At 50.6% G+C, this 57,671-nt stretch carries 48 protein-coding genes, 3 tRNA genes, 2 pseudogenes and 1 riboswitch (1 of these 54 running past the window's edge); of the genes and pseudogenes, 43 read left to right on the forward strand and 10 right to left on the reverse strand.

Annotated elements, in window-relative coordinates:
• Positions 1-113 precede the first annotated feature (113 nt).
• From CF651_RS14190 to CF651_RS14200, 3 genes are all read left to right on the forward strand, one after another.
• Positions 114-198 (forward strand) — tRNA-Leu (locus tag CF651_RS14190).
• A 10-nt stretch (positions 199-208) separates the two neighbouring features.
• Positions 209-293: transfer RNA gene (locus CF651_RS14195), tRNA-Leu, on the forward strand.
• A gap of 9 nt (positions 294-302) precedes the next feature.
• Positions 303-379, forward strand: a tRNA-Arg gene (locus tag CF651_RS14200).
• Positions 380-676: 297 nt separating this feature from the next.
• On the opposite strand, the gene CF651_RS32270 is transcribed toward CF651_RS14200, so the two are convergent.
• On the reverse strand, positions 677-829 hold the full coding sequence (locus CF651_RS32270; protein ID WP_179232813.1) for a hypothetical protein: 153 nt from the start codon (positions 827-829) through the stop codon (positions 677-679).
• 478 nt (positions 830-1,307) lie between these two features.
• Positions 1,308-1,595 (reverse strand): hypothetical protein, encoded by a 288-nt coding sequence (locus tag CF651_RS14210; protein ID WP_094015532.1) that lies wholly within the window; start codon positions 1,593-1,595, stop codon positions 1,308-1,310.
• Positions 1,596-1,852: 257 nt separating this feature from the next.
• On the opposite strand from CF651_RS14210, the gene CF651_RS14215 reads away from it, so the two are divergent.
• From CF651_RS14215 to CF651_RS14245, 7 genes and pseudogenes are all read left to right on the forward strand, one after another.
• On the forward strand, positions 1,853-3,985 hold the full coding sequence (locus CF651_RS14215) for a PAS domain S-box protein (RefSeq protein WP_281254474.1): 2,133 nt from the start codon (positions 1,853-1,855) through the stop codon (positions 3,983-3,985).
• Positions 3,986-4,886: 901 nt separating this feature from the next.
• Positions 4,887-5,183 carry a PRD domain-containing protein gene (locus tag CF651_RS14220; RefSeq protein ID WP_281254475.1) on the forward strand — a complete coding sequence of 99 codons (297 nt, stop codon included), beginning with the start codon at positions 4,887-4,889 and terminating at the stop codon, positions 5,181-5,183.
• Positions 5,182-5,385 (forward strand): annotated as a pseudogene (locus CF651_RS14225) (PTS sugar transporter subunit IIB); the annotation flags it as partial. The gene CF651_RS14220 and the pseudogene CF651_RS14225, both read left to right, overlap by 2 nt.
• A gap of 127 nt (positions 5,386-5,512) precedes the next feature.
• Positions 5,513-6,898, forward strand: a complete 1,386-nt coding sequence (gene fumC / locus CF651_RS14230; protein ID WP_094015534.1) for a class II fumarate hydratase — start codon at positions 5,513-5,515, stop codon at positions 6,896-6,898.
• A 71-nt stretch (positions 6,899-6,969) separates the two neighbouring features.
• The gene (locus tag CF651_RS14235; protein ID WP_094015535.1) at positions 6,970-7,635 is read left to right on the forward strand and encodes an NUDIX hydrolase; all 666 of its coding nucleotides are present in this window, start codon (positions 6,970-6,972) and stop codon (positions 7,633-7,635) included.
• A 309-nt stretch (positions 7,636-7,944) separates the two neighbouring features.
• Positions 7,945-9,234, forward strand: coding sequence for a serine--tRNA ligase (gene serS / locus CF651_RS14240; RefSeq protein ID WP_094015536.1), 1,290 nt, complete (start codon positions 7,945-7,947; stop codon positions 9,232-9,234).
• A 24-nt stretch (positions 9,235-9,258) separates the two neighbouring features.
• Positions 9,259-9,681: a GNAT family N-acetyltransferase gene (locus tag CF651_RS14245; protein ID WP_094015537.1), complete on the forward strand. Its 423-nt coding sequence runs from the start codon at positions 9,259-9,261 to the stop codon at positions 9,679-9,681.
• 99 nt (positions 9,682-9,780) lie between these two features.
• Here CF651_RS14245 and CF651_RS14250 read toward each other — a convergent pair whose 3' ends face one another.
• Positions 9,781-10,041: a DUF2533 family protein gene (locus tag CF651_RS14250; protein ID WP_094015538.1), complete on the reverse strand. Its 261-nt coding sequence runs from the start codon at positions 10,039-10,041 to the stop codon at positions 9,781-9,783.
• A 318-nt stretch (positions 10,042-10,359) separates the two neighbouring features.
• Between CF651_RS14250 and CF651_RS14255 the strand changes: the two genes are divergently transcribed.
• From CF651_RS14255 to rocF, 4 genes are all read left to right on the forward strand, one after another.
• Entirely contained in the window at positions 10,360-11,553 is a 1,194-nt protein-coding gene (locus CF651_RS14255; protein WP_094015539.1) for an ornithine--oxo-acid transaminase, read from the forward strand.
• A 21-nt stretch (positions 11,554-11,574) separates the two neighbouring features.
• A complete protein-coding gene (gene pruA, locus CF651_RS14260) occupies positions 11,575-13,125 on the forward strand; it encodes an L-glutamate gamma-semialdehyde dehydrogenase (RefSeq protein ID WP_094015540.1) in 1,551 nt (516 codons plus the stop codon).
• A 15-nt stretch (positions 13,126-13,140) separates the two neighbouring features.
• Positions 13,141-14,070, forward strand: coding sequence for a proline dehydrogenase family protein (locus CF651_RS14265; RefSeq protein ID WP_094015541.1), 930 nt, complete (start codon positions 13,141-13,143; stop codon positions 14,068-14,070).
• 69 nt (positions 14,071-14,139) lie between these two features.
• Positions 14,140-15,072: an arginase gene (rocF, locus tag CF651_RS14270; RefSeq protein ID WP_094015542.1), complete on the forward strand. Its 933-nt coding sequence runs from the start codon at positions 14,140-14,142 to the stop codon at positions 15,070-15,072.
• 26 nt (positions 15,073-15,098) lie between these two features.
• Here the strand turns inward: rocF and CF651_RS14275 are convergent, their stop codons facing one another.
• Positions 15,099-15,416, reverse strand: coding sequence for a hypothetical protein (locus CF651_RS14275; protein ID WP_094015543.1), 318 nt, complete (start codon positions 15,414-15,416; stop codon positions 15,099-15,101).
• A 409-nt stretch (positions 15,417-15,825) separates the two neighbouring features.
• On the opposite strand from CF651_RS14275, the gene CF651_RS14280 reads away from it, so the two are divergent.
• The gene (locus CF651_RS14280) at positions 15,826-16,578 is read left to right on the forward strand and encodes a metallophosphoesterase family protein (RefSeq protein ID WP_342746578.1); all 753 of its coding nucleotides are present in this window, start codon (positions 15,826-15,828) and stop codon (positions 16,576-16,578) included.
• 208 nt (positions 16,579-16,786) lie between these two features.
• On the opposite strand, the gene CF651_RS14285 is transcribed toward CF651_RS14280, so the two are convergent.
• Positions 16,787-17,641 (reverse strand): glycerophosphodiester phosphodiesterase, encoded by an 855-nt coding sequence (locus CF651_RS14285; protein ID WP_094015544.1) that lies wholly within the window; start codon positions 17,639-17,641, stop codon positions 16,787-16,789.
• A 188-nt stretch (positions 17,642-17,829) separates the two neighbouring features.
• Positions 17,830-17,909: riboswitch (ZMP/ZTP riboswitch) on the forward strand.
• Positions 17,910-17,969: 60 nt separating this feature from the next.
• Between CF651_RS14285 and CF651_RS14290 the strand changes: the two genes are divergently transcribed.
• Both CF651_RS14290 and CF651_RS14295 read left to right on the forward strand, forming a co-directional pair.
• Positions 17,970-18,839 (forward strand): bifunctional 5,10-methylenetetrahydrofolate dehydrogenase/5,10-methenyltetrahydrofolate cyclohydrolase, encoded by an 870-nt coding sequence (locus CF651_RS14290; RefSeq protein WP_094015545.1) that lies wholly within the window; start codon positions 17,970-17,972, stop codon positions 18,837-18,839.
• On the forward strand, positions 18,826-19,452 hold the full coding sequence (locus CF651_RS14295; RefSeq protein ID WP_094015546.1) for a cyclodeaminase/cyclohydrolase family protein: 627 nt from the start codon (positions 18,826-18,828) through the stop codon (positions 19,450-19,452). The genes CF651_RS14290 and CF651_RS14295 overlap by 14 nt, the downstream gene beginning before the upstream one ends.
• A gap of 312 nt (positions 19,453-19,764) precedes the next feature.
• Here the strand turns inward: CF651_RS14295 and CF651_RS14300 are convergent, their stop codons facing one another.
• A complete protein-coding gene (locus tag CF651_RS14300) occupies positions 19,765-20,190 on the reverse strand; it encodes a universal stress protein (RefSeq protein WP_094015547.1) in 426 nt (141 codons plus the stop codon).
• A gap of 247 nt (positions 20,191-20,437) precedes the next feature.
• Here CF651_RS14300 and CF651_RS14305 point away from each other — a divergent pair, with 247 nt between their 5' ends.
• The 5 genes from CF651_RS14305 (at position 20,438) to CF651_RS14325 (ending at position 26,363) form a co-directional block, all read left to right on the forward strand.
• On the forward strand, positions 20,438-22,927 hold the full coding sequence (locus CF651_RS14305) for a WG repeat-containing protein (protein ID WP_094015548.1): 2,490 nt from the start codon (positions 20,438-20,440) through the stop codon (positions 22,925-22,927).
• 124 nt (positions 22,928-23,051) lie between these two features.
• Positions 23,052-23,339: a hypothetical protein gene (locus tag CF651_RS14310; RefSeq protein ID WP_094015549.1), complete on the forward strand. Its 288-nt coding sequence runs from the start codon at positions 23,052-23,054 to the stop codon at positions 23,337-23,339.
• A 190-nt stretch (positions 23,340-23,529) separates the two neighbouring features.
• Positions 23,530-24,582 (forward strand): ABC transporter substrate-binding protein, encoded by a 1,053-nt coding sequence (locus tag CF651_RS14315; protein WP_094015550.1) that lies wholly within the window; start codon positions 23,530-23,532, stop codon positions 24,580-24,582.
• A 69-nt stretch (positions 24,583-24,651) separates the two neighbouring features.
• Entirely contained in the window at positions 24,652-25,569 is a 918-nt protein-coding gene (locus CF651_RS14320) for an ABC transporter permease (protein ID WP_094015551.1), read from the forward strand.
• On the forward strand, positions 25,569-26,363 hold the full coding sequence (locus CF651_RS14325; protein WP_094015552.1) for an ABC transporter ATP-binding protein: 795 nt from the start codon (positions 25,569-25,571) through the stop codon (positions 26,361-26,363). Before CF651_RS14320 ends, CF651_RS14325 begins: the two co-directional genes overlap by 1 nt.
• Before the next feature lie 292 nt (positions 26,364-26,655).
• On the opposite strand, the gene CF651_RS14335 is transcribed toward CF651_RS14325, so the two are convergent.
• Entirely contained in the window at positions 26,656-27,525 is an 870-nt protein-coding gene (locus CF651_RS14335; RefSeq protein ID WP_094015554.1) for a helix-turn-helix transcriptional regulator, read from the reverse strand.
• A 253-nt stretch (positions 27,526-27,778) separates the two neighbouring features.
• Between CF651_RS14335 and CF651_RS14340 the strand changes: the two genes are divergently transcribed.
• The 3 genes from CF651_RS14340 (at position 27,779) to CF651_RS14350 (ending at position 30,534) form a co-directional block, all read left to right on the forward strand.
• Positions 27,779-28,813, forward strand: a complete 1,035-nt coding sequence (locus tag CF651_RS14340) for a glycoside hydrolase family protein (RefSeq protein WP_094015555.1) — start codon at positions 27,779-27,781, stop codon at positions 28,811-28,813.
• 253 nt (positions 28,814-29,066) lie between these two features.
• On the forward strand, positions 29,067-29,375 hold the full coding sequence (locus CF651_RS14345) for a UxaA family hydrolase (protein WP_094015556.1): 309 nt from the start codon (positions 29,067-29,069) through the stop codon (positions 29,373-29,375).
• On the forward strand, positions 29,314-30,534 hold the full coding sequence (locus CF651_RS14350) for a UxaA family hydrolase (RefSeq protein ID WP_094015557.1): 1,221 nt from the start codon (positions 29,314-29,316) through the stop codon (positions 30,532-30,534). Before CF651_RS14345 ends, CF651_RS14350 begins: the two co-directional genes overlap by 62 nt.
• Before the next feature lie 95 nt (positions 30,535-30,629).
• Here the strand turns inward: CF651_RS14350 and CF651_RS14355 are convergent, their stop codons facing one another.
• Positions 30,630-31,829 (reverse strand): cytochrome P450, encoded by a 1,200-nt coding sequence (locus CF651_RS14355; RefSeq protein WP_094015558.1) that lies wholly within the window; start codon positions 31,827-31,829, stop codon positions 30,630-30,632.
• Between the two features lie 200 nt (positions 31,830-32,029).
• Between CF651_RS14355 and CF651_RS14360 the strand changes: the two genes are divergently transcribed.
• Positions 32,030-34,123, forward strand: a complete 2,094-nt coding sequence (locus tag CF651_RS14360) for a class I SAM-dependent methyltransferase (protein WP_094015559.1) — start codon at positions 32,030-32,032, stop codon at positions 34,121-34,123.
• A 252-nt stretch (positions 34,124-34,375) separates the two neighbouring features.
• Positions 34,376-34,555 (forward strand): annotated as a pseudogene (locus CF651_RS32840) (PepSY-associated TM helix domain-containing protein); the annotation flags it as partial.
• A 128-nt stretch (positions 34,556-34,683) separates the two neighbouring features.
• Here the strand turns inward: CF651_RS32840 and pdxR are convergent.
• Entirely contained in the window at positions 34,684-36,120 is a 1,437-nt protein-coding gene (gene pdxR / locus CF651_RS14370) for a MocR-like pyridoxine biosynthesis transcription factor PdxR (RefSeq protein ID WP_094015560.1), read from the reverse strand.
• 419 nt (positions 36,121-36,539) lie between these two features.
• Here pdxR and CF651_RS14375 point away from each other — a divergent pair, with 419 nt between their 5' ends.
• From CF651_RS14375 to CF651_RS14410, 8 genes are all read left to right on the forward strand, one after another.
• On the forward strand, positions 36,540-37,490 hold the full coding sequence (locus tag CF651_RS14375) for a carbon-nitrogen hydrolase family protein (protein ID WP_094015653.1): 951 nt from the start codon (positions 36,540-36,542) through the stop codon (positions 37,488-37,490).
• 341 nt (positions 37,491-37,831) lie between these two features.
• A complete protein-coding gene (locus CF651_RS14380; protein ID WP_094015561.1) occupies positions 37,832-38,749 on the forward strand; it encodes an AraC family transcriptional regulator in 918 nt (305 codons plus the stop codon).
• A 41-nt stretch (positions 38,750-38,790) separates the two neighbouring features.
• Positions 38,791-40,413, forward strand: coding sequence for an extracellular solute-binding protein (locus CF651_RS14385; RefSeq protein ID WP_094015562.1), 1,623 nt, complete (start codon positions 38,791-38,793; stop codon positions 40,411-40,413).
• A 7-nt stretch (positions 40,414-40,420) separates the two neighbouring features.
• On the forward strand, positions 40,421-41,953 hold the full coding sequence (locus CF651_RS14390) for a sulfatase family protein (protein ID WP_094015563.1): 1,533 nt from the start codon (positions 40,421-40,423) through the stop codon (positions 41,951-41,953).
• Between the two features lie 154 nt (positions 41,954-42,107).
• A complete protein-coding gene (locus CF651_RS14395; protein ID WP_094015564.1) occupies positions 42,108-42,878 on the forward strand; it encodes an NUDIX domain-containing protein in 771 nt (256 codons plus the stop codon).
• A 163-nt stretch (positions 42,879-43,041) separates the two neighbouring features.
• The gene (locus CF651_RS14400; RefSeq protein WP_179232815.1) at positions 43,042-43,596 is read left to right on the forward strand and encodes a cysteine hydrolase family protein; all 555 of its coding nucleotides are present in this window, start codon (positions 43,042-43,044) and stop codon (positions 43,594-43,596) included.
• Between the two features lie 83 nt (positions 43,597-43,679).
• A complete protein-coding gene (gene nadE / locus CF651_RS14405) occupies positions 43,680-44,534 on the forward strand; it encodes an ammonia-dependent NAD(+) synthetase (protein ID WP_094015566.1) in 855 nt (284 codons plus the stop codon).
• Between the two features lie 12 nt (positions 44,535-44,546).
• The gene (locus tag CF651_RS14410) at positions 44,547-45,992 is read left to right on the forward strand and encodes a nicotinate phosphoribosyltransferase (RefSeq protein ID WP_094015654.1); all 1,446 of its coding nucleotides are present in this window, start codon (positions 44,547-44,549) and stop codon (positions 45,990-45,992) included.
• A gap of 74 nt (positions 45,993-46,066) precedes the next feature.
• Here CF651_RS14410 and CF651_RS14415 read toward each other — a convergent pair whose 3' ends face one another.
• Entirely contained in the window at positions 46,067-47,158 is a 1,092-nt protein-coding gene (locus CF651_RS14415) for a branched-chain amino acid aminotransferase (protein WP_094015567.1), read from the reverse strand.
• 120 nt (positions 47,159-47,278) lie between these two features.
• Here CF651_RS14415 and CF651_RS14420 point away from each other — a divergent pair, with 120 nt between their 5' ends.
• The 8 genes from CF651_RS14420 to CF651_RS14455 all read left to right on the forward strand — a co-directional run.
• Positions 47,279-48,169, forward strand: a complete 891-nt coding sequence (locus CF651_RS14420; protein ID WP_094015568.1) for a LysR family transcriptional regulator — start codon at positions 47,279-47,281, stop codon at positions 48,167-48,169.
• 78 nt (positions 48,170-48,247) lie between these two features.
• Positions 48,248-49,579 (forward strand): extracellular solute-binding protein, encoded by a 1,332-nt coding sequence (locus CF651_RS14425; protein WP_094015569.1) that lies wholly within the window; start codon positions 48,248-48,250, stop codon positions 49,577-49,579.
• Positions 49,580-49,599: 20 nt separating this feature from the next.
• Complete coding sequence (locus tag CF651_RS14430) at positions 49,600-51,528, forward strand: cache domain-containing sensor histidine kinase (protein WP_094015570.1); 1,929 nt, start codon at positions 49,600-49,602, stop codon at positions 51,526-51,528.
• Positions 51,503-52,675, forward strand: coding sequence for a response regulator (locus CF651_RS14435; RefSeq protein WP_094015571.1), 1,173 nt, complete (start codon positions 51,503-51,505; stop codon positions 52,673-52,675). The genes CF651_RS14430 and CF651_RS14435 overlap by 26 nt, the downstream gene beginning before the upstream one ends.
• Before the next feature lie 207 nt (positions 52,676-52,882).
• On the forward strand, positions 52,883-54,703 hold the full coding sequence (locus CF651_RS14440) for an ABC transporter substrate-binding protein (RefSeq protein ID WP_094015572.1): 1,821 nt from the start codon (positions 52,883-52,885) through the stop codon (positions 54,701-54,703).
• Between the two features lie 188 nt (positions 54,704-54,891).
• On the forward strand, positions 54,892-55,878 hold the full coding sequence (locus CF651_RS14445) for an ABC transporter permease (protein ID WP_425436271.1): 987 nt from the start codon (positions 54,892-54,894) through the stop codon (positions 55,876-55,878).
• A gap of 1 nt (position 55,879) precedes the next feature.
• Positions 55,880-56,716 carry an ABC transporter permease gene (locus tag CF651_RS14450; protein WP_094015574.1) on the forward strand — a complete coding sequence of 279 codons (837 nt, stop codon included), beginning with the start codon at positions 55,880-55,882 and terminating at the stop codon, positions 56,714-56,716.
• Positions 56,717-56,721: 5 nt separating this feature from the next.
• Positions 56,722-57,671, forward strand: the 5' portion of a protein-coding gene (locus CF651_RS14455) for an ABC transporter ATP-binding protein (RefSeq protein WP_094015575.1). Its footprint extends 82 nt past the window's final position; the window shows 950 of its 1,032 coding nt (coding positions 1-950); the start codon lies at positions 56,722-56,724; the stop codon falls past the right edge of the window.

Here is a 57,671-nt window from a genome sequence, read left to right on the forward strand (position 1 = left end):
CGAGATATGACCCTGTCATTTCGGCGGCAGCGGCAGATGTGTATAAGAGACAGGTATACAACTCTTGCTTGTTTCGTATCTAGTTTTCAAGGTACAAGTGACCTTGAATATATGCGGTTGTGGTGGAACGGCAGACACGCCATCTTGAGGGGGTGGTGTCCTATGGACGTGCAGGTTCAAATCCTGTCAACCGCACCATTCCTTATTTGCAGTCGTGGCGGAATTGGCAGACGCGCACGGTTCAGGTCCGTGTGGGCTAACCCCCCGTGGAGGTTCGAGTCCTCTCGACTGCATACCCATCTGTTCCCTTAGCTCAGCTGGATAGAGCGTTTGACTACGAATCAAAAGGCCGGGAGTTCGAATCTCTCAGGGAACGCCACTTTCTTTCTCACTTTCTTGAATTACATAAGCAAAGCCTGCGATAACGGATCGCAGGCTTTTTCTGATTCGTCAAATGAAGCATGGGCAACCTTGCACGACTAACTGATGCCTGAGATGGCTACCATGTGTTGTACATTCTTCTATGCAGCTTCATGTATAACTTTCAAAGGAGTCACGGTATGCTCGGTTACCGAAGATCGTAACCGTTCTGCAACGTATTGAATTAGTTGCATCCTAGATAAACGGCAGCGTCCTAAGGAGCTTGCTGACGCAAGCTCTTAGGACGGAGTAGGTGTTATTCGCTAAGCTCGTTCGTTGCAGCCTGGTCCTCATTGCCTTCCAGCAAAGAAGACAGCTGTTCAACCTGCTGTTTTTCATCAGCCGTTTCTGCATTGGCTTGCGCGGCATTCAGCGCGTGTTCTACAACATTTTGTTCATTGTTTGCCATGGAAATCACCTCCTCTTATCCCTCTATACATAAGTATTCCTCTCAATGAGCAGGTACATGCATTTTTGCAGAAAATGGCACTAAATTGGAAGGGATTTGTTTATTCATTTTCACTTGTTTTTTCTACATAACCTGTATTCGGAATCTGCACCGTTCCGTTCTCTAGTAGAACCACCCCGTCCGAAGTGCCAGCGGCGTATTACGTCACTTAGTTGTTCGCGCGTAATGTCTTGTCCTTGTTTTGTCGTGCTGTTCCTTACGCTGGTTTCTATAGGGTTACGGGCTTTTTTGTCGTTAGTTGGTGATGTCATTCAACGCCCTCCTCTGTGACCAATGAAATATAGAGCGGCATAGCGCTTCTTTGCTCTTCTAATATCTCACAAACTTCCTGCTTTATTCACCTCGGAAATACGTAACGGAACAAACAAAAAACCCAGCCATGCAGGATGGCCGGGCTCAAGATAAGTACAATGATCAGTTAATCAAATGAATATTGGGAGATGCCGCTAAGCCCAAATACAGCAAAAATAAGAATGAGAAATACAATATACAAGACAATAAATATCGCGGCGAGAAGTAACGAAGCCTGAGCGTAATTTTTTTTGTTTGGGTTGGTTCCGTCCCCGAAGGCCCAGACAAACAGCATAATCAAATTCACAAGTGGAATGGCAAGGACAATCAGAGTTACAATCCACTGCTTTACAGTGAGGACAGGGGCTTGATTCGTACCTTCCGGTCCTCGTATGGAGGAATAGGTCTGCTCCATGGTTATGCCTTTCACCTCTTTTCTAATTTCAATTTAAATGTTTATGTTTATTAAACTCCTTGTGGGTTTGTAAGCTTTATAGGACAATATATGGGATTCATTGCTAAGAGAAGGAGGAAAACCCATCCTCGTGAAGAAGATAATTATTTATATAGAAAATATGGATGCGAGGGACAATCATGGTTGAGCCAAGAACCGACTTTCACAATAGTTCCCCTGGTAATGAAGCATTTATGTCAAGCGCATCTACGGGGCAAATGGAGAAGTTATATCAGAATGCGTTTGAATATGCTGCTGTAGGTATGGCCCTCATCGATTTGGAGGGTGCTTGGATCAAGGTGAATTCCGCTTTATGCCGTATAGTCGGTTATACAGAGTGTGAGTTAGTCAATACACCATTAAACAAATTAATTCATCGACAGGATTTACTATACTTAAGAAGAACTCAAAGCAAGCTGATAAGCAGCCGTTGTGATATGTATAATAAAGAAATACGATGCTACCATAAGCAGGGGCATATCGTATGGACCTTGATCTCCGTATCTATTGTAAGGGATGATCAGGGAGCACCTCCCATCATCGTCGCTCAAATTCAAGATATTAGTGAGCGGAAGCAGTTAGAACAAAAATTCAGTTCTTTGATCGAATATAACCCTGCAGGTATCATTTCACTTGACATGAATGGCAAGATAAATGGGCTGAATGAGGCGATGGAGCAAATCATCGGATACAAGTCTACTGAACTGATGCAGCGGCCCTTGAAAACGATTATTGCAGGTGAACCGGAGCACCTTCATATATTTCAGCATGCAACGGATGACAAAGAGCAGTACAACCATGATATCACCGTGGTTCACAAGGAAGGACATCTGATTCAGCTGGGAGCCAAGGATGTTCCTATTATTGTAGACGGTATTATTGTTGGGTTCTATATTATAGCTAGAGATATTACGGAGCAGAAGAAGACGCAGGAAAAGCTCGGAATCATTCAACAAGACCTACGGGACGTCGTGTCGAAGCAGCAAGGAATGACGTATAAGTTCAAAAAAGTGGGTGACCAGTTCATTCATACGTTATGTGACGGGGAATTGGTCTATCGTTTGGGCTATAATCCTGAGCAAATTGTAGGTAAGCACTTAAAAGAAATCACAAAGGATTTGGAGATTATGGAAGCGATTGAGGCTTGTTATGAAAAAGCATGGCAAGGAGACGAAACTGTAACCTATGAAGGGCAAAAAGGGGATATTACCTATCTTATTTATATGAAGCCTGTCAAAAGGAATGGGGAAGTCGTTGAGGTCATTTCATCATGCGTAGATATCTCCGAAAGAAAGAGAACTGAAGAAGCCCTTAGAGCGACCAAGGAAATGCTGGAGTCCTTTATCAATAACATTCCGGATGCAATAGATGTTGTGGATATGGATGGGCATTTGCTGCGGGTCAACCGTGCTTTTGAGAAAATATACGGATACTCTGAACAGGAGGTTATGGTAAATCCGCTGTTGACCACACCGGAAGACAAGATGGATGAAAGAGAATTTTTGCTGCGAAGACTACGGGCGGGCATAATCATTGAAAACTATGAAACGACTCGAATTAAAAAAGATGGCAGTATCCTGTACATTTCAATGACATTATCCCCCATCAAAGATGCAGTGGGTGACATCATTGCATTTGCCGCAATCACGAAGGATATTACTGAGCGGAAAAAGACGGAAGAATTGCTGCGTAAATCGGACAGACTTTCGGTTGTTGGCCAGTTAGCCGCAGGTTTGGCGCATGAAATCAGAAATCCTTTAACGTCTCTTAAGGGCTTTTTACAATTAATGCAAGCGGGAGTGCCTTCACAGGAACGATATTATGAAATCATGATCTCAGAGCTGGATCGCATTAACTTTATTGTGAGTGAATTTCTGATCATTGCCAAGCCTCAAGTTACCCATTATGAAGAAAAATCTTTGCATAAGATTCTGGATACGGTCATTCAATTGATTGAACCTGAGGCCAATATGAAAAACGTTCAAATGAAGGTCTGTATGAGCTTGGAACCCATCGTTGTAAGCTGTTCAGAAATCCAGATGAAGCAAGTGTTCATCAATCTGTTGAAAAATGCAATTGAAGCTATGCCTCACGGCGGGTTTGTCCAAATCGAGGTGTTAAAAGGTCCAACAGACGTTACGATTCGTATAGTTGATACCGGGACAGGCATACCGGAGGAACGTCTTACGCATTTAGGGGAGCCTTTTTACACAACGAAAGAGAAGGGGACGGGGCTCGGTCTGATGATGTGTTATAAAATCATTGAATCGCATCAAGGCAAGATCGAAATCAGAAGCAGGCTGCATGAAGGAACTACTGTGGATATTATCCTGCCTTTTATTGTGAAGTAAAATAACTGCTATGTAGAAGTGTGAATCCATATGATGAAGCATAAATCACGAGGAAAATCTGGGTTGAATGTCTACAGGATGACTTTATTGGTTGTGGGGAAATAGGGGGATTACGACTTTTAAAAAATAGAGGAAGAGCTCAATGCCCAGCTAAAAGCAATCATGGATGCCAAGGGCAACACGTTATCCCAGGTCCTATAGGTTGGCTGCTGCACAAGCCGGCGTTAACCACAGCACAGCTATCGTAGGGTCTTGGGATCCAACATATGAGAGAAAATGTGGAGTTGGTGAATATCGAGCTGACTTCAGAGCTCTTCTCATCTATTTATAGAGTATCATTTCTACTTGCAACCTTGCTGCCTTAATCAAACTAAATGTGTTCTAAAACAATGAAAGCCCTACCTCTCTTTCATCCTTGCGGCTCCGATGACCGCGCCAGTGTGAATCAGTAAACACGACAACAAATTCTTTTGGGTTCATGGGAATTTGAGTAGTTCTCAATGGATGGAGGAGTTTATAAAGTAAACCGGGGCAACACATGAATGAGGTTGCTTGCAAAAGTTCCTTTGATACATTAAATCATCATACCATAAATAAGTGAAGGATGCAATAGTATTCGTCGTGGTTATGGGAACAATGTTGTTTGATCAAACCGTTTCGTATAAGCTATGATAAATTTAATTGAACTGAGGTTGCGTGTTATCTTTCAATAGAGCATGAGCCAAGAGAAGGGACTCTATTTATAACAAATAGAGCTCTTTTCTTGGCTCTTTTTTGTATATACTATACTTAGTACATGATTGAGGTGAATCCGATGCAGGAAGCTGGCCTTCGTATCGAAAGAGTAATCAGTAACAACGTTGTGTTAGTGAAGGAGCAGGGCTAGGAAAAAGAGTATGTTCTGTTGGGCAAAGGGATTGGCTTTACCTCCAAAGCGACCGGTCTCATCGATGCTAAAGATCCGAGAATCGAAAAGCGGTTCCGATTGGACGACCGGGACCAGATGAGTCATTATCAATCGATACTGGAGGATATTGATCCGCAAGTCATTCATATTCCCGAACAGATTATTGAGCAAATCCGCAGTGGCTTTACGGCGCCGATAAATAACAAGGCGTATTTTGTTCTGCCGAGCCATACTCAGTTTGCGATTCATCGCTTGAAAAACAGGATGGAGATTAGTAACCCGTTTCTGTAGAAGCAAAGCGGAAAAGGTGTTGGAGTCGATCGGAGGCTCCGGTAATGTGCATGGTATAGATGCCTGCATTACAAGATTGCGTCTTGTAGTGAAGGATGACCAGGCCATTGACGATAAAGCGCTCAAGGAGCTGGGTGCTGCCGGCGTCATGCGTATGGGGCAGGGAGCGGTTTTCAGGTTATCTTCCCAGTCAGAGCAATGAAAGGATACGCTCCTCAAGCTGATGCACCGAACAGATATATAATTTGTATGGTTGAGACTTCTATCGTGTTTTGATAATTGCATCAAATGGGTAAAATACGTTGGACTTGAAAAGGGAGGTGCTTGGCGTGAGTTATAGAATTGAAAGGGACACTATGGGGGAGATTCAGGTTCCAGCCGATAAGCTGTGGGGGGCGCAAACCCAACGCAGCAGCGAAAATTTCAAAATCGGCGGTGAACGGATGCCGCTGGAGGTCATTCGTACGTTTGCGACATTGAAAAAATCGGCCGCTCTTGTGAACAGCAAGCTGGGCAAGCTGGACAGAGAGAAGGCGGAGGCGATCGTTCTGGCAGCAGACGAGATTCTGGAAGGGCGCTGGGATGACCATTTTCCGTTGGTCGTATGGCAGACGGGTTCCGGGACGCAATCGAATATGAACGTAAACGAAGTGATTGCCCATCGGGGAAACCAGCTGCTGGAGCAGCGGGGAAGTACTGCCCGTATTCATCCCAATGATGATGTGAATCACTCGCAAAGCTCGAATGATACGTTCCCAACTGCTTTACATATTGCCGGCGTGCTGGCTGTGGAGAATCAACTGCTTCCGGCGATAACCAAGCTGAAAGAGACATTGAAGCGGAAAATGGAAGATTTTGCGGACATTGTCAAAATCGGCCGAACGCACCTTCAGGATGCGACGCCGCTTACGCTGGGGCAAGAAATTAGCGGCTGGTGGGCAATGCTTGAGCATACACAGAAAATGATTGAGAACAGCGTACATACGATGAAAGAGCTGGCTATCGGCGGCACCGCTGTAGGAACCGGGCTGAATGCCGATCCGCGCTTCGGAGACTTGGTCGCTGAAGAAATCAGCCGGGAAACTGGTAAAACCTTCATCTCTGCTGCGAACAAATTCCATGCACTGACGAGCCACGACCAATTGGTATTCGTGCACGGGGCGCTGAAGGCTTTGGCAGCGGATTTAATGAAGATAGCCAACGATGTCCGGTGGCTGGCCAGCGGGCCCCGTTGCGGAATTGGCGAGCTCACGATTCCGGAGAATGAGCCGGGCAGCTCGATCATGCCGGGGAAAGTGAATCCGACGCAAAGCGAGGCCATGACCATGGTCGTCTGTCAGGTGATGGGGAATGACGCCGTCATCGGTTTTGCGGCAAGCCAAGGCAATTTTGAGCTGAACGTCTTCAAGCCGGTGCTTATTCATAATTTCCTTCAATCGTGCAGGCTGTTGTCGGATGCGATTCATTCGTTCCATGATCACTGCGCCATAGGCATTGAACCGAACCGGGAAGTTATTGCCCGTTACTTACAGCAATCCCTGATGCTGGTCACAGCCTTAAACCCGCATATTGGCTACGAGAAAGCTGCTAAAATTGCCAAGCAAGCCCATAAAGAAGGGCTTTCGCTTAAGGAAGCGGCGGTGCGCAGCGGATTTTTGACCGAAGAGCAGTTTGATGCTTACGTCCGTCCCGAACAAATGATCGGGCCTAAATAAGTTAACCGTCGACCCGAATGATTTGGTAAAATAAGCTTATCATTCGGATAGACAAGGAGCATAGTAGGAAAATGAATAAACAGCAGGAACTGTTCGATATTTTCGATGCGCAGATGAACCCGATCGGAATTGCGCCGCGTCATGAGGTTCATCGGAAAGGCTATTGGCACCAAACGTTTCAATGCTGGATTGTAAGCTCATTTGCAGATGAGACTGCTATCGGTCCGGACTCAAGTAAACCGGCACTGTTGTTTCAGATGCGGCATCCGGATAAGGATACGTTTCCCGGCTTGCTTGATATTTCCTGTGCAGGGCATTTGCTCGCAGGAGAACAGGTGGAGGATGGGCTTCGGGAGCTGGTTGAGGAGCTTGGGGTTGAGGTGGTCTTCGAGCAGCTGCTGCCTTGCGGGAGCTACCGGGAGGAACAGTACATTTCGCCGAATCTGATAGACCGGGAGCTCTGCCATGTCTTTATACTTCCCAGGGAGCAGGCGTTGAAGGATTACAGGCTTCAAGAGGATGAAGTAACTGGACTTTATCGAATCGGTTTGGCTGATGTACGCCTGCTGGCGCAAGGAAAAGCGGAACACATTGTGGCGGAAGGTGTCGAGACTGATGCCGAAGGGAAGCTGGTTCCTGTCAGGCGAACATTTGGCCAAGCGGATTTTGTACCTCATGCGCCAAGCTACTATGAGCTGGTTCTAAAAGGCGCTGAACGGCTTTTTTTTAAAGAATAGGTCATAGCTTAGCAAAAGGCATATTGATTTCAGCCTGAATATCGGCTATAATCATTCAAAATTGTATCATTTCAGCATCAGGCCAATGATGAGAATCCAACTCGGAGGCGTTTTCGTCAAGAGTCCTTCATGCAGCTGATCCGGCTGCCGTGTACTCCTAAGTTAACCGGGCCCGCCCGTTATTGCGGAACCAAGAGGATCGATCATCTAATGATGTTCGGTCAAGTAGGGTGGCACCGCGAGAAAACGCTCCTCGTCCCATACGGACCAGGGCGTTTTTTGTATTTTTTAACAAAGGAGCGCGGTAGGATGTTGGATATTCATTGGATCAGAGAACATGCGGAAGAGGTACAGCTGGTTGCCGATCAGAAGAAGATCAACGTTTCGGTTCGAGAACTGCTGGACTGGGATGAGCGAAAGCGGCAGCTGCTTCGGGAGACGGAAGCGTTGAGAGCAGCAAATCATGAGGCGTCGCGCAGTGTCCGTTTGTTGCTGGAGCAGGGGAAGGACGAAGAAGCAAGAGGCATCACCCATCAGGTGAAGCAGCTGAAGCTGACACTAGCCGACAAAGAAGCAGAGCTGCAGCATGCAGAGCAGCAATTTCAAGGGCTGATGCTGCTGATGCCCAATCGGGTGTCGGAGGATACACCTGTGGGCAGAAGCGATGCGGACAATGTTGAGATTAAACGTGCGGGGACGGTCCCGGCGTTCGAATACGGCGGCCGTGACCATGTAAGCCTCGGAGAGATGCATGACATTCTGGATATGGCGCGCGGGGTTAAAGTGGCGGGAACTCGCAGCTACGTGTTAAAAGGGGCCGGCGTGACGCTCCATCGGGCTGTCCAGCAGCTTGCGCTGGATGAGCTTATGAAGCGGGGGTATACTCCGTTGGAGGTTCCCCTTATGGTACGGCGGGATGCCTTGCAGCATACGGGCTTTTTCCCTCTGGGGCAGGATCAAATCTATGAGCTGGAAAAGGAGAAGCGCTGGCTTGTAGGCACCTCGGAGGTTCCTTTGATTTCGTGCTTTAGCGGTGAAATCCTTGATTTGAAGGAGCCGATGCGTCTGGCTGCAGCCACAACCTGCTTTCGCAGTGAAGTCGGGTCGGCAGGCAAAGACGTGCGGGGACTGTACAGGGTTCATCAGTTTGCCAAGGTGGAGCAGGTTATTCTTTGTCAGAATGATGCCGAGCTGTCGGAGCAGCTGCTGCAGGAGCTGACGCAGAACGCGGAGCATATTCTGGAGCTGCTGGAGCTGCCGTATCGTGTGATGGCGGTTTGTACGGGGGACATGTCGCAGAAAACCTATAAGCAGTACGATATCGAAACCTGGATGCCCAGCAGACAGGCATACGGGGAGACACATTCGTCGTCGCTGCTGTTGGATTTTCAAGCGCGCCGCGCCCATATTCGTTACTGGAATGCCGACGGAAAGCCGGTATACTGCCACACGTTGAATAACACGGCTGTGGCGACGCCGAGAATACTGATTCCTCTACTGGAAAATCACCAGCAGGAAGATGGCTCGATACGTATTCCAGAGGCACTGCGGCCTTATATGGGCGGCGCTAAGATGCTGGCACAGGGTGCCCTTATTTAAAAAGTGGAGAAGAGGAATGGATATATGTCAACGATCACTTATAGAAAGATGTCGATTGAAGATTATGAGCAAGTATCGGAATTGTGGGCAGGGATTGATGGCCTGGTGCTAAGCGAAGCCGATTCGCAAGAGCAGATTGCTTCGTATTTAACCAGAAACGAAGGGCTGAGCTTTGTCGGGATGGACGGGGATACTGTGATTGCAACGATCCTGTGCGGGCATGACGGCCGAAGAGGGTTTATTTATCACGTAGCCGTAAGCCCTGCGTACCGTGGACGCAAAATCGGCAACCAGCTGGTTGAACGCAGCTTGCAGAGGCTCAAAGCAGAGGGAATCGATAAATGCCATCTGTTTGTATTGGAAGACAATGAGCTTGGAGGTCAGTTCTGGACGGCGGTTGGCTGGAAAAAACGGAGCGGGTTCTTCGTCTATTCGAAGGATCTGTAAGCAGAGAGGTCATTTCAAAAAGCTTTGAACTGCGGGCAATCGCCTGTCAAGTTCAAAGCTTTTTTAGTTGATATGGACGCGGGGCGTGCATGCCAAAGACTATCGGTTTAATTGGTTAACGTAATCCAATACCATTTGCTCCGTAACGTAGGGACGGGTCGGGGAAATGCCGTGCTTGGCATGCTCGTTGATACGTGCTGCAGCCTGATTGATTGCTGTAATGGAGAACGGTTGTCCTGCTTTGCAGGCTTGAACTGCTTCTTCAATTGCATGCTCGCGCTCGGCATCCAATGCCTGGAACACTTCCAGATGGGAGTGCATTTTGCGGGTATGCGCGGTAATAGCTTCGTGAACGCTCATCGATAAAAGCTCCTTTGGGGACATAAAAGTAGTCGTTGGTAGTATGATACTACGTCTGTAGGGTTCGGGCAAGCTTGTACCTGTGAAAAAGCATACGGTGACGATTTTGCAGGAACTAGGCATGTGCCCGACCCAACTGCATATGGTAATCATAAGATGGATATGTGACCACTGCCTAGTTATTATTATCTGAAAATTCAATCATTTCCAGACCGTTCGGAAACGCTGCTGGTTTCGAGCCCGATCAACTCAAGCAACATCCTGCCTAACGCTCGTACCGTGGCGTGACTGCGGATCCCACAAGCGGGGTGAGACCTGATGAAAAGAAGCCAAGAAATGATTCGAAAAATGGAGAAATATGGGGCAAACAACTACTATCCTCTTCCCATCGTTGTCGCGCAAGCCGAAGGCATATGGGTTCGTGATGTTTCAGGTAAACGGTATATGGATATGCTGAGCGGCTATTCGTCCTTGAATCAGGGACACCGCCATCCTAAAATTATTCAGGCCTTGAAGGACCAGGCGGATAAAGTCACGCTAACCTCAAGAGCTTTTCATAATGAACGATTGGGTGATTTGCTGGAGCTTCTGGCCGGACTTACTGGGAAAGAAGCCTTTCTTCCGATGAATACGGGGGCCGAGGCGGTCGAAACAGCCATCAAGATGGCGCGCCGCTGGGCTTACAAGGTCAAAAAGGTGCCGGAGGAGCAGGCCGAGATCATCGTGTGTGACGGTAATTTTCACGGCAGAACGGTAACGATCACCTCCTTCTCCAGCTCACAGGAATACAAGCATCAATTCGGGCCTTTTACTCCGGGCTTCAAATCGATTCCCTACGGAGATTCCGACGCTCTGTTGCAGGCGATTGGGCCACATACCGCTGCTTTTCTCGTGGAGCCAATCCAGGGGGAAGCAGGAATTGTCATCCCGAGGGAAGGTTATTTGCGCGATGCCGCCGATATTTGCAGACAGCATAACGTGCTGCTGCTGATGGACGAAATTCAGACGGGTCTTGGCCGGACCGGCCAATGGTTTGCCGCTGACTGGGAGCAGGTGAACCCGGACGCTTATATATTAGGTAAGGCGCTTGGCGGGGGCGTTCTGCCTATCTCGATGGTTGCGGCGGACCGTAAAATTCTCGATGTGTTCGAGCCGGGGACACATGGCTCCACATTCGGGGGAAATCCGCTTGCTTGTGCGGTAGCCATCGCGTCCTTGAAGGTGCTGCAGGAGGAGGGGCTCGTGAAACGTTCTCAGGAGCAAGGTGAATATTTCCTGAGGCGCTTGAAGGAGGAGCTCCATTCCCCTGTTGTCAAGGAGATCCGTGGAAAGGGACTTTTTATCGGCATCGAGCTGAACCAAGAGGCGCGTCCTTATTGCGAGCGGCTGATGCAGCTGGGATTGCTTACGAAGGAGACCCATCATACTTTGATCCGGCTTGCTCCTCCGCTGATCATTACTCAAGACGAGATGGAATGTGCCGTAAGTAAAATCAAAGCGGTGCTGCATTAACAACAAAGGGGACTGATGTATATGATGCCTTATCGTCCGGAGCCTTTCACAGATTTCAGCAGCCCGGCGAACAGCCGAGAGCTGGCCGAAGCATTAATCGCGGCTCGGGCCCAGCTTGGGCTAACCTACCCGATACGCATCGGAGGCAATGCTATCGATACCGAGGAAGGGATCGTTTCTTTAAATCCGTCTAATAAAAGCGAGACGGTCGGTATCGTAAGCAAGGCCAATCGCGACATGGCAGCGGCAGCGGTAAAGTCGGCGGCTGAAGCGTTCAAGCCGTGGTCAAGGACAACAGCCGAGCATCGGTGCGAGCTGGTGTGGAAGGCCGCTGCGTCCCTGCGGCGCCGCAAGCATGAGTTCAATGCATGGCTGATGCTTGAAGCGGGTAAAAACCGTGTGGAGGCCGATGTAGAGACTGCGGAAGCGATCGACTTCCTGGAGTATTACGCAAGACAAATGCTGGAGCTTCGAGAACGTGGACGCAAGGAGCTGATCCCGCTTCCCGGGGAACGCAACGAGCTCCACTATGTGCCTTTGGGCGTAGGGGTGATCATTCCGCCATGGAATTTCCCGCTGGCTATTCTCGCTGGAATGACGGTGGCTGCTCTCGTCACGGGCAATACGGTCGTATTGAAGCCTTCGAGCCAGACGCCGGTCATTGCTGCGAAGTTTGTATCGTTACTATACGACTGCGGATTCCCGCAGGAAGTCGTTAGCTTCGTGCCGGGAAGCGGCAGCGAGATCGGGGATACCTTGGTGGCGCACCCGCTCACCAGGTTTGTGTCGTTCACGGGCTCCCGCGAAGTTGGCGTGCATATTCAACAGCTGGCCTCCCAGGTGGGAGAGGGACAGCTTTGGCTGAAGCGCTTTGTCGGCGAGCTGGGGGGCAAGGATGCGATTGTCGTTGATAAGGATGCTGACCTGGAGGCGGCGGCCAAAGGGATTGTTGCGTCAGCCTTCGGCTTCTCCGGCCAAAAGTGTTCGGCCTGCTCCCGTGTCATCGCACATCAAGATGTGTATGACGAAGTACTTTCCCGTTGTATTGAACTGACGGACCGATTGAAGGTGGGCGATGCCTCAGAATTTAGCAGTGATATGGGGCCGGTTATCGATGCATCGTCTTACCAGAAAATATTGAATTACATCCAAATTGCCCATCAAGAAGGGCGGGTCGTTACAGGCAGGAAGCCGATCGACTTGCCGGGTTTTTTCATCGAGCCGACGATTGTAGCGGACGTAGCTCCGGGGGCAAGGGTCATGCAGGAGGAAATTTTCGGACCCGTGCTGGCGTTTACCCGCTGCGCTACATTTGAGGAGGGTTTGGAGATTGCCAATAACACCGAATACGGACTGACAGGATCGGTATATACCCGTAACCGGAGTCTTATCGAAAAAGCCAAGGCCGAGTTTCACGTAGGCAACTTATATTTTAACCGCAAATGTACGGGGGCTATGGTCGGAGTACATCCGTTCGGCGGATTCAACATGTCCGGTACGGATTCCAAGGCGGGAGGACCGGATTACTTATTGCTGTTCACGCAGCCGAAGTTGTGCTCGGAGCTTCTCTGAGAAGGAGGCTGATTCATGAAAACAGGTTCCTTATTCCGGCGAGTGTTCCTCAAGATTGCAGCCATGGAGGCTGTCAAATCCCGGTTTGAGCGATACGGGCCGCGTATAGGCGTAAGGCGTTTCATTGCAGCGGATACGTTGGAAGAGGTTGTTCCGCAGGTGAGAACCTTAAACCGCCAAGGATTGGCAGTAACTCTTGATTATTTGGGTGAAAGCATTGTGGATCCTGCATTGGCCGATGCGGCTTCAGATCAAATCATTCGAATGCTGGGGACGATCGCCGAGCATGACCTCAACGCCCATATCTCCATCAAGCTAACGCAGCTTGGGTTTCAAGGTGATCCTTTGAACTGCCTAAAACGAATGGAACGAATCGTGGCAGCGGCCCAGTACTATAACAATTTCGTACGAATCGATATGGAAGACTCCACCTTAACGGACGCGACTTTGGAGCTGTTCCACTCCTTGCTGGAGCGTTGTGGTAAGCAGCATGTAGGTACGGTCATCCAAGCTTATTTGTACCGCTCGCCTCAGGATATGAAGCTTCTCGGAGGCTTGGATGCGAATGTGAGAATCGTGAAGGGAGCGTACCGCGAGCCCGCACACATTGCTTTTCCCCGCAAGCGCGATGTGGATCGTCAGTTTATGGAGCTGGTAAAGCTTCATCTGGCCGGTGGCCATTATACTGCCGTGGCGACACATGACGATGAGCTGATTGCGGAGGTGAAGGCCTACACATCATTGTACGGTATTTCCCGCAGTCAATTTGAATTTCAAATGTTATATGGCATCGGTACTGCGATGCAGCTGCAACTGGTGCAGGAAGGGTACCGTGTGAGGGTATACACGCCTTTCGGCAGACAGTGGTACCCTTATTTCACCCGCAGAATAGCGGAAAGACCGGCAAATTTAGGGTTCGTTCTTCGAGGCTTGCTTAGGAAATAGCTCGACCTTGGTGCAGGGGCAGGTGTGCCGCCAACATCGACGTGCATCATGGGGGGAGGTCATAGGTCTATGAGCATAAGGGAACAGATGATTGATATCATTGGAGTACCCTATGATTTGGGAGCCTCCTGCAAAGGGGGGAGGATGGGACCGGATGCATTTCGTTGTGCAGGTCTCGTAACGAGGTTACGGGAGCTTGGTTGTGATGTCTTGGACCGGGGGGACGTCAAGCTTCCTGCAGCCGGTGAGCCGTATGGGTGGAGCCGTACCGGAGAAGAATCAGTTTCGGGCAGCCCTAAAGCCAGGCATTTGCCCGAAATTGTAAGTTTGAACAAACGGCTGTTCCGTGCGGTTTCCGGTTCTCATCACAATCAGCGGATTCCTCTCGTTCTCGGTGGAGACCACAGCCTTGCAATAGGCTCCGTTGCCGGAACGGCGAGCCAATTAGAGGGGCCGTTGGGTGTCATATGGTTTGATGCGCATGGGGACCTGAACACATTCAAGACCACGCCTTCGGGAAATATTCACGGCATGTCTTTGGCTGCGTCTCTCGGTTATGGCCATCCCATACTAACGAAGCTGAGCGGGCTTCGGCCGAAAGTACGTCCCGAGCATGTAGTGTTAATCGGTGCAAGATCGCTGGATCCTGGTGAGCTGAAGTTGATTCAGCAAACCGGAATCCGGGTGTTTACCATCCGGGAGATTGACCGGATCGGAATGCAGGAGGTGATGCAGCAAGCGCTGGCGATCTCGACGAGGGATACAGCCGGATTGCATCTCAGCTTCGATCTTGATGCACTTGATCCGGCGGATGCGCCTGGCGTAGGGACACCGGTAGCCCATGGAGTCCGGCTGGACGAAGCGATGCTGGCGATGAAATTTATTTACGAAAACGGGAGTTTGCGGAGTGCAGATTTCGTGGAGCTGAATCCGGTGCTTGATTTGCGCAATCGGACAGGAAAGGCCGGCGTAGAGCTCATCTGCACCTTATTCGGCAAATAGTCTCATCTCCTTCAGGGGCAAGCAATCTAGCGTTGAGACAGAGCAACGGCCGGCGATGAAGCGGTCGGATCTGCTGAGGGAGAGGTCTTGGCTGCTGGAGACGGTTGTAATGCTTCTGTAACGGATGGCGTCCATCCGGTTCCTTGCTCTTTATGATACAGTAAGCTGAAGCTGGAGCCATCGTTCGGAATGTTCCGATCGGTGGCTTGAGGCTGGACCGGCACAAACTCGCGGTGATTGTAAAAAAAGGAGCCCGGATAGCAGAATAAGCCTCCAATAAAACAAGCGGTAATGACGAAGAGGACAATGGCCTTCAAAGGTGTCCATTGGATCCGATGCTTCATATAGGTCACCCGTTTCTTGGTTTATATGGTACATAATGTATCACATTAAAAGGCAAATATCCATCCCTCAAACAAAATAAATTCCGCTCGATATGGAGTGAAATCTCCATGATAAAAGGATTTTTAGTATAATTCATGTGATTTATAATTAATGAGATTAACTACAAAAAGACTGACAAATTTTGCGGAAAGTAGCAATTTGTCATTGCGTGTCATTGTTTCTGTATGCAAATTGCGAAACCAATCGGAAGCTCATTTCCTCTATGATATACCAAATAATGGAATTTTGGTTGCGATTATATATTCACCGGAATCAAGGCGTACAATGATTTTTAGGTTATTTTAATCCAAAGGAGTCTGATATGCGGTATCATTTCTATAAAATAAGCCGGATGAAAGGCGGGGTCATATGGTGCAAAGAACCATTGCTATTAGTGATATTCATGGATGTTATGCGGAGTTTAACCGGCTTTTGCAGTCGCTGAGCTATACCCCTGATGAAGATCGGCTTATCCTGCTTGGAGATTATGTTGACCGCGGCCCGAATAGCAGGGAAGTGCTTGATCAGCTGACAGCCATGGCTTGTCATGGGAACGTTGTCATGCTTCGCGGCAATCACGACCAACGGTTTATCGACTGGATGTCGAATGATGATCCTTTAACTCAAGCAAAATTTGTTGAACATGGGGGTTTGGCTACGATTCAAAGCTATTGCGGTGAGGAGTGGTCGTCAATCCGCTGGGATGATGAAAAGGTCTCATTGCTGAAGGAGTGGATTCAAAGCCGTTATGCAGCGCATCTGGACCTGCTGAGTCGGCTGCCCCTTTATTACGAGGATGAGCATCATATTTATGTTCATGCGGGCTTGAATCCGGCTTACCCTCAATGGCAAGAGCAGCCGGAGCGGGATTTCATGTGGATTCGGGCGCCTTTCTATAACCAACCGACCGTTGTATCCAAGGTTGTCGTCTTCGGGCATACGCAAACGATGGAGCTTCATGATCAAAGCAATATTTGGTTCGGTGGCGATAAAATCGGGCTGGACGGAGGCTGTGCGTACGGGTATCAGCTAAATGCTTTGCAAATCCGCGAGCCTTTGGCGTATCAGTCTTTCTGCGTACCTGCCGAGGGGAAAGCGCGAAACGAAAGGGCCGTCGGTTAGCCGTCTTCTGAACGCGCTATACTCCCAAAGATTAAAGTAAGGTGAATAAGTAGCGTAATGGATGCAAAGCGGTCAACGTATCGTGATTCTGCATGCACCCGAAGGGTATTTGGAGCACATTACTCCGTTAATGGAGCCGAATTCAACAAAAAAATCCCGCTCCCGATGCTGCAAGCTGCCGTACCGGGAGGGGATTGTAATGAATGTTTTATAGGGATTGCTTAGGTTTCTGACTCAGCAGCTGAATCAATTGCTCGGGCTGGTTCGTGATGATGCTGTCGACATTCAGGTCTCTCATGGTCTCCATCAGCTTGGGATCATTCACGGTCCATACATAGACCTGCTTATGATGAGCAGAGGCGGAGGAGACAAATTGTTGATCTACCATAGGATAGGCTGCACTAATCACATCATAATCAGGACTCGACATAAACTCTTCCAGTGATGCAGCCGAAGACGGCTTTTTATCTGCAATGAGTCCGGTTTTTATATTCGGGTTTTGTTGCTTCACTTTCCGGAGCAGGGCTTTGTCGAACGAAGTGACGGTACAGTTCTTTTCAAAATGATGCTTCTCCAGTAATTCGACGGTAGCCTCAGCCAGACGCTGCTGGTGGCCGTTATTTTTCAGCTCAATGTTCAGCTTGATCCGGTCGGATGCTGTCTCAATGACTTGCTCCAACGTAGGTACACGCTCATTTTCGAATTGCTGATGGAACCACGCTCCTGCACTTGCCTGCTGCAGCTCGTTGTAGGAGATTTGCCAGACAGGCTTGTCAATGCCGGTCGTTCGCTTGGCTGAGATGTCATGCATCAGTATTGGAATCCCGTCGGAGGTTTCCTGCACATCCAGCTCGGCATACCCTGCACCATCTTCAATGGCTCTGCGAATGGAGCTTAAGGTATTCTCGGGCGCGGATGACGAGCTGCCGCGGTGGGCGGTAACCAGATTGCTATTGTACTTGGAATGATCTATGGCAGGTGTGGCGATGGAGGTAGCCGTTTCGTTCACGGCAGCGGCGTTAGCGGCAAGGAGAAGCGTGAGGGCAAGCAGGAATTTGTGCATCTGGGGTGTCTCCTAAACGTGATGTGATATTCATAGTATTATACGTGGAACCGTTTTCTCCTTCTTTTCTTTTTAAAAATTTTGCGGCTGGATCTGCCCTAATGACGCGTGGATGAATAATGAAGGGATGCGTCGTTTTCTTGCCATGAAATCGTCCTTCCTTTGTGCTATACTCTACATAACAAATGCACTTCATGTGTGACTGGCGTAACGTGGGACACCACGAGGGAGCACATGCATATTACCGCCGTACGCCTGGGCAAAGTATTTGGTCTTCTCATGACCGGATACTTTTTTTGTTTTTATCATCTATCAGGAGGCGAAAAGTATGGGAACATGGCTCAAGAGCCGCGAATTGGCGGATCACATCTCGGAAACGATTATTCGGCGTGTGAATGAATGGAAGCATCAGGGCGTTCAGCCGGCGATCGCCACCATCCTCGTACAAGGGGACCCGGCATCGGAGTATTATGCGAAGGCCAAAGAAAAGCTGGCGCGTAAGCTTGGCGTCCAATACCATCTTATGGTGTTTCCCGCGGAAATTAGCGAGGAGCAGCTGATGGAGATCGTTGAGGTGTTGAATAATGATAAGAACATTCACGGGATCATGCTGGAGCTGCCTATGCCTAAGCATATCAGCGTCAACAAGCTGTCGAACACGATCTCTCCGGTAAAAGATGTGGACGGCATCTCGGCAGTGAACAAATTAGCTTGCCTGACTGGTGAGACAGGGCTGTATCCGGCTACGCCGCAATCCTGCGTCCGTATCCTGCAGCATTACGGTTATCCGCTCCAAGGGAAGCATGTCGTGCTCGTGGGCCGCGGAGAGACGGTGGGACGGCCTCTCATGCAGCTGCTGCTGCGGGAGAATGCGACAGTGACCGTATGTCATTCCCATACGACCGATTTGGCAGGGCATATCGCTAAAGCCGATATTCTGATTACGGCAGCAGGGCGTAAAGGGCTGATCTCTCCAGCGATGGTGCATCCGAGCCTGGTTGTCATTGATGCCGGCATCAATGAAACGGAGGATGGAATTACCGGTGACGTGGATCGGGATGTATTCGAGGCCGTCGAGGCTGTCACGCCGGTACCGGGAGGCGTAGGTACGCTGACGACCGTCTTATTATTCGAAAATGTCTTGAAAGCGATGGAGCTGCAGCATATCACCGGAGGTGAGCCGCATGAGCATATTTGACAAGACGATTCGTTCCTTTCTGGATGAAGCGAGCTCGAAGGCTCCTACACCGGGGGGCGGCAGCGTAGCAGGCTTGTCCGCGGCCCTTGGCGCGTCGATGGGCTCAATGGTAGCGAATTTGTCGATTGGGGCCAAATATGAAGCCGTTCAGGAGCGGATGTCGGAGGCTGTGGCACAGATGCAGAAGGCCATCCGCGGCTTTGAGTCCATTGTGGAGCAGGATATGCTTGCGTTCGGGCAGTATATGGCAGCGTTAGGACTGCCTAAATCTTCGGGCGAAGAGAAAGCGGTGCGCTCCAATGCGATGCAAGCTGCGGCCAAGCGATCGGCGGAAGTTCCGATGAGCTTGATGCGCCAGTGTGTCGAGTGTATGCGAATGCTCGCCGGCATTACAGAGCGAGTGAATAAGAACGTCATCTCGGATCTGGCTATTGCCTTGATTATGCTGGAGGCTGCGGTCCAATCGGCATGGATTACCGTCGAAATGAATTTGCCCGGGCTGAAGGATGAAGCTTTGGCTGATTCTTTTAAAGAAACGGGTTCCGCCCTCGTGCTTCAGAGCCATCAGTTGAAAACGGACGGGCTGCAAGCGATCCGAAGTACGCTGGGCTAGGGAGAGTAGCTGCTGATGAAATATAATTATCAGCATTAATTATTAATTACATTAATTATAATAAAGCGACCCAGGGAAACAAGGGCCACTAAGAACTGGCGGAGATGACGGAATCGTTCTGTAGAAGCGTAAGCGTTCGCCTTTGTCCCCGGATTTTGACTGCTATACGCGGGTTGAAATTGAAACAATCCGGGGACAACAGCGACTGGAAGAATGATCTGTCCATGCAGCTGTAACTTTTAAGTGGCCTCTAAAGAACATTGCATGGAGGTTCTTGGCCTGGGTGTTTTTTTGCCGATGCCGTTTTCACACCTATTTAATGATCAAGACCGGGATGTCGGCATGCTGTACGATATTGTGGCTCACGCTTCCTAGAAATAACTCCTTCGTTTCTGATTGGCCTTTGCTTCCAACGATGATCAAATCGGCACTGATTTCACGGGCGTAATTCAGAATGGTTGAAGCAGGGTTGCCGATCAGTAAAGTTGCTCTGGCATTCGGGATAGCCGACAATTCGATATTCAGCTTGTCCACCAAGGCTTGGGTTCGGTTCAAATATTCCTTCTCGTAATCCTCTGACGGCGTGAAGATGAGCTCGCCGAACATGGCTGCGCGATTGTGGAGGGAATGGACGACTTCCAGTCGCGAGGAGCAGTTTTGTGCAATGCCAATCGCTTTGCTTAGAGCTTTCTTGGATAAATCCGAGCCGTCATATGCCACTATAATTGTTGAGAACATGAAGTAACCATCCTTTCGGGTTCAAATGACCTTCTTTCATTATTATACTAATATTTAGCAATTAAACAAAAACGGTCGTTATACCTTATTCTTTGTCCCCCTCAGAAATTAACCGCTTTTACGTCAGGCCTCTGGCACAAAGCCCACACCCCATCCATATACTGTAGGCGGGAAGGAAAGTCTGCAAACTTTTACTTACGCCTGTAGTCAGGTTTTTGCAGATGCAAAGACGTAAGGGGGTTATGGAATGATAACAAACCAAACACAGCTCTCAGATATGGTAAAAGCCTACTTGCCGCAAGGCGCTGAGCTTGTGATCATCGACAAGCCTGCTCCTCATCCGGCCGTTATTGCAGTTGATCTAAACGGGCAGGGCACCTGGATTGTGGCGGCGGTGTACAAATCAGTAGATGGAAAGCTGCATTTTCGTGTAATGCAAAGAAAAGGGGCTGAGTGGGTCACGGTGTATGACGAAATCGGACCCGGTTACGAGGTGAGTTTGCTGACTGCCGCACCCGTGCTTAATGCAGCTCAGAAAAATCTGGTAGTTGGTTGGCGGGTCGGAGCTATCTGGTCAAGGCTGTCCGTTTATGAATGGACACAAGCGGGCATAAGAGATGCTGCGCCGGACAACATGCTGTACAGTTATTTGGAAATCGAGGATATGCCCGGCACTGCGGGAAAAGATGGGCAGGTGGAGCTAGCCCTCTGGATACATGATACGGGAGAAGCGTTCCGGGTGGAGGTGGTTCGGTGGCAGAACGGCACTTTCGCCCCTGCATCAGACGTCTACCGATATTATTTTCCAAAAGTCGTCCGGTACTATGAGCGTTTAACCCGCCTGCACCCGGACTATACTTTTTACTGGTATTACCTCGCAGATGCACAGCTGAAATCGGGCATGCCCACTGAAGCATTAAACTCGATCCAGCAAGCGATCCGATTAGAGAAGCCGTATCCTTCGAAGGAGACGCTGCTCGCGCTTCAGAAGCAGATCGAGGAAGAGCTCCATCAGCCTCGTTGGCGAAGGAGACCGGACCTGTTCCCCGCCTCGGTCAAAACGTCAAATGACGTGAAGTGGGGATTTATTAACAGCCGCGGCCAAATGGTGCTTCCGCCTCAGTATGAATATGCATACGGCTTTCAGGACAACGGCATGGCTGTCGTACAGGTACATGGGCGATACGGATTGATCGATGCCAAAGGGAACTTCGTCGTGCAGCCCATTTACGATTCTATTAGCTCGTTCTCGGAAGGCCGGGCTGTTGTAATAGATAGTCAAGGATTTAAGCTGATGGATGAATCGGGACGCATCGTTACGCGCAAGCCTTATGCGTATATCTCGACACTGACCAATGGCAGAGCGATGTTCTATGTTATGCCGGAGGGAGGAACCAGTCTGTACGGGTATTTGGACAATCAAGGGAATGAGGTTATTCCGCCGCAATATCTGGAGGCGACCGACTTCAAGCAAAACAAAGCTGTCGTGAAAGTGAAGGATGGGGAATATGGCTTAATTGGTCTGAACGGCCGTCGTCTGGCCACCTATCCTTTGGCTTATGTTGGACCGCTTGGGGACGGGTTGCTTTCATTCCAAAAGGAAACGAACGGGAAGTACGGCTACATTGATGAGAGCGGCAAGGTTGTGATTGCACCGGTTTACACGGTCGCCTTGCCATTTCAGGAAGGAAGGGCAGTCGTCAATATTGCGGAAGATTACAAATCCCGTTACGGACTGATTAATCGGACAGGGGGCTATGTGGTCCAACCGGGCTATAATGAGATTCGCCAGCTAGGCGAGCATCGCGTGGCTTTGGGGAAAGCCATTGATCCCGAGCAGCCTTTTATCGGTTCTATGATGGCTATCGCTGATGACAACGGGAAAATTTTGACTGAATTCCGGTTTCAAGAGGTGGAGGACTATCACAAGGGGTTAGCGTCGGTAAGCGACCGGAAGCAAACGTATTTTATCGATCGGAGCGGCAGGGGGGCTCAAGGGTATCCGAGGGTCAACGGCAGCGGTACCCTTACCTTGGTCGAACCTATCATTCAGGCGAATGTCGATTTGCGCTTATCTTATCTGGATCGGAACGGACGGGTCATTTGGAGGCAAAATACAGTTATCCCGCTGGCGCCGCCCTATAAAGTGAAGGAAGAGAAATATAAACCGAACAAAGACTATTTGGTCTATTATCCGCAGGTGGAAGGGATGGCTAACCCGGGCGCCCAACAGGAAGTCAACAGAAAGCTGATGGTCATGTCGCAGGTGAAGCCGATTCCTGAGAATGAGCAGCTAAGCTATTCCTACACAGGGGATTTCCAGGTCACCTTCTTCAAAAAGGACCTGCTCGTGCTGGAGCTCAGCGGCTACAATTTCCCGTTCGGCGCTGCGCACGGTATGCCAACGAAGCATTATGCGCACATTAACCTTATAACTGGAGAAATGTATACGCTGGGCGATTTGTTCAAGACCGGAAGCAACTATGTTGCTGTGCTGAGCGAAATCGTCGGTAGACAAATCAAGGAGGATCCGCAGTATTCCTATGTATTCCCAGACACGTATAAAGGCATTCGCGCCGATCAGCCTTTTTATGTGACCGAGAACGCGCTGCATCTGTATTTCGAGCCCTACGAGATCGCTCCTTATGTGGCCGGCTTCCCGACCTTCACCATACCATTCCGTGAAATCATGAATATTATTGCGGTCGATAAGAGCTTTTGGAGGTCATTTCACTAACTTTTCTTGAAAATTCTCACGGGTTTCTTTGAATTTCTCATGAGTTCGCGAATCGACCTTCTCATGCTCATCGCCTTCAAGTAAGATGTGTTTGATTGCAATAAGAATGGAGAGGGGGATTCGTGTGACTGACCAATTCGAAATGTTTGATGACCCGTACAAGATGCTCATTCTTCTCGCAACATTGGTAGCCGAGCACAACAATGAGGAGCTGGATTACAATCAAGTCCCGGCCTTCGAGAACGAAACGTTCCTGTTAAAGCACGAGCTGTTCGTGTATAAGAAGGAGAACGTAGAAATTAGCTGGTACCGTTTTTTGGGGAGAGACATCAGCTGCACTAAAGACTTGACCCGCAAGGAATACAATAAAATGTTCGTGGATTGTATGGCCTCGCTCTATGGTGTGAACTGAGTACAGTTGGGATTGGACGGATGATGCGTGATAGAAACCGCTATGAGATATTCCCTCTTATAGCGGTTTTTCTTTTTTTCAAAATGTAATCAATTGGTAAAAAAATCTCAGTCATTGACGTACCCGTCCAAGCGTAATAAGATAGCATTAGCGCGTTAAAGCTTTTCAATTATACTGGGAGGTCTATCGAATGAAATCTGCAAAACTATTATCCTTGCTGGTTGCCGTTCCTTTGGTACTTATGGCAGGGTGTGGGTCCAAAGACACAGGAACAGCGAAAAATAGCGAAAATGCTGGAAATGTACCCGCTTCCAAAGTTGTCAAGATCGGCATTACGCAAATCGTTGAGCACCCATCCTTGAATGCTACAAGGGAAGGATTTATTGCAGCCTTGAAGGATGCGGGCTATGAGGACAAAAAAAATGTGCAGATCGATTATCAGAATGCACAGGGCGATTCGACAAATAATTTGACCATTGCTCAAAAATTTGCTGCCGATAAAAAAGATCTGGTGCTTGCCATTGCAACGCCGTCGGCGCAGGCAGTAGCTCAAAATGTGAAGGATACGCCGGTCGTCTTCGCGGCGATTACAGATCCGGTAGGAGCGAAGCTAGTTAAATCGCTGGATAAGCCGGGCGCCAACATTACCGGTGCGGCAGATACGCATCCTGAGGCTGCGGCAAAGCTGACTGATTTTATCGCATCGGAGTTCCCGAAAGTGAAAACGGTTGGAATTATCGCCAACGAAGGCGAGCCGAATGCAGCGGTTATGCTTAAGAATGCGGAGACTTTGCTGGCCAAGCACAATATTAAGGTGGTCAAAGCGGCCGTTGCCAACAGCTCCGAGGTGAAGCAAGCGGCGGAATCTCTTGTTGGCCGTGTGGATGCTTTCTACATCACCTTGGACAACACCGTTGTTAGCGCGGTGGAAAGCATTATTAAAGTGGCGAACGACAAAAAGATCCCATTCTTCTCGAGTGATCGGGATACGGTAGAGAAGGGCGCGGTTGCGACTTACGGGTTCAAATATTATGACCATGGTTACCAAGCCGGTAAAATGGCCGTGGAAATTTTGAAAAACGGTGCCAAGCCTGCCGATATGAAGGTCAGCTTCCCGGACAAACTGGATCTGATTATTAACCAGGATGCAGCGAAAGCGCAAGGCGTTGAAATTACCGATTCCATGAAAAGCAAAATGCAGGACAAAAACAACTTGTTGACCGGTACTACCACGAAGAAATAATAGAGCTTGACGGAGTGACCTTCGCGCATGCGGGGTCGCTCTTCATTCTTTTATGGAGGCTGTACAATTATGGGTGATGCAGTACTAGGCTCATTGGAGCTTGGATTATTTTATGCCATTATGGCGCTCGGCGTTTATATCACGTTCCGGATTCTGGATTTTCCGGATTTGACGGTCGATGGCAGCTTTACAACCGGAGGCGCCATAGCGGCGGTCATGATTGCGCACGGTACTTCACCGCTGTTGGCAACGGTATGCGCATTTATCGGAGGCTTGGTTGCAGGGGCCTGTACCGGGCTGCTGCATACGAAAGCGAAAATTAATTCGCTTCTGGCCGGTATCTTAATGATGATTGCTCTGTATTCGATCAATCTTCGCATTATGGGTAAAGCGAATATTCCGCTGTTGGGTGTGGATACGCTCATTACGAATATTTCCGTGCTGGGGGTGATGCCTTTTGTCGTCATTGCGATTAAAGTGGCGATGGATTGGTTTTTTCATACGGATCTAGGCCTGGCGCTCCGTGCTACCGGAGATAATAAACGGATGATCCGCAGCTTCGGCGTCAATACGGATAACACCATCATTGTAGGCGTAAGCTTGTCTAACGGGATGGTGGCGCTCTCGGGCGCGCTGATCGCGCAATATTCCGCTTTTGCAGAGATTACGATGGGGGTAGGGATGATTGTGATCGGCCTGGCTTCCGTCATTATCGGTGAGGCCATTTTCGGTGCCCGCACTGTCATTCGTGCAACGCTGGCGGTCGTGCTTGGAGCCATCGTATATCGGCTTGTCGTTGCTCTTGCACTTCGCATCGGTCTGGAGGCAACGGACATGAAGCTGATGACGGCACTCATTGTTATCGTAGCCTTGTCGCTGCCGATGGTACGAAGCCGGCTGAAGCAAAAGGCAGTCATTCGCAAAAGAACGAGCCAGCTGAAGGAATTGAATGGTCTGGCGGAAACGAAGGGAGGCGGCAAACGATAATGCTGGAAATGAAGCAAATATCGAAGCTATTTAACCCTGGTACGCCGGATGAGAAGGTGGCCTTGGCCGGAATCCAGCTTCACCTGAAGGAAGGGGATTTCGTTACGGTCATCGGGAGTAACGGGGCGGGGAAATCGACGCTCATGAACATTATTTCCGGTGTGATGACACCGGACAGCGGCTCGGTCCGCATCGCCGGTACGCCCGTTGAAACGATTGCCGAGCATAAGCGCAGCCAATGGATCGGCCGGGTGTTCCAGGACCCGATGGCCGGCACGGCACCGACGATGACGATTCAAGAAAATATGTCGATTGCCTATAACCGCAACAAACGCCGCGGGTTAAGCTTCGGCGTAACGGCCAAAAAGCGCGCAATGTTCGCTCAAGAGCTGAGCCGGCTCGGGCTTGGTCTGGAGCATCGCATGAATGCGAAGGTCGGTTTACTGTCGGGAGGCGAACGGCAAGCGTTGAGTTTGCTGATGGCGACGTTCACGGAGCCGCGCATTTTGCTTCTGGACGAGCATACCGCGGCGCTCGATCCGGCTCGTGCGGATCTCATTACGGGACTGACCGAGCAAATCGTGAAGGACATGAGGCTTACTACGCTGATGGTTACGCATAACATGGAGCAGGCGATCCGCCTCGGGAACCGATTGATCATGATGGATAAGGGCCGTATCATTCTGGATGTACCGGAGTCGGAGAAGCAGGGCTTGACGGTAGAGCGCCTGCTGCAGCAATTTGAACGGATCCGCGGCGAGAAATTGGCGGACGACCGCGTAGTGTTAGGATAGGGAGTAATCGACGCTTGGCCTTGGTGATGCTTATATCACTTAGGGCTGAGCGTTTTTTTTAATCTAGCGGTCAAAAGCATCAGCCAGATCACGATGCCACTGAAACGGCCGGAGTGGACGGAATCGTTCTGTAGAAGCGTAGCGTTCGCCTTTGTCCCCGAATTTTGACCACTGTAAACGGGTTGAAATTTAGGAAATTCGGGGACAAAAGCGATCGGAACCATGATCGATCCACGCAGCCATTGCTGCTTCAGTGGCCTCCCGGATCACGCGGGTCTTATTATCGTCAATCCTACTGCTGAAAGCTGTATCTGTATTTACCGGGGGAAACACCGGTATGCTTGCGGAATAGACGCAGAAAATAGTTATAGTCCGCGATGCCGAGCTGGTTGACGATTTCTTTCAGTGGCAGATCGGTCTGCTGCAGCATGGATTTGGCCTTCTCGATCTTGATTCGGTTCGAATACTGTAACGGCGTGAGGCCGGTATGCTTTTTCAAGCATTTGGACAAGTAATCCACATGGAAATGAAACTGCTCAGACAAATCGTCCAATCGAAACGGACGGTCGCTGCAAGCATACAGATAGGCGATAAGCTGCTCGCTCAGCTTTTGACCCGGGGATAATGTATGGGCTCGAAGAGCGCGCTGCAGCTGCACACATAATGACGCGGCCAAAGCTTGAAGTGGAAGCTGGTTCTCCAGGGAGAATTGACTTTTCAGCTCCATCATCCGATCAAGCAGCGGGAACACCTCAGACAAATCCAAATGAGCGAACTTGGGAAGATACATCCGCTGGCTTCCGGCGTCGAGATCGTGATAGGACGGTGAGGGGGAGAGGAGGGCAGACCAGGAGATTTCGTCGGCTCTCAGTGTACGCAGAGGCCGCGGGTGCTTAAGGTGGACATAATACAGCTCTGTCCCTTCCGGACACGGAGCACTGCCTGCATGCAATTTATCCGGCTCCAGCACCAATAAACCGTTTTCCTTGATATCATAACGCACACCGTCTTCCACCATATAATAGGCACCTTGTTTGACGAGAATGATGTCATATAGCGGAAAAGTGCGCTCGTAATGTCGGGTTCCCTGAACCGGTCTATAACGGCCAACGGTCATAAGAAACGGAGTGGGGGGCAGAGCAAGCTCCAGACATTCGATCATCGTATTCCCTCCCTAAAAGATGGATACTTCATTTCATCTCGATAGATGTAAGCGCATAATTGTGCTGCTTCATCTTTATTGTACGCACATTTTTGATTTCAAATCAAGCTGTTGGAGGAAACTGGTTAACTGATTTTGTGCTTAACTTGTTCGGTATTTTCCATAGGCTTTCCCTCTGGTTTGTGGTTCAATGAAGCTACGATAAAGGAACCTTCGTAGAATCGATTATGTCACGAAGGGAAGGGAGACTCAGATGACATTATCCGTTGAACAGCTTTATGACAAGCTCAAGCCTGCACCGTTGAACGGGGGCTTTCAGATGGAGGATTATTGGGTGTGGTGCGGCTCCGTCGTTCAGGGCGAAGACGGCCGATTCCATATGTTTGCCTCCCGCTGGCCGAAATGGCTTCCAATGCACCCGGGCTGGCTCGTTGCTTCCGAGGTGGTTCGTGCGGTGTCAGACACACCGGAGGGGCCCTATGTGTTTCAAGAGGTCGTACTTCCTGCACGCGGAGCCCAATTCTGGGACGGCCGGAGCACCCATAATCCGCATATCAAGAAAATCGGCGATACTTACGTGCTCTATTACATGGGTTCAACACACCCGCTTCCGGAAGCGGAGCCAGGAGATACGATAGCCTTGGATGACCCGCGTGTTATCGTTGCGCGGGCAAACAAACGGATAGGGATCGCCGTTTCCCCAAGCGTGTTTGGCCCTTGGGAACGTAAGGACAATCCGATTCTGCCGACGCGCCCCGGCAAGTTCGACAGCTTCTTGACCTCGAATCCGGCGCCGTGCGTGAACGAAGACGGATCGGTACTCCTTATTTACAAAGCAAGAAGATACGAAGGAAATGTGCATGGCAAAATGACGATCGGCGCAGCTGCAGCCGACCATTTTGAAGGGCCGTACCGGACCCTAACCGAGGACCCGGTATTTCCGCCGGAGCAGGTTCATATCGAGGACCCGTTTATTTGGAAAACACCCGACGGGTACGAGTTGATCGCGAAGGATATGGACGGTAGGATTGGCGGGGAGAAGCATGGAGGCGTGCATGCACATTCCAGGGACGGCAGCAGCTGGATTTTTAGCGCCACACCCAAAGCCTACTCCCGAACCGTTCGCTGGGAGGACGGCACCGTTCAAACGATGGGAAGCCTTGAACGTCCCTTTCTTTTGTTCCAGAACGGGAAGCCGACACATTTGTTTGCAGCGGTAGCCGATGGACCCGGTGGCTTCCAGCAGGCGACGAGAACGTGGAATATGTGCATTCCGATAGGAGAATAGCTTCCTGCATCAGCATGCGTTTCCTAAAGCGTTCCCATTCCGGCATAGCGCGGCTGAGGGAACGTTTTTGGCCGTAGATGAATAAGTATAAGTTTCCCAACTTTCGGCTACCTTGACAAACGCATGCCATCCGGAAAGATGGCGAAGCCGTTTATCCTTGTTTGCAGGGGAGGAACTCGGCCAAAACCCGATTCCCAAACGCTTTCTCTTCCACTACAATAGGGATAGATGGATGAAAGGAGATTGTGTAATTATGGAAGCGTATACAACCGTAATGATGAAACCGCAGGATACCGTGGCCGTCGCATTGACGAATATACCGGCAGGCACGAAGCTTCAAGTGGCATGCCAGGAGCACAGGCTTGAAGTGATCCTGCTCGAGCCTATCGAGTTCGGTCATAAGTTCGCTGTGAAGCCGATGGAGCCGGGTGATGACATTGTGAAATACGGTGAAGTGATCGGTGCCGCAGTCCGTTCCATTCGGACCGGAGAGCATGTCCATGTCCATAATCTCGAAGGAAAACGGGGAAGAGGGGATCAGCTTGACACACAATCAAGGTAAACGCACGTTTTGGGGTTACCGAAGGCCGGACGGCAGTGTTGGGGTCCGAAATCATGTGCTCATCCTGCCAACCATTGTCTGTGCTACGCAAACGGCGCAGCGCGTGACCGAGCTTGTACACGGTACGGTTACTTTCATCCACCAGCACGGCTGCGCCCAGGTCGGCGCCGATTATGATCAGACCTTTCGGACCTATGCAGGGATGGCTTCCAATCCGAATGTGTATGGTGTTATCATCCTCGGGCTCGGGTGTGAGACGCATCAAGCCCGCAGTGTCGCGTCCGAGGTCAGGAAGACCGGCAAGCCCGTTGAGGTCGTGTCTATCCAGGATCATGGGGGCACGCTGTACACCATTGCAGAGGCGGCTAAAGCGGCGGCGCGGATGGTGCAGGAGGCTTCCCGTGAACGCAGGGTGGAATGCGACTTCGGAGAACTGATCGTCGGGACCGAGTGCGGGGGCTCAGACGCCTGTTCCGGACTGTCGGCGAATCCGGCGGTCGGCTTTTGCAGCGATAGGATCGTCGACCATGGAGGTACATCCATTCTGGCTGAGACGACCGAATTGATTGGAGCGGAGCATCTGCTGGCGAGGCGCGCCGTGAACGATCAGGTGGCCAAGCGTATATATCAGGTGATCGAAGCGATGGAGCAGCGGGCTTTTTCCATGAACGTAGATATTCGTACAGGGAACCCCAGTCCGGGCAATATTAAAGGGGGAATCAGCTCGTTGGAGGAGAAGTCGCTTGGTGCCGCGAACAAGTCGGGCTCCCGCCCGCTGCAGGAGCTGGTCGATTATGCTGTCAAGCCAACGGCCAAGGGCCTTGTCTGGATGGATACACCGGGTCATGATATTGAGCAGCTGACGGGGATGGTGGCAGGCGGCTCGCAGATTGTGCTGTTCACGACGGGGCGCGGTACACCCACCGGTTCCCCTATCGCGCCGGTCATCAAGATTGCGACGAACACGGCTATCTTCGAGAAGATGGATGATAATATTGACATGAATGCTGGAACAATCATTGATGGTACCGAGACTATCGATACGGTGGGCAACCGGATATTTGAGGAACTGATCGAGGTTTGCTCGGGCAAATTAACGAAGTCGGAGATTTTGAAGCAGCATGATTTCGGCATTTGGCGCATTGGACCGACATTCTGACCACAGAAAAAGACAAAAAGCTATCCTTTCCCGATCGGGTTCGGATAGCTTATTTGCGTCCCCTATGGGGAAGCGCGAATAGTACTGTGACATGGTTATTTATTGAAGCGAACGTGAAATTGTTTCACGCCGTAGACGAAAGGGCTTTGGATCGTTGACAGCTCCGAGTCCTCAACAAACCGAATGTCCTTCAGCCTTTCCAGCAAGCGCTGGATCACGATATGTCCCTCCAGGCGGGCCAACGGCGCCCCAAGGCAAAAGTGAGTCCCGAAACCAAAGGACAGGTGGGCGTTCGGTTTGCGTTCCGCATTAAATTGATCGGGCTCTGGAAATTTGGCTTCATCCCGATTAGCAGAGGCTACCCAGGAGACGACCTGCTGCCCCGCCTGGATCCGTGTACCATGAATGTCCACATCCTGAGTAGCTACACGGCCGATAGCCTGAATAGGCGGGTAGTAGCGCAGCACCTCTTCGATAAAAGAGGGCACCAGCTCAGGCTGCCCGTTCAGCTTGCTCTGAAGCGCAGAATCTTCCGTTAACACGCGTACCGCATTGGTGATCAAATTCGTTGTTGTTTCGTTACCGGCAGCCAACAGAAGAATACAAAACCCCAGTAATTCCTCCTCATTGAGCTTTTGTCCGTCGATTTCGGCCGCCAGGAGCAGGGAGATCAGGTCTTCCTTCGGCTCTTTGCGCCGTTGCTCCACGATCGTGGCGAAGTAACCGTTTAATTCCTTCATTGCCTGCGTTTTCTCGGTCATGACCCGATGGAAGGCTTCATCTGTATTGACTTCCGGTCCTTTGACAAGGATATCCGACCATTCCTTGAACAAGTGCCGGTCCTCTGCCGGAACTCCGAGCAGCTCTGCAATGACGATGACGGGAAGCGGGACGGCCAGATCATGTACGATGTCCATACTTCCGTTGTTAACGACAGCGTCCAGAAGCTCATCCGTGATCGACTTAATGTGCGGTCCCAGATCGTTCACAACTTTAGGCGTGAAGGCTTTGTTCACAATCGCTCTCATCTGGGAGTGCCGCGGCGGATCCATGGTCAGAATCGTCTCCCGTTCCGCCAGCTTCCTGACGGAAGAAAAGGTTGCGGGATCCTTGAGAATTCGGTGCACGTCTTCGTAGCAAAACACATCCCAGCAGCCGCGGCTCTCATCGTAACGAATGGGATGGGATGCCCGCAGTTGATTATAAACGGCAAAAGGCTGCAATCTTTTTTCCTTCGTATCCAGTTCGGCCATAGGAATAATATTCGCGTAGCGTTCGGATTTCTCCGTTTCCATGCTCGTTATCTCCTCTCGTTATATCCAGTTACTAATTTAATTTACCCCATTTGGCAGCAAGAAAAACCTGTTTTTCCATATCATGTGAAGTTGGTTTCTGATAGGTCATCGGGTTGAATGGACGAAGTGTGCTTCGGAAGAGCAGCCAAAGCAAGGGCATGGTATAATGATGAGAAAAATGGAGGCAGGAGGGATCATGGATGCTGAATTCACAGGAAGCGATCCGGGCCTATAAGGAAGGGCGGACGGACATAGTCCATTCATTCAGGTGGCTTGACTATATCGTCTCTGCGGAGGAAAGAATTGTCAATTTGGAGCATGTGAAATCGCTGAAGGAGCTGGCTCAGTCCAATCCGGTATTGGATTATGTTGAAAGATCGCTGCAAAGGCTCGACTCGCTGAAGCTTTCGTTCTGGATTCGAGAGGTGCTGGAGGAGGTCTTGTCCTGGTCTGAGGCGGCAAAAGGAGGAACTTTGCGGCAGCGTTTGGCCTGGCAGGAGCAGGGAATTCACTTGATGGCCCATAACATCGGCTCTGCCGAGTTATATTTGCGCGATGCGGACTTGAAAGGTAAGGCTGCTGCTGCCCCTAAAGAACGCCATCGGGTGATCCATACGTTAATCGCCACACACGGACTTGTCGGCCAGACGATTCGAGGCGAAGTGTCTTTGTCGGAGCATGAGCCCCTCGTCAGGCTGGTGGAGGAGGGCTTGGTGACAGGAACCGAATTACGGCAATTATTAATGCCGTTAAATGAATGTATTATCGCAGCGGTATCCGGCGAACTATGGGAACAACTGCGGCAAGAAGCGGAACAGGTTATCGACCGTATTGTTCAGGGGGACCTTACTTCGCCTATGCCGCTTAAGGAAAGGCTCCGAAGGCTGCGTACCACTTCGATCGAGCGGGGGGAAAGCTTTGAGAACGCATATGCCCGCCTCCAGGAGCAGCATCCTGCCATACTGGATGCTTTACAGGTGATGAACCATGCCACTCTGTGGTATGTGGAGGCCGCTCTAAGCGAGTTTTCGTTCGAGCAGTTTATTCAGATTATTGGCTTAGCGGTTATTGGTGCGCAGGCAGGCAACGCTTCGGCCGAGCATATCAGCTTCGAACGGCTGATGAATACAATGTATTATGATTACAAAGGGCAGAAGAAGATGAATGTGTACAAGAAGCGGATGATCGAAGCGTATTTGAACGAATTGACCTTTGATCAGCTGCTGCGTAAACAGTGGCCTGCCAACACTCATTTGACCTGCCGAGTCGAAGCATCCGGATCACAGGTGCGGACGGTTTACGTTGATTTTGTTTTTTCCCCGGCGGCACAGAAATTGATCGAGTTTTGTGTGGAAGCGGAGAAATCGCCATTGTACGAAAAGGCTGTCCTCATGCTGTATGATTTGTTCGGTCTGCGCCGTGATGCTTACGACCGTTTCCATAACGAAGAGGAATATTTGGCAACCATGAATCAGACCTCCGATTACAAGCAGGTCATCCTGGACTATGTCGTCGGAGATCAGGTTGTGGATATCGGTCCGGGAGGAGGCGTGCTTCTTGATCTGATGGAGGAACGGCTGCCGGACAAGCATGCTATCGGAATCGATATATCACAAAATGTCATAGAAGCCTTGGAACGTAAAAAGCAGCTTGAGCAGCGCCGGTGGACCGTCTTGAAAGGTGACGCGCTTCAATTGAAGACTTACGTTGAGGCAGGCCGGATCGGAACGGTTATTTTTTCTTCCATTCTTCATGAGCTGTACTCCTATATCGAATATGAAGGAAGCCGGTTTAACCACAAGACCGTTGCCGCCGCACTTCGCAGTGCTTTTGACGTGTTATCGTCGGGTGGAAGGATTATTATCCGTGACGGGATCATGAGTGAACCTGCAGAGCAAAGACGCAGGATCCGGTTCAAGGAGCCTGACGGGATGGCTTGGCTGGAACGGTATGCTCAAGATTTTGCGGGCAGAAGGATCCAGTTTGAGCGTCTCGGTCCGAATGAAGCGATGCTGCCGATCAATGATGCGATGGAGTTTCTGTTTACCTACACATGGGGGGAGCAAGCTTACGTACACGAGGTTCAGGAGCAGTTCGGCTACTTTACGCCGACGGAATTCCATTCGTTCATTCAAGAGACCTTGGGAGCGGATGCGCAAATTATCGAGAGCAGGCATTATTTGCAGGACGGCTATACAGAAGCGTTATCTTCCCGCATTGACTTCATGGATGACCGCAGCAACCCGGCTTCATTACCGGACAGCACTTGTTTCCTCGTCATAGAAAAATTATAGGTTCTCACATGAAAAGCTCGCTGCCGAGGCCACTGAAAAACTGGCGGAGTGGACGGAATCATTCTGTTGAAGCGTAAGCGTTCGCCTTTGTCCCCGGGTTTTGACCGCTATAAGCGGGTTGAAACAGATAAAATCCGGGGACAACAGCGATCGGAAGAATGATCCGTCCATGCAGCCTTAGCTTTTTCAGTGGCCTCTCGCTGTCCGCGGGCTTTTTTGCTGTGTCTGCCCAGCCGCGCTCGTCATCCTGCGATATCTGTTTTTCCGCCAAAAGCAAAAGACGAAGCAACGATCCACATTGACCAATATACAGGAGCTATACTAGCGGATTACCGCTATGCTAATTACAAACCGGCAGGCAAAATCATGGCATGGGGAATCACAGTCCGTAAAGGATTGGAGTATGGACTTCCGAATCAAATCATCGGTCTATAGGCATTGTCGGTGTTGTCATTAGCGGCTTCTAAACCGGAAACGCTCTCGCGGGGTGATTTGTACAATGCTGTGGACCGACGATTACCGAGCACGTAGATGGATATCCCTGACTTATTGGAGCTATATTACCCAAGCACTGTCCGCAGTGCGGCGGCAAATTTGGAAACACCTAGAGGGATGTCGGCAGCCTTAGGTCTTGCAAACGTAAATCGGACATATCCCGAATCCGAACCATAGACGCTGCCGGGAACATAAATCATTCCGTTGCGGATGGCTTCTTCAAGTAATTTATGATCGTTGACCTCGGTTCCAATCTTACACCACAGATGCAGGCCGCCTTGAGGAACCGAGAAGCTGACCAGATCGGGCAGTTCTTTTTGCAGAGCCTCTATCAGCAAATCCCTCTTGTAAAGCAAATCCATGCGCAGCCGATCCAGGTGGGGCCGGAAATAGAAGGAGTTCAAAAATTGCGCCGCAACCTTTTGAGGAACAACGCTGAGACCGAAATCCATCTGCTGTCTGGCATCGGCCAGCCTCTCGACCACTGAATGAGGAGCTACCATCCATCCGACCCGCAGACCGGATGCTGCAATCTTGGAGAAAGAGCCGATGTAGAGGATCGAGCCGATCGAATCCGCAGATTTCAATGGCTGCGGCGGCGTTCCATGGTAATCAGTCAGACTAAAGGGATCGTCCTCCACAATCGGGAGTCCCAGTTCACTGGCAATATGGAGTAATTCAACGCGACGTTCAGGATCAAGAACGGTACCTGTGGGGTTCTGATAGTTCGGATTTAAGAATACCATTTTGATCCGATGCTTTTTATAAAGAGAGCGAATCTCCTCAGGCCGAACCCCTTTATCATCGACGGGAAGACGGAATAAGCGAAGACCGGCTGACTGAAACATGGGCAAGGAATAACAGTAGGAAGGATCTTCAATAGCCACTGCATCTCCCGGAGCCAGCAAGCACTGCGTAATTAAATATAAGGATTGTTGTGAGCCGGAAGTGATGAGGATGGAAGACTCGGTCGTTTGAATGCCGCGATAATGTTCTAAATATGCAACAAGGGCTTGTCTGAGCGGAACGAAGCCCTGCGGATTGTCGTATCCAAGATATTCTGTATAGTGGTTCTCATCCATGAGCGTGTTAATCTCTTTCACTGGAGAGAGGTCTGCCCCGAGCTCGCCGCTGGCAAAGTCAATTAAAGCTTTATTTTTTTGAAGAGCCTCCCGAATCCGGCGAAGAAAGGGGAGGTTGGGCAAAAAGCTTCCTCCTTCGACATACCGGTGCCAATTCGGGGTATGCTTGGGCGTGATTCCCCATTTGTGCTTGGTGACCCGTGTTCCGCTTCCGGTCTGGCTCTCGATCATTCCAAGCGCGCGAAGCTCCGCATAGGCAAGCACGACCGTGCTGCGATTCACACCCAATTGCTCGGCTAATTTTCGTTCGGAAGGCAGCAGGCTTCCCGGCGGAAACTCGCCATAGGAAATTCTGCGTTCGATTTCATCAACGATTTGTTCGAATAAAGGCTTTTTACTGCCGCGATCCAGTGGCCACATGGGCAGCCCTCCTTGCAAAATGTGTACGTTACATAGGGGAGTATTCATTCATCATACCATTCATTGGGTTCTTTTTTTAATCAGAAAAATGACGAAAGTATATCGATGTATTGAATAGGGGCAGTTGTGATGACATATGGGGAAACGGCTGAAAACCATAACCGGCTGGTGCGGAAAAAGGAAGAATGGATGGTTACGCTAGCGTGTTTAACTGATATATTCGAGATCGTAATCCACATGGGCTGCATGCTGCAGGAACATGGGAGATGTGCTTGGGCTCCGGGCTGCAGGAGTGGAAGGCGGAGGGAATTAAGCTCCCTAGGCTCATGTTACGGACCGGTTTATCGCCATTAACGGTTGGCCATGGTTACGGCAGAGGTACGGAAGAAGGAGGAAGAGGTAAATTGGGAGATAGCCAAATGAAGCACCGTCACGTGAAGGTAGCCGTTGTTCAGTCCGCACCCGTCTTGTTCGATAAGCAGTCCGCGATGGATAAGATTGCAGATATGTCAAGGGAAGCGGCAGGCCAGGGAGCAAGATTGATCGTATTTCCCGAGGTATTCTTGCCCGGTTACCCAAGAGGGTTGAGCTTCGGGGCCCGCGTTGGGAGCCGTACGGCCGATGGGAGAAGAAGCTGGGAGCGTTACTGGCAGAGCTCGATAGACATACCTGGTCATGAAACGGAGCTGTGGGGCGAGCTGGCGAAGGAATTAGGGGTATACCTCGTGATTGGCGTGGTAGAGCGGGACACGGAGTACAGCAAAGGTACCTTATATAACTCTATGGTATACATCGGACCGGACGGGCTTCTGCTGGGGAAACACCGAAAGCTGGTTCCTACCGGCTCGGAACGCTTATTATGGGGCCAAGGCGACGGCAGCACGCTTACGGTCATCGATACCCCTTTCGGGACAATCGGCGGCTTGATTTGCTGGGAAAATTATATGCCTTTGGCACGTACCGCTATGTATGCTCAAGGCATCGACATTTATATCGCACCGACTGCGGATGCCCGCGATACATGGCAGTCGACGATCCGTCATATTGCATGCGAAGGCCGCTGTTATGTCATTTCCAGCAATCAGTTTGCAACCAAGGCGTCTTATCCCGCTGATCTTGACGGGGGCGACGAGATCAAAGGGGATGATTTTATTTTAAGCAGAGGCGGCAGTGCCATTATAGGGCCTCTTGGCGATTATATTGTTGAGCCGCTGTACAACCAGGAAGGAATCTTGGTCGCCACACTGGATCTTTCCCAGGTAACCCAAAGCCGGTTTGATTTTGATGTGGTTGGGCATTACAGCAGACCGGACATATTCCAGCTGGTCGTTAATCATAAAAAACAGGACATCGTACGAACAAAGGATTAAGGCAAGACGTCATTGCAGAGACTTCGGCGTTTATTGGCGCCGTGTGTGTGGAATGAAGAAGCATCCAATCAGCTTGATTCAGAATAAAAGTTAGCTAGGAGCCGGGAGCGATCCCGGCTTTTTTTCTGTTTGGATCAGGCCGTAGTATAGAGGGGACCGTCTCCCGTTGACTCTGCTTATCTTTCTTGCATGTCTGAATAAGCCAAGTATGTGGCCTGATCAGCCATAACGCTGTGCTTCAAAATCGTTTATGATAAAAATAATCATAAATCTTACAAAGACTAGTGATATACTTGGTATTATAAAAAAGATCCTTTTACCAAGTTAGGAGGCGCCTCCTTATGTTAATGAAAAGCTTTGCCGGCTATCAGGCGGCCGGTCACTGGATTTGGGTACAGCGTTCCTCTCATGGGCTGCATAATCTGCTGCCCGAGCACCGGCACGATTATATCGAGCTTGTCTATGTTGTTCATGGGGAGGGACGGCATCAAATCGGCAGCGAACAGTATGATATCCGCACAGGCGATGTATACGTGGTTCTCCCAGGGGAACTGCATTCGTATCCTGATGTACAGGAAGCGGACCTGGAAATCATAAACTGCCTGTTTGTACCGGAATCGGTTCGAATATTGCTGCCTCACTTGACAGATTCCTTCATGGCCTTGCCGTATATTGCCCCTTTCTATGGCAACCTGTCTGAGCTGCCAAGAAGGCTGCATCTGACTTCAGTGCAATCGACAGAAATTGTCGTCCTGCTGGAAGAAATGATTCAGGAGGGGTACGACCGAAAGCAGGGATTCAGTGCGGTAAACCGCCTTAAGCTGATGGATATGCTGGTCCGGTTATCCCGGTTCGCTATGCAGGGAGATAGGAATCCGGGGTCGCAGCAGCCCTCATCAAGCGGACATGAGATTCTGGTCCGTCGGGTGAAGTACTATATGGAAACGAATTACCAGCATAAATTAACGGTATCGGAAATCGCCCGCGAGTTCAATCTTAGTGAGCGCCATTTGAACCGGATTATGAAGCAGGAGACTGGAAGAAGTGTAACGGCGATGCTTCAGTACATTCGAATTGAACGGGCGAAGCAGATGCTCGGGGAGACAGAACGCAGTATTGAGGCGATCGCCACGGCTGTCGGGTTTGGAGACACATCGTTTTTTACCAGGTTGTTCAGCCGTTTGGCGGGGGAAACACCCGGCAGCTTTCGCAAGAAGGCAAAATACCGGCGCATCCAACCCGCGGAGAAACTAGATTAACCCATAAATAGATAAACAAATATGGAAAAGGAGAATTCGGGATGAGTGGAGGAAACAAGAGAGAGAAAGACAGTTTTTTGCCAAGCAAGCAGGAGACGTTGAAGAAGCGGTATAGGAAGGGAAAAGCAGGGGCTGCTCTGCTCGTATTCCCTGTACTACTGACAGCGTGCGGTGGAGGACAGCAAGCGCAGCAGACCGGTAAGAGTGTTCAAACGGCCGTGGATCAAACGCCCCTGAATATTTCTATTATGACGATTACTCCGAGTGCGCCTCCGGCTGCCGATGATAATGTCATTAAGCGGGCGATTGAGAAGGCGACAAACAGCAAGTTGAATATTCAATGGGTATCCAACAACATTTACAAGGACAAATTGAACTTGACGCTGGCCTCCGGTCAAATCCCGGACTTGACCTTTATTAGCGATCCGTTCAGCAGCTCGTTCCGATCCCTGGTTACCCAGGGGGTGTTCTGGGACATTTCGCCTTACATCAAAGATTATCCGAATCTGCAAAAAGGCATTCCAAGCATCGCATGGGAGCTGACGAAGCTGGACGACGGGAAAAATTACGGAATCCCCCGTGCCCGTGACGAGAATGACGAGTCGTTCTTTATTGTGCGCAAGGACTGGCTGGATAAGCTGGGACTGAAGCCGCCGACAACAACCGACGAGCTGTACCAGGTGATGAAAGCATTTGTCGAGAAAGACCCGGATGGAAACGGGAAGAACGATACAGTTGCCCTGGCCGCCAGCATTACTCCTGATGATGCTTCGAACTGGGGCGGGATTGGACCGGTATTGGGGACGATTGAGAGCGCGTTTACTGGTGTTAACGGGAAGTGGAAACTGGATGGCGATAAGCTGGTCTATACCGCATTATTGCCGGAAGTCCGCAACGCTTTGGAGTATAATGCCAGGGCCTATAAGGAGAAGCTGCTGCCCGAAGATTTGCTGTCGCTCAAAACGACGCAGATCCGCGATTTGTTCAAAGGAAACAAAGCGGGCATCGTCGTTGATAAGACGGGGACGGGCAACCGTGTGTACACAACGGACCTGAGAAAGCTGGTTCCGGATTTCAAGGATACGCAGTTTTTCCCGCTGACGTCTCTCAATGGCTACACGCCTAAAGGTACCGGTTTCAACGGCATTCTCGCAATCCCGAAAAGCGTGCCGGAAGCAAAAATGAAGCGGATATTGCAATTGGTTGATCAATGGACGTCCCCCGAGGTATCCGGCATTCAACGGTTTGGATTCGAAGGCGTACACTACAAATTGGAGAACGGCTTGAAGATCGTGAATCCCGATAAGCTGAATGCGGACAATGCCTCTGATTTTAACCAAATCGTGAATTCAATCGATCCGAGCCTGGATCAGATCCCTGCTACGGAGGATTTGAAAGCGGCGGATGAGCAGAAGAAGAAGGTGCAGGCGGAACGGAGTAAAATTAGTAAAGCGGATATCAGCGTAGGCTTGAATTCCCCGACTGCCCAGAAAATCTCACCACAGCTGGACAAAAAAATTCAGGATTTGAAATCCAAAATTATTATTGGGCGTGAACCGATTACAGCTTGGGATGATTTCGTAGCGAAACTGAAAACTGATCCTGACTTGATTAAGATGACCGAGGAAATGACACAAGCCTACCATAAACGGGAAGGGAAGTAAGAAGAAGATGCTGAATAAAACGGAAATGGTACCGACCAGACCGAACATTATTTTCTTTATGACGGATCAGCAGAGATGGGATTGTATCGGGCGGTACAACCGCCATATTCATACCCCGACGATTGACAAGCTGGCAGATCAAGGTATCGTATACAGCCAGGCAGTATGTCAAGCTCCGATGTGCGTGCCGAGCCGCAGTTCTATGATGTTCGGCTACTACCCCTCTCAGTTGGGCGTACGGACGAATCATGGCGGGCTGTATGACGAGGATCGGCTGCCGAGTGACCCGCTTCCGGAGTTAATGCGTAAGGCAGGCTACCAGACGGCGGGCTTCGGCAAAACCCACTGGAATCACGGGGTGAAGAATCCGGCTCCATCCACGCGGGGCTTCGAGGTTCGTTCCGTAGGTTTGGCACGAGACAGCGGACATTATGAAGACGGGGCTGTAATGATGGGGGATGTCGAGCCGGATGGTCTTGCTGCCTATCATGAAGAAACGAAAGACTATGGCGGCGGGGAAGAGAACGCGAATGGCTACATTGGCTGCACCAGTCAAGTTCCAATGCATTTGCATAGGGACGGCTGGGTAGCGGAGCAATGTCTGAAATTTATCGACGAAGGGCTGGATTCTACACGTCCATTGTTCTTGTACTTATCGTTCCTGAAGCCGCATGCGGGCTTTAATGTACCGAAGGAGTTTGAGGATCTGTACGATATCCGTGACATTCCGGACATCCCCCAGCCGCCATGGGAGGCGGAGCAGGACACGCATCTGGCGGCGACCGACGAGTTAATTGAAAGCAACCGTCACAATTATATGGACAAGCGGCTGGTGTGGGAAAGCATGACTCCCGAGCAACGCAAACGAACGACGCTTCGTTATTGGGCGAATTGCTCTTGGCTGGATCATTACTTTGGGCAGGCGCTGGAAAAGCTGGAGGAGAAGGGAAGGCTTGACAATACGCTGATTGTCTTCGTCTCGGATCATGGCGAGATGCTGGGAGAGCGCCGCTACCGATTTAGCAAATACTGCTTGTACGATAGCAGTGTACGGGTCCCGATGATTCTCTCGGGTACCTTTCTGCCGGCATCGCTTCACGGCACGGTGGATGATCGGCCTGCGGAGCTTGTAGATCTCGTACCGACGCTATCGCGCATAGCGGGACTGCCGCGCAACGTGCAGCTGCCCGGGCTTGATCTGCTCGGGGAGCAGAGGCGGCTAGGCACGTTTTGCGAATTTCACGGCAAGGGCTCGACACCGCATCATGCTGCGCCTGCATTGATGTGGAGGAAGCAGGATTGGAAGCTGATCCTCTATACGCCGGGGACGATAGGCGATGCAATCGGCAACATAAGCAAGCTTCAGGGTGAGCTGTATGATCTTGCTACAGACCCGGAGGAATGGAATAATCTCTATGCCGATGGAAGTTATGCGGCGATCCGCGAGCGAATGACAGCAGAGCTGCTGATGCATCTGGCCTGCATTTGGTCGCGGGGACCCTTGTTCTATGACAGGCATGGGCTGGAAGCACTGCAATAAATGGATGCTGCATCCAATCTATTGGAAATGACCGAGGTCCTCGAAAACGGGCTTCGGTCTTTTTTGATTTGTCGCTTGACAAATGATTTTAATATGTCATAATGATAATATCAAAACGAAGTTATTGAACTGAATTAAAGTAGGTGAGCCGCCAATGCAAACCCCAGAGAATGAAACGAATTACAGCGCAAGTAAATATCGAACTCCGGATGGCGCGCCTGCAGATATTGTTATCTTCACGATTACCTCTACCGAGAAGCCTACGGCGAAGAAGTCATTACCCAACCGGGAGCTGCAGGTGCTGCTCATCGAACGGAAGCAATGGCCCTTCACCGGCCAGTGGGCTCTGCCGGGAGGCTTCTCGAAGGAAACGGAGACAATTCTGGAGAGCGCGAAGCGGGAGCTATGGGAAGAGACGGGTGTGGATGATGTACACATTGAATATTTCAATGTGTACAGCGCACCGAATCGCGACCCGCGGGGCTGGATGATCTCCCATGCATTTTTTGCACTGGTGCATGAGGACGATTTGGCCCGGCGGCGGGCCGATGATGATGCAGCCGATGTGAGGCTGTTCCCGGTAGAGAAAGCACTGCGGATGGAGCTCGCGTTCGATCACCGGCAAATATTGACGGACGCCCTGCAGCGTGTCCGTCAGCAGATGATGACGACAACCATCGCCAAGGAATTTCTGCCGGATGAGTTCACAATGAGCGAGCTGTATCAAGTGATCCAGACGGTTGTACCTGAGTTCGAGGACAAAAATTTTATACGTAAGATCACGTCCACGCAAAGCCGCAAAGGGATCATTGAAGAGGTGAAGGACCGTAACGGTCAGCCGAAGCTCTCCAATCAATATTCTCAGCGTGCCGCGCAGCTGTACCGGTTTACTGATGTTGTGCCGACATTGTCTATTTACAGCTAAGGCACCATTTTATTAGCTGGCTAGAGGGGGATAAGTTCTCGTGGTCTGTTCCCTTTCGGACAACGCATGCCGTCTTCAATGGCAGCAAAGCCTGTTATCTTGAGTGGTTTGATATTGTCATAATAATATAATTAACAATACTATTTAAAGGATGGTGTTGGGCATGACAGGGGCGCATACGACGAAAGCATTGATTGTTATTGATTATACGGTTGATTTCGTGGACGGAAAGCTTCCTTGCGGTCAGCCGGCGATTGACATTGAGGAGAGGCTTACTGAGCTGACAGAGGCCTTCATCCAGCAAGGGCATTGGGTCGTTATGGCTGTGGATCTGCATGATGAAGCCGATACGCTTCACCCGGAGCACCGGCTGTTCCCGCCGCACAATATTCGGGGCACCGAGGGCAGAAACTTGTACGGCAGGCTCCAGGCTGCTTATGAGGTGAACCGGGATCGGGTATACTGGATGGACAAAACGAGGTACAGCGCATTTTGCGGAACCGACCTGGAGCTGCAGCTCCGAGCCAGAGGCATTACGGAGCTTCATCTTGTCGGTGTATGCACCGACATATGCGTGCTTCATACGGCAGTGGACGCCTATCATAAGGGCTTTCAAGTGACCGTACACGAGGACGCGGTGGCGAGCTTCAATCCCGCCGGGCATGCGTGGGCCTTGGACCATTTTCGCAATGTGCTTGGAGCGACGGTTATTTCGTAAGGGCAGGGGAAACTGGTTCGAATCAGAACAAACGGAGAAACAACTATTATACATTAGCCTTAAGACAAAGGAGCGATTTTATCATGACTCATACGAATCCTAATAACTCCTCCGCACTGCAAAGCAAAGTTCAAGCGGCTCTGCGTGTTGAACCGCATATCGATGCTGCGGCCGAAATTCGGCGCCGTGTGGATTTCCTGAAGCAGTATGCATTGAAGGCCAAATCCAAAGGGTATGTGCTCGGTCTATCGGGTGGCCAGGACTCGACGCTGACCGGTAAGCTCGCGCAGCTGGCAGTGAATGAGCTGAACGAGGAAGCCGGAGAGGATCGCTATCAATTCATCGCAGTTCGTCTGCCCTACGGTGTACAGCAGGATGAGGCGGATGCGCAGGAGGCGATCCGGTTTATCGGGCCGACCCGTGTGGTCACGATCCATATTAAGGCTGCGGTAGACGCCTCGGTGCATGAATTCATGCAGGCAACAGGCGAATCGCTTAGCGATTTTCTGAAGGGAAATGTCAAGGCTAGAGAGCGCATGAAGGCACAGTACGATTTGGGCGCTCACTATGGACTGCTGGTGCTTGGCACGGATCATGCGGCGGAGGCGATCAGCGGATTTTTCACCAAATTCGGGGATGGGGCTTGTGATGTAGCACCGATCTATGGCTTGAACAAAAGACAGGGCCGTGCCCTGCTGAAGCAGCTCGGCTGCCCTGAAGCCTTGTACCTCAAACAGCCGACGGCTGATCTCGAAGATTTGAAGCCCGGGCTTCCGGATGAAGCCGCACTTGGCGTCACATACGAGCAAATAGACGATTACCTGGAAGGCAAGCCTGTCGCCCCGGCGGCAGCGGCTATTATTGAACGCCGTTACTTGGCGACCGAGCACAAAAGACAAGGTCCGGTAACGGTTTATGACACCTGGTGGACGGAGTGATTCCTGATGAATATGGCAACCTACGATAATTTAACGCTTCATACCGATAAATATCAGATTAATATGATGTACGCTCACTGGATTCATGGCACGACGGACAATAAAGCGGTATTCGAGGTGTTTTTCCGCAAGCTGCCGTTCGGCAACGGATATGCTGTTTTTGCTGGACTTCAGCGCATTGTCGAGTATGTCCGCAGCCTGAGCTTCAACGAGGAGGTCATCGAATACCTGCGGGAGCAGGAGGAGGATTATGCCCCGGCCTTTCTCGAGAAGCTGCAAAGCTTCCGGTTTACCGGCAACCTCTGCTCGGTGGAGGAGGGCACCATTGTATTCCCGAATGAGCCTTTGATCCGTGTAGAGGCCAGTGTATTCGAGGCTCAGCTGCTGGAAACGGCGATCCTGAATTTCATGAACTTCCAAACGCTGATTGCAACCAAAGCATCCCGGATTCGTCAGGTGGCACCCAAAGACATTCTGATGGAATTCGGCACCCGGCGGGCGCAGGAAGCGGATGCAGCCATCTGGGGAGCCCGGGCCGCATACATTGCGGGCTTCGACTCGACTTCGAACATGCGGGCGGGGATGCTGTTCGGCATCCCGACCAAAGGAACGCATGCCCATGCCTGGGTTCAGGACCATGATTCGGAGGAAGAAGCCTTCTTCCGGTACGCCGCGGCGCTGCCGAATCAGGTTACACTGCTGGTGGATACGTACGACACTCTGAAAAGCGGTGTGCCCCACGCGATCAAAGTCGCGAAGGCGATGGAAGCGCAGGGTAAACGGATGAGCGGCATCCGTCTCGATAGCGGAGACTTGGCCTACCTGTCGAAGACGGCGCGGGCCATGCTTGATGAAGCCGGATTGCCATATGTGAAAATCGTCGCATCCAATGACCTGGATGAGAACATTATTTTCAACCTGAAGGCACAGGATTGCCAAATCGACAGCTGGGGTGTTGGCACACAGCTCATCACTGCGGCGGATCAGCCGGCGCTGGGCGGTGTCTATAAGCTGGTTGCAAGGGAGAAGGACGGGGAATACGTTCCCGTGATCAAAATTTCCGGCAATCCGGAGAAAGTAACCACCCCCGGGCTGAAAGAGGTATACCGTCTGATGAACCGTCGTAACGGGATGGCGGAGGCCGATTATATCGTGCTGAGCGGGGATACCGAAGCGTTGGAGGGCCGCAAGCTGAAGCTGTTCGACAAGCTGCATCCGTATTTGTACAAATACGTGGAGGATTATGAGGCGGTTCCGCTGTTAAAGCCGATTTTCATCGGGGGAGAGCAGGTGTATGAGCTGCCGGAGCTGGATCAGATTCGGGCATATCATGCGAAGCAGCTCAAGATGTTCTGGCCCGAGTATTTGCGCAAGCTGAACCCGGCCGCTTACCTGGTTGATTTGAGCCCGCAGGCATGGCAGCTGAAGATGGACCTGATCCATGCCAACAAAATGTAAGCCTGATTAGATCTTCACAGTAAAAAAATAGCCGATCCTCTTCAAGATGAAGACGGATCGGCTTGTTGTATGTCTTATTTCAGGACAGATGCTTGCTTCGTCATATCAACCATCCATTCGAGCGGGTCTTCCAACGTGCCCTTCTGGATACCGGTTACCGTATGGTACAGCTTGGCCGACAGCTCGCCGGTCTGCCCTTCGCCGATGCGAAGAGCCTGTCCTTGCCAGAACAGCTCGCCGATAGGGGAGATGACTGCGGCGGTTCCCGTACCGAAGGCTTCCTTCAGCGTGCCATTGGCATGAGCCTCGACAATCTCATCGATGGAGAGGGTCCGTTCCTCCACTGGGATATTCCAATGCCGCAATAGCTGCAGCACCGACTCTCTTGTGATGCCGGCCAGGAAGCTGCCGTTCAACGCAGGAGTGACTACGGTATCGCCAATACGGAAAAACACGTTCATGCTGCCGACTTCCTCGATATATTTGCGGTGAACGCCGTCCAGCCACAGCACTTGAGAATAACCGTTAGCGGAGGCATGCTCCTGCGCTTTCAGCCCTGCCGCATAATTGCCTGCGGTTTTTGCCGTACCTACGCCACCGGCCACGGCACGTACGTAATGTGACTCCACATGAATAGGCACTGGCTTGATGCCTTCTTTGTAGTAGGATCCGACGGGCGAGAGAATGATGATGAACTGGTATTGCTGCGAGGGGTTGACGCCAAGCGCAGCCTCGGTTGCAATCACGAAGGGACGGATATATAGAGAGGTTCCTTCCGCTGACGGAATCCAATCCTGATCGGCCAGCACCAGCTGCTGCAGCGCTTCCAAAGCCAAGTCTTCATCAATAGGAGGAATGCTCAGACGGTCGTTCGACTGGTTCAATCTTTGAAAATTACGGTGCGGGCGGAACAACAAAATCCGCTCGTCAGCGGTCCGGTAGGCTTTCAAGCCCTCAAACACGGTTTGTCCGTAGTGGAACACCTTGGCAGCCGGGTCCATAACGATAGGCTGATAAGGAACGATGCGCGGATCATACCAGCCTTTGGCTGCATCGTAATCCATAATAAACATGTGATCGGTAAAATATTTGCCGAAGCCGAGCTGATCCGCCGCAGGCTTTTGCTTCGGATGAACAGTCCGTTCTATCGAGATGGAATGTGCCATGAAATTCATCCCCTTGAAGGTATATTTATTAGTTGAATGATACCAGTTCTTTACGTATATTTAAAATATCCGTTTTGTACGTTTATCATACCTTTTAGGTATGGAAAGGAGAGGTTGCATTTGGATCTACGACAGCTGCGTTATTTTTTGGCGGTTGCGCAAGTCGGGCAAGTGACAGGGGCGGCCAAGCTGCTCAATATGGAACAGCCGCCATTAAGCCGGCAGATCAAGCAGATGGAGCAAGAGCTCCAGGTGACGCTGTTCGACCGCAGTGACAAGCGCTGGAAGCTCACGCCTGCCGGGGAAGTGCTAAGGGAGAGGGCGGAGGCTCTGCTGCTGCAGTTCGAGGAAACGCTGCAGGAGGTGAAGGAGCTGGATGAGGGAATCCAGGGCATGCTTGCCATCGGCGCGGTGGTTTCCTGTATTTCTTTGCTGCCTAAGCAAATTCAGAAGTTCAGGGAGATCTATCCGAAGGTCACCTTCAAAATTCAGGAAGGGGATCATTTTTTGCTCAGCAGGCTAATGGATAAACGCTATGTCGAGCTCGTTGTTGCCAGGCTTCCATTCGAAGCTTCTACGGATGAGGGGAATTATTCGATTCTCCGTCTGCCTTCGGATCCGTTCGTTGCCATCATTCCTGCTCAGTGGAGCAAGGCGGTGAACCAGCACACTGTTACCATGCAGGAGCTGGCTGCCTTTCCTTTCCTCACCCTCAAAACCGACTATACGACGGGGATGCACGAAAGAGTGCTGAATGAGTTCCGGAAAGCGGGAATGGAACCGCAAATTTTATGTGAATGCTCCAGCGTTGCGATTATTCTTGCCATGGTGGCCGCCGGGATCGGCGCGACGATTTTACCCAAATCGGTCATGTCTTCTTTTCCTCTAACAAATATCAAGATGCTGGATATGAGGAATGCCGATTTTTATTCCGATGTCGGAATTGTGTGGTTGAAGGACCGGTATTTATCGAAAAACGCACAGCATTTCATTGAGATGTTTCAGCAATAAGTGGTGTTTTTTGGAAATTAACCTTGTATAATGAAGCTGAGGAAATTCCAGCGGAGCGATTAGAGGGGGAGTCGAAAGATGCGGAGTACCCAAGCTTTAGCCATGTTATGGGCAGCGGCCCAACTGGGCAGTCTTCTGGCTTGCTCGAATAAACCGGAAGGAATGTTTACCGGTGCAGCCCTTGGCGGCTACAAGGAGGAGCCCAAGGTCATCACCTTGACCCTCCAAACTCTTCAGTCGGATAAAAGCTCCCCCGCCTATAAAATAGAGGAGAAACTCGTTAATGACTTCATGAAGCTTCACCCGCATATCCGCATCCAATTCGACCGGTTGAACACCGAGCAGCAAAAAATAAAGCTGAAAACGCAGGCAGCCTCCGGGGAGGTAGCAGATATTACGATGGTAAACCCGGGAGCACAGATGAAGCCTTATGTGGACAGCGGAGTGCTGGCTCCTCTGAATGACATCATGAATGAAGAACTGAGAAATACGTTCGTGAGCGGGGTGCTGAGCTATTATACTTTTGACGGAAAATTGTATGCGCTTCCATATAATTTGAATTTGGCCGGCATTTTTGTTAATAAGTCATTGTTTGAACAAGCGGGTCTGACCTTCCCGCAGACATTCGAAGAGTTAATTGAAGCCGCGCGGCTTCTGAGGAGCAAAGGTATCACTCCGGTTGCGATCGGTGCCAAGGATCGTTGGACGACTTCATTTCTGTTTATGAATATTTTACAACGGCTTCATGGCGGGCCGGGTTTTTTACAAGAGGTGCTTCAAGGCAAGCGAACCTTTACCGACCCGGTGTTCGTTCGAGCGATTGCGGAGCTGCAGCGGTTGATCCAAGCAGGGGCTTTTGAAGAAGGAGCGGTCTCTGTCGATTCTTTGGCTGCTTCGAGCTCGTTCCGTTCCGGCCAAGCGGCGATGTACTACATTGGAACTTGGGAAATTCCAAAGATCGAAATTTCCCCTGCGGTCAAAGGAAAGGTTGCTCTAATGAAGTTTCCGACAGTAGACGGAAAAGGCAGCCCCAATGATTTCATGATCGCACCGGGCACGGCTTACGCTTTGGCGGCAAATGGCAAGCATCTGCAGGAAAGCAAGCTGTTTCTGCGATATGTTACTATGCATTACCCTCAAGCCGCGATGGAAATGAATGCAGCGATCGGCCTCAGTCAGAAGGTGGATGACGATTTTGTCGCGACTGGCTACACACCGCTGCAATTGGATACGATGCATTTATTCAAGGATATTCAAGGCAGTGATATGAATTTCGATAATGTAATCCCTCCGGCTATTACCCAAACACACCTGGATTTGCTTCAAAATTTGTTCGTTCAGCCGATGAACCCCGAGGATGTGGCCAAAGAGCATCAGCTTTCCTGGGAAACCAATATGAAGCGCAAATAAAAGGGAACGGGGAGAGGGCAATGCGTTTCAACAAGCTGCGATGGAATACGATCAGCACTCGTTTGTTTGTCTGGTTCCTCTTATCGGTACTGCTGCTTCTCTCATTGTTGTCGGGCATCTTTTACCAATACAGTACGGAGCAAATGAATCATCGGTTTGGAGAGATTGCCAGGAAAAATGTGTCACAGGCGCTGGATAACTTCGGTCTGCTTGCAGAGGGATATAACAGTCTGTCCAAAACGATTTCGACCAACTCCGATGTGCAGCGGATTTTGACGGACCATGATGTGACTCCCTCACTAGCTCTAATCAATGAACGAACGATTATTAATTTGCTGGAAGCCGTGTTCTACAGCCGCAACGATCTTATGGCCATCCATGTGATCTCCAGCACAGGGAAGGTGTATAGTCATGAAGCGTCCGTTCACCCCTATGCTCCCCACTTTATGCAAAGCTCCTGGTATGCGGATATCCTGCGTTCGCAGGGAGAGATGGTTTGGTTCGGTACGCACACAACTACATTGACGGTGCAGGATCAACCGGTTGTTTCCTTCGGCAGGGTAATCTATGACCTGTATTCCCGCGAGCCGATCGGCGTCCTGCTTATCGAAGCGAATCCGCTTCCGATCCTGACGACGCTTGCCAATTTACAAGTGGGTCCGGACAGTCAAGCCTATATCGCGGCTTTCCCCCGTGGAACAGGGAGACAGGATGCTTCTGAAGCGTATGAGCTTCTAGCCGAATCGGGAACGGATGCAGGGTCTGGTCTGACGCCATGGTCCGCCATAGAGCCGATGCTGGGTGTCAAGGACAAGGCTCGCATCGTAACCCGGGATGAGCATGGAGATTTGGTTGTCATCGGCAATCAGCCGGTGTTAAACTGGTCCGTCGTGAGCATAACGCCTAAATCGAATTTTCAGGTGCAGCTGGAGCAAGCGAACCGTTTTTTTATTATGGTGCTTGGATTGTCCGTGCTCGCGGCGATCGCTCTTGCAACGGTCATGTCACGGTCCATTTCGGCTCCGATGATCAGGCTTGTTCGCGAGATGAAAGCGATCGAACGCGGCAACCTGAACTTGATGGAAGAAGTACGTTCTTTTGAGGAAATGAATTATTTGATGCATAACTACAATGTGATGATTCTTCGAATCCGGGAATTGATTGACCGGGTGCGTACGGTTACGTCCAGTGAAAAAAATGCGCAGCTGTACGCGCTGCAATCGCAGGTGAATCCCCATTTTCTGTACAACACGCTGGATCTGATCTACTGGGAATTGGAAGAGATGAAGAACGAAAGATTGGAGAACATCATCCTGTCGCTATCCCGGATGTTCCGTTACAGCAGTGAATGGGAGCAGACGGATGTTACCCTGGAAGAAGAGCTGAAGCAGATGCACCACTACTTGGTTATTATCCAGGCACGAGCCGAGCATCATCTGGACATCCGAAACGAAATTCCGGAGACGTGGCATCAGGTTCGAATCCCCAAGATGACACTGCAGCCATTGATTGAGAATGCGGTCGTTCATGGGTTGTCCCAAAAGAATCAGCAAGGGCTGATTCACCTGCGTCTGGCTGCAGCGAAGGATTGTTTGCAAATCCAAATTCATGATAACGGCGGCGGAATCCAGCCTGCGAAGCTGCTTGAGCTGCAGCGGATGCTGGACAAAGTCGTACAGCTGGAGGGGATTCTATATGAAGAGGAGGAGAAGCCGATCCGACGGCTCGAGGAAATGCCGATCGGGACCGAAGGGGCGGGGATCGGACTGATCAATGTCCACCGACGATTGGTTCTGAAATTCGGAGCACAGTACGGTCTGCGGATCGACAGTGAGGATGGGGGAGGGACCACGGTCCTCATTTCGCTGCCCAAGCCAACGGATGCATGCCATTTCGAATATCACATTGCAGGAGGGGCTGAGGATGAATATTCTCGTTGTGGACGATGAGAAATCGATTCGGGAAGGAATGAAACGGACACTCAACCAGACATTTCCACACTTTCAGGTGATGACAGTACATTCCTGCCAAGACGCGATTCTGCTGCTGTTGAATGAACGAATTCACGTGCTGCTGCTGGATATCCGGATGCCGGGGATGAACGGCTTAGAGCTGCTGGCCGCTCTTCAGCGGTCGCATCGCGGAACCAAGGTCGTGATCATATCCGCTCACTCGAAGTTTGCTTATGCACAGGAAGCGCTCCGGCTGGGGGTCAAGGACTATTTGGTGAAGCCTGTGGGCAAAGAGCAGCTCATCCGAACCATGAGCTTATTGGAGCAAGAATGGGCCGATGACATGCAGCAGCTGTCAGAGAAGGATTGGATTCATCTTAATCTGAACTACTTGCGCGAAGCGGTTTTCCGGCGTTGGGTACAGGGGCTGGACATCGGAAGGTTCGATGTGTCCCGGCTGGCGGAGAAGCATCCTTATTTTCATCTCGTATTCGTTCAGCTTGAGGGGAAGCAGGATATTTCGCTCCATCATTTTGTGGTGGAAAATGTACTGACCGAATGGTTCGCGATGAACGGCCAAGGATTTATTGTAAGCCTGGAGGGGAACCGGGTGTTGGGTGTGGTGACCCTACGTGAAGAAGTGGAGGCCGCTTGCGCTGATTTCGAGCGGGGAGCGAGGGCGCATCTGGAACGATGCTTGAACGAACCGTATCAATTTGTGATGAGCAGACGTCTCACCGATTTCCATGCCATACCTCAAGAAGTCAACGCACTGCTGCATGGCGGCGCGGCTCTCGTCCAGCAGGAGCTCCCCGCAAGGAAAAATGACGATGCGGTCGAAATTGCTCTGCAATATATCGCCGCTCATTTTCAAGAGAATCTCTCGCTCGAGAAGATCGCTTCCATTGTTTATTTGAACCCGGTTTATTTCAGCCAACTGTTCAAGCACAAGCTCGGGATCGGGTACAAGGAATATGTGACCCAGCTGCGCATGGAGCGGGCTCAAGAGCTGCTGGCTAACCGGGCGCTGAGGATTACGGATGTTGCGAAGCTGGTAGGCTACGACGACCTGCGGCATTTTACCCAGGTGTTCCGTAAAAAGTTCCAAGTGACGCCATCGGATTATCGCTTGGAGTTAAGCTAGCCATTGAATGTACCGTCCTCCGTTCGCGTTGATGAGCGGAGGTTTTTTCCTATGCACAGCCCCTATAAAAACATTGAAAATATAACCCTAACATCTTAAGTTTCTGTACTACAACACCCCAATGTATTCGCTTACAATGAGCTTAAGACGCGGAAATGAAGCGTTTGCATATTCTCCATACCATTCTCAAATGCGGAGGGGTTAACTATGAGGTTCAAAAAAATGTCCGGCCTGATCTGTGCATTAGTACTGGCACCAACGCTATTGTCAGCTTGTGAATCGGTATCACCCCCATCAGCGACGACCCCACCGGCCAAGGAGGCCGATAAACCGGCTGTCACCCAGCCAGCACCGGCGGCAGCAACCGGAGATAACAAAGAAACGGCACGCAATGAGACGCTGTACATTAACGGGCTTCAGTGGGGGGCTCCCACGAACTTCAACCTCCTGAGCGGTAACCCTGCCTTCCCGATCAACTATGGCAACTCCCGAGAGCTGATCTATGAAACACTGTTCATGATTAACATGCTGGACGGTAAGCTGGAGCCTCTGCTGGGAACGAAATATACGTGGGCGGATGACGTTACCTTGAAAATCGATTTGAACAAGGACGCCAAGTGGAATGACGGCAAGCCATTCACGGCCGATGATGTCGTTTATACTTACAAGCTTGGTAAGAAGTATGAGGTGAACTGGAGCAGCTTCTGGACGTACATCGAGGATGTCGTTGCCGACGGACCGAACGCGGTGACAATTAAGCTGAAAAAAGAAAATCCGAACAAGCTGACCGTTCTGGACAGTATCGAGCTGATTCCTATGCTGCCGAAGCATGTATGGGAGGAGCTGGAGAAGAAAGCAAACAACGAGCTGGCTGCGCTGCGCAAAGAGGTGAACGCCGCCCCGGTAGGCACCGGCCCTTATAAAATGTTCTTCTATAACGATCAAAAGATTACCGTCGTACGTGACGACAATTATTGGGGCAAAACGTTGTTCGGCGGCAAGCTGCCGGCTCCCAAATATATTACCCACGTGATTTATAAGGATAATGCCGCAGGTGATCTGGCCTTCAAAAGCAATCAGGTGGATGTCTCCCAACAATTTATCCCGCAGGTGTGGAACATGTGGAAGGGCGGCGCTCCAGTCAAAACTTATATGAAGGATGCGCCGTATTACCTGCCGGGGTCCATGCCCTCGATTTTCTTCAATATGTCGAAGAAAGGGCTCGATAATGCCGATGTCCGCAGAGCGATAGCGATGGCGATCGATTACAAAAAGATTTCCGACCTGGCGATGAGCGGCTATTCGGCTGCGATGAAGCCGTCCTTAACGCTGGACTCGGATGCGGAGAAAAAGTATGTTGATCAGGATGCGATCAAGTCGCTGCAATGGACGACCGATGTCGAGGGAGCGAATGCGCTGCTGGATAAGATTGGCGCGAAGAAAGGCCAGGACGGCATCCGTGTGCTGAATGGCACCCGCCTCGGACCTTTTGAGATCGAATGTCCTTACGGTTGGTCGGACTGGAATGCTTCACTTGAAATCGTCGCCCAGAATGCCAAAGCGATCGGTATTGAAATTCGTACGAAGTTCCCTGAACAGCCGGTATGGAACAACGACCTGCAAACCGGGAAGTTCGACATTATCATGAACACGCCGGCAGGCGGGGTTAGTCCTAGTCAGCCGTGGAACCGTGCCAGAACGATCATGTATTCGAAAGGTGTGGCTCCGGCAGGCGAAATGGCGTTCTGGAACTGGGGGCGCTACAAAAATGCGAAGGCCGACGAAATTATCGATAAAATCCCATCCGTTTCCGATGAGGCGCAACTGAAGTCCATGTACACGGAGCTAACCAAAATGTGGCTGACCGATATTCCTTCGGTGCCGTTAATGTACAGACCTTGGGTATTCCACACCGTGAATGAAACGGTCTGGAAAGGGTTCCCGACGCAGGGCGACGGCTCCAACATTCCTCCGCAAATCGCCATCGATGGCTCAGGGGTCAAGACGTTATATCAAATTCATAACTAATTTTGCAGCCTAGGGACGTAGAAAAGAAGCCTATATTTTGGTGAATTGCAAGCCCAACCTTAATATAGGCTTTTTTCTATAAGCTGCGCTTTTCTTGCTCAGCGGAAGGTTAGGTTATCGAGGTCGGGTTCGCTTCGAGCGGAACCGTTGGGAGGGTGTATACATTGAACGCCTATACAAGGTATTTTATGAAAAAATCGGTATGGTATCTGGTGACGCTAATCGTTGCCATCGGGTTGAATTTTATATTGCCGCGGCTGGTGCAAGGAAATCCGATCAGCGTTATTGTGTCTCAGATGACCCAGGGCATGACGGACAGCGATACCATCAAGAAAGTATACGAAACGTTTACCAAGGAATTCGGGATTGACAAGCCGCTGGGCACGCAGTTCCTTATTTATGTCAAAAATTTATTCACGGGCAATCTGGGGACCTCATTCGGGCTTTATCCGAAAAAAGTGACGGATATATTGGCTTCCGCAATCCCCTGGACACTAGCCCTTCAGCTCCCGGCCATTCTGACGGGCTGGATCCTGGGCAACATTCTTGGGGCTGTAGCCGCCTATAAGAAGGGCGTGTTTGATAAAGCATTGTTTCCCATCGCGTTGTTCGTCAACTCGATTCCTTTTTTTACATTGGCGATCATTATGCTGTACCTGTTTGCCCTGAACTTGAAATGGTTCCCGTTGTCGGGAGGGTATGATTTTCAGATGATTCCGCAGTTAAGCTGGGACTTCATTGCCTCCGTACTCCGGCACCATACACTGCCGTTCCTGTCCATTGTGTTGGTTACGATTGGTGGTCAAGCAATAGGTATGCGGGAAATGTCCATTTATGAATTGAATGCGGACTATGTTTTGTACAGCAAATTATTAGGCATCCGCGATGCCACTATTGCCAAATATGTGTTCAAAAATGCGATGCTGCCTCAAATTACCGGACTGGCGCTTTCCATCGGAACGATGGTCGGCGGTTCATTGATATGCGAGATTGTGTTCAGTTATCCGGGAATTGGCACCTGGTTGTTCACCGCCATTCGCCAGCTGGATTATCCGCTCATCTCCGGGTGTACGCTGCTTATCGCTTTTACGGTGCTGCTGGCGAACTTTACGATTGAGATTATATATGGCATTGTCGACCCGAGAATCAAGGCGGCTCAAATGGAGGAAAGCTGATATGAATCATTCCGTTACCATCTTATTAAGGTCTCCGAAGTTCATGTTTGGGACGATAGCACTGCTGTTCATGCTGGCTCTGGTTCTCATTTATCCGTTAATGAACCGCAATGATCCGTTAGAGATGATGGCGATGGCCTTTCAGCCGCCGGATGGCAAGCTGCTGCTCGGATCGGACAATTTTGGCCGGGACTTGTTCCTGGAGCTGATGTACGGGATCCGAACCTCGATGAAGGTAGGCTTGATTGCCGGTGTCTGCGCCACGGTGATTGGTTTGGTTATTGGGCTGACAGCAGGCTATATTGGGGGGCTGGTCGATAACCTGCTGACCGCGGTGACAAATATTTTCATTGTAATCCCATCCTTCATCATTCTTATCCTGATCTCCGTCAGCATCAATTCACGAAGCTCGCTCGTCACCGCCCTGATCATCGGGATTACGAGCTGGCCCTGGACGGCCCGGGCTGTTCGTGCGCAGACGACCTCGCTCCGCAACCGGGATCATGTGAATATCGCCAAAATTTCGGGTCACAGCACACCGCGAATTATCGTATTTGAAATTCTTCCTTATATCGCATCGTATGTTGTGATGGCATTCGTGCTGCAGACGGCCTCCGGTATTTTGTCCGAAGCTTCCATCTCAATGCTTGGCTTGGGCCCCTACAACACGATATCGCTCGGGATCATCATGAATTGGGCTTTGATCTTTGAAGCGCCGGTGGCCGGGGCCTGGTGGGCTTTCATTCCTGCGGCGTTCTCCATTGCGGTCATCACCTTTTCGTTGTATTTGATGAATACGGGAATGGACGAGATCTTCAATCCCAAAATAAGGAGCTAATCGCTATGAGCACAAATATTCTGGAAGTGAAGGGACTCAAAACCTACTACCGGACCCGCCTCAAGGAGAATGTGTATGCGGTGGACGGTGTGGACTTCGTGCTGGAGGACGGCAAGACGCTCGGCATTGCAGGGGAATCGGGGAGCGGCAAATCGACGCTGGCCTTAAGTTTAATGGGGTTCTATTTTCCACCGCTGCATTACAAGAGCGGCTCCATCCATATTAACGGAACCGATATCATGAAGCTGAGCAAAAACCAGCTGAGATCCCAAATTCTTGGGAGAGAAATTGCTTATATTCCGCAGGCCGCGATGAATGCGCTGAACCCGACCCTCAAAATTATCCGGTTCATCGAGGATATTATGAAGGTGCACAAGCCTGAGCTGAGCAAAAAACAAGTATGGGACATGGCGGCTGAACGCTTCCAAACATTGAATTTGTCCACGAAAGTATTGACGTCTTATCCGAACGAATTGTCCGGAGGGATGAAGCAAAGAACGGTAATCGCAATCTCTACCATCCTGAATCCGAAGGTGCTTATTGCCGACGAGCCGACCTCCGCACTCGATGTAACGTCGCAGAAGGCGGTCATCAAGCTGATGAAGGATCTGCTGGACAAACAATTCATTCGCTCGCTCGTCTTCATCACACATGAGCTGCCGCTGCTGTACCATGTCACGGATGAGATTGTGGTGATGTATGCCGGTGAAATCGTGGAGAGAGGCACAGCGCACCAAATGATTTTTGACCCTATCCATCCGTACACCAAAAAGCTGATGGGTTCCATCATCGTCCCTGAGGAGGGCATGAAGGGCCACAAGCTTGAAGCGATTCCGGGAGCGCCGCCTAACCTGAAGAAGGTGCCGCCAGGCTGCCGTTTTGCCGACCGCTGCTCGTATGCTACCAAGGATTGCAAGGAAGGGAAGGTGGAGAGCAGGACGGCGGAGGGGCGGTT

This window comes from Paenibacillus rigui, from assembly GCF_002234615.1.
GTDB classification, from domain to species: domain Bacteria; phylum Bacillota; class Bacilli; order Paenibacillales; family NBRC-103111; genus Paenibacillus_S; species Paenibacillus_S rigui.

Bases quoted from the DNA above. Each gene is read 5' to 3' on its own strand.
- CF651_RS32270 (WP_179232813.1), bottom strand. From the start codon at position 829: ATGGCAAACAATGAACAAAATGTTGTAGAACACGCGCTGAATGCCGCG.
- CF651_RS14210 (WP_094015532.1), bottom strand. From the start codon at position 1,595: ATGGAGCAGACCTATTCCTCCATACGAGGACCGGAAGGTACGAATCAA.
- CF651_RS14215 (WP_281254474.1), top strand. From the start codon at position 1,853: ATGGAGAAGTTATATCAGAATGCGTTTGAATATGCTGCTGTAGGTATG.
- CF651_RS14235 (WP_094015535.1), top strand. From the start codon at position 6,970: ATGAATAAACAGCAGGAACTGTTCGATATTTTCGATGCGCAGATGAAC.
- serS (WP_094015536.1), top strand. From the start codon at position 7,945: ATGTTGGATATTCATTGGATCAGAGAACATGCGGAAGAGGTACAGCTG.
- CF651_RS14245 (WP_094015537.1), top strand. From the start codon at position 9,259: ATGTCAACGATCACTTATAGAAAGATGTCGATTGAAGATTATGAGCAA.
- CF651_RS14250 (WP_094015538.1), bottom strand. From the start codon at position 10,041: ATGAGCGTTCACGAAGCTATTACCGCGCATACCCGCAAAATGCACTCC.
- CF651_RS14255 (WP_094015539.1), top strand. From the start codon at position 10,360: ATGAAAAGAAGCCAAGAAATGATTCGAAAAATGGAGAAATATGGGGCA.
- pruA (WP_094015540.1), top strand. From the start codon at position 11,575: ATGATGCCTTATCGTCCGGAGCCTTTCACAGATTTCAGCAGCCCGGCG.
- CF651_RS14265 (WP_094015541.1), top strand. From the start codon at position 13,141: ATGAAAACAGGTTCCTTATTCCGGCGAGTGTTCCTCAAGATTGCAGCC.
- rocF (WP_094015542.1), top strand. From the start codon at position 14,140: ATGAGCATAAGGGAACAGATGATTGATATCATTGGAGTACCCTATGAT.
- CF651_RS14275 (WP_094015543.1), bottom strand. From the start codon at position 15,416: ATGAAGCATCGGATCCAATGGACACCTTTGAAGGCCATTGTCCTCTTC.
- CF651_RS14280 (WP_342746578.1), top strand. From the start codon at position 15,826: ATGGTGCAAAGAACCATTGCTATTAGTGATATTCATGGATGTTATGCG.
- CF651_RS14285 (WP_094015544.1), bottom strand. From the start codon at position 17,641: ATGCACAAATTCCTGCTTGCCCTCACGCTTCTCCTTGCCGCTAACGCC.
- CF651_RS14290 (WP_094015545.1), top strand. From the start codon at position 17,970: ATGGGAACATGGCTCAAGAGCCGCGAATTGGCGGATCACATCTCGGAA.
- CF651_RS14295 (WP_094015546.1), top strand. From the start codon at position 18,826: ATGAGCATATTTGACAAGACGATTCGTTCCTTTCTGGATGAAGCGAGC.
- CF651_RS14300 (WP_094015547.1), bottom strand. From the start codon at position 20,190: ATGTTCTCAACAATTATAGTGGCATATGACGGCTCGGATTTATCCAAG.
- CF651_RS14305 (WP_094015548.1), top strand. From the start codon at position 20,438: ATGATAACAAACCAAACACAGCTCTCAGATATGGTAAAAGCCTACTTG.
- CF651_RS14315 (WP_094015550.1), top strand. From the start codon at position 23,530: ATGAAATCTGCAAAACTATTATCCTTGCTGGTTGCCGTTCCTTTGGTA.
- CF651_RS14320 (WP_094015551.1), top strand. From the start codon at position 24,652: ATGGGTGATGCAGTACTAGGCTCATTGGAGCTTGGATTATTTTATGCC.
- CF651_RS14325 (WP_094015552.1), top strand. From the start codon at position 25,569: ATGCTGGAAATGAAGCAAATATCGAAGCTATTTAACCCTGGTACGCCG.
- CF651_RS14335 (WP_094015554.1), bottom strand. From the start codon at position 27,525: ATGATCGAATGTCTGGAGCTTGCTCTGCCCCCCACTCCGTTTCTTATG.
- CF651_RS14340 (WP_094015555.1), top strand. From the start codon at position 27,779: ATGACATTATCCGTTGAACAGCTTTATGACAAGCTCAAGCCTGCACCG.
- CF651_RS14345 (WP_094015556.1), top strand. From the start codon at position 29,067: ATGGAAGCGTATACAACCGTAATGATGAAACCGCAGGATACCGTGGCC.
- CF651_RS14350 (WP_094015557.1), top strand. From the start codon at position 29,314: ATGTCCATAATCTCGAAGGAAAACGGGGAAGAGGGGATCAGCTTGACA.
- CF651_RS14355 (WP_094015558.1), bottom strand. From the start codon at position 31,829: ATGGAAACGGAGAAATCCGAACGCTACGCGAATATTATTCCTATGGCC.
- CF651_RS14360 (WP_094015559.1), top strand. From the start codon at position 32,030: ATGCTGAATTCACAGGAAGCGATCCGGGCCTATAAGGAAGGGCGGACG.
- pdxR (WP_094015560.1), bottom strand. From the start codon at position 36,120: ATGTGGCCACTGGATCGCGGCAGTAAAAAGCCTTTATTCGAACAAATC.
- CF651_RS14375 (WP_094015653.1), top strand. From the start codon at position 36,540: ATGAAGCACCGTCACGTGAAGGTAGCCGTTGTTCAGTCCGCACCCGTC.
- CF651_RS14380 (WP_094015561.1), top strand. From the start codon at position 37,832: ATGTTAATGAAAAGCTTTGCCGGCTATCAGGCGGCCGGTCACTGGATT.
- CF651_RS14385 (WP_094015562.1), top strand. From the start codon at position 38,791: ATGAGTGGAGGAAACAAGAGAGAGAAAGACAGTTTTTTGCCAAGCAAG.
- CF651_RS14390 (WP_094015563.1), top strand. From the start codon at position 40,421: ATGCTGAATAAAACGGAAATGGTACCGACCAGACCGAACATTATTTTC.
- CF651_RS14395 (WP_094015564.1), top strand. From the start codon at position 42,108: ATGCAAACCCCAGAGAATGAAACGAATTACAGCGCAAGTAAATATCGA.
- CF651_RS14400 (WP_179232815.1), top strand. From the start codon at position 43,042: ATGACAGGGGCGCATACGACGAAAGCATTGATTGTTATTGATTATACG.
- nadE (WP_094015566.1), top strand. From the start codon at position 43,680: ATGACTCATACGAATCCTAATAACTCCTCCGCACTGCAAAGCAAAGTT.
- CF651_RS14410 (WP_094015654.1), top strand. From the start codon at position 44,547: ATGGCAACCTACGATAATTTAACGCTTCATACCGATAAATATCAGATT.
- CF651_RS14415 (WP_094015567.1), bottom strand. From the start codon at position 47,158: ATGGCACATTCCATCTCGATAGAACGGACTGTTCATCCGAAGCAAAAG.
- CF651_RS14425 (WP_094015569.1), top strand. From the start codon at position 48,248: ATGCGGAGTACCCAAGCTTTAGCCATGTTATGGGCAGCGGCCCAACTG.
- CF651_RS14430 (WP_094015570.1), top strand. From the start codon at position 49,600: ATGCGTTTCAACAAGCTGCGATGGAATACGATCAGCACTCGTTTGTTT.
- CF651_RS14435 (WP_094015571.1), top strand. From the start codon at position 51,503: ATGAATATTCTCGTTGTGGACGATGAGAAATCGATTCGGGAAGGAATG.
- CF651_RS14440 (WP_094015572.1), top strand. From the start codon at position 52,883: ATGAGGTTCAAAAAAATGTCCGGCCTGATCTGTGCATTAGTACTGGCA.
- CF651_RS14445 (WP_425436271.1), top strand. From the start codon at position 54,892: ATGAAAAAATCGGTATGGTATCTGGTGACGCTAATCGTTGCCATCGGG.
- CF651_RS14450 (WP_094015574.1), top strand. From the start codon at position 55,880: ATGAATCATTCCGTTACCATCTTATTAAGGTCTCCGAAGTTCATGTTT.